Source organism: Danxiaibacter flavus, assembly GCF_041060425.1.
Classification (GTDB): domain Bacteria; phylum Bacteroidota; class Bacteroidia; order Chitinophagales; family Chitinophagaceae; genus Danxiaibacter; species Danxiaibacter flavus.
On record NZ_JAULBC010000005.1, the window covers coordinates 519,045 to 576,366 of the forward strand.

Annotated in this window: 57 protein-coding genes and 1 tRNA gene (1 of these 58 running past the window's edge); 43 read left to right on the forward strand and 15 right to left on the reverse strand. The window is 41.8% G+C overall.

The genetic code is table 11. The features are described 5' to 3' along the window. The 3 genes from QTN47_RS17050 to QTN47_RS17060 all read left to right on the forward strand — a co-directional run. On the forward strand, positions 1-323 hold the end of the coding sequence (locus tag QTN47_RS17050; RefSeq protein WP_369330610.1) for a bifunctional YncE family protein/alkaline phosphatase family protein. The gene continues 2,125 nt to the left of window position 1, outside the view; only the last 323 of its 2,448 coding nucleotides appear in the window; the start codon falls outside the window, past its left edge; it ends in the stop codon at positions 321-323. Positions 324-386: 63 nt separating this feature from the next. After that, positions 387-1,796, forward strand: a complete 1,410-nt coding sequence (locus QTN47_RS17055; protein ID WP_369330611.1) for a hypothetical protein — start codon at positions 387-389, stop codon at positions 1,794-1,796. Continuing rightward, positions 1,796-4,612, forward strand: coding sequence for a TonB-dependent receptor (locus QTN47_RS17060; protein ID WP_369330612.1), 2,817 nt, complete (start codon positions 1,796-1,798; stop codon positions 4,610-4,612). Before QTN47_RS17055 ends, QTN47_RS17060 begins: the two co-directional genes overlap by 1 nt. A 63-nt stretch (positions 4,613-4,675) precedes the next feature. Here the strand turns inward: QTN47_RS17060 and QTN47_RS17065 are convergent, their stop codons facing one another. After that, positions 4,676-5,242: a hypothetical protein gene (locus tag QTN47_RS17065; RefSeq protein ID WP_369330613.1), complete on the reverse strand. Its 567-nt coding sequence runs from the start codon at positions 5,240-5,242 to the stop codon at positions 4,676-4,678. 704 nt (positions 5,243-5,946) lie between these two features. Here QTN47_RS17065 and QTN47_RS17070 point away from each other — a divergent pair. From QTN47_RS17070 to QTN47_RS17120, 11 genes are all read left to right on the forward strand, one after another. Then, positions 5,947-6,606, forward strand: a complete 660-nt coding sequence (locus QTN47_RS17070) for a hypothetical protein (RefSeq protein ID WP_369330614.1) — start codon at positions 5,947-5,949, stop codon at positions 6,604-6,606. A gap of 23 nt (positions 6,607-6,629) precedes the next feature. Beyond that, positions 6,630-7,202 carry a hypothetical protein gene (locus QTN47_RS17075; RefSeq protein ID WP_369330615.1) on the forward strand — a complete coding sequence of 191 codons (573 nt, stop codon included), beginning with the start codon at positions 6,630-6,632 and terminating at the stop codon, positions 7,200-7,202. A gap of 99 nt (positions 7,203-7,301) precedes the next feature. Further along, on the forward strand, positions 7,302-7,787 hold the full coding sequence (locus tag QTN47_RS17080; RefSeq protein WP_369330616.1) for a terminase small subunit: 486 nt from the start codon (positions 7,302-7,304) through the stop codon (positions 7,785-7,787). Between the two features lie 430 nt (positions 7,788-8,217). Next, complete coding sequence (locus tag QTN47_RS17085) at positions 8,218-9,567, forward strand: phage terminase large subunit (RefSeq protein WP_369330617.1); 1,350 nt, start codon at positions 8,218-8,220, stop codon at positions 9,565-9,567. Between the two features lie 38 nt (positions 9,568-9,605). Beyond that, positions 9,606-9,923, forward strand: a complete 318-nt coding sequence (locus QTN47_RS17090) for a hypothetical protein (protein WP_369330618.1) — start codon at positions 9,606-9,608, stop codon at positions 9,921-9,923. Between the two features lie 200 nt (positions 9,924-10,123). After that, on the forward strand, positions 10,124-10,744 hold the full coding sequence (locus tag QTN47_RS17095) for a hypothetical protein (protein WP_369330619.1): 621 nt from the start codon (positions 10,124-10,126) through the stop codon (positions 10,742-10,744). A 134-nt stretch (positions 10,745-10,878) separates the two neighbouring features. Further along, positions 10,879-14,061 carry a coiled-coil domain-containing protein gene (locus tag QTN47_RS17100; protein WP_369330620.1) on the forward strand — a complete coding sequence of 1,061 codons (3,183 nt, stop codon included), beginning with the start codon at positions 10,879-10,881 and terminating at the stop codon, positions 14,059-14,061. After that, complete coding sequence (locus QTN47_RS17105; protein ID WP_369330621.1) at positions 14,061-16,289, forward strand: hypothetical protein; 2,229 nt, start codon at positions 14,061-14,063, stop codon at positions 16,287-16,289. The genes QTN47_RS17100 and QTN47_RS17105 overlap by 1 nt, the downstream gene beginning before the upstream one ends. Beyond that, on the forward strand, positions 16,286-17,323 hold the full coding sequence (locus QTN47_RS17110; RefSeq protein WP_369330622.1) for a hypothetical protein: 1,038 nt from the start codon (positions 16,286-16,288) through the stop codon (positions 17,321-17,323). Before QTN47_RS17105 ends, QTN47_RS17110 begins: the two co-directional genes overlap by 4 nt. A 58-nt stretch (positions 17,324-17,381) precedes the next feature. Continuing rightward, the gene (locus tag QTN47_RS17115) at positions 17,382-19,172 is read left to right on the forward strand and encodes a DnaJ-like cysteine-rich domain-containing protein (protein WP_369330623.1); all 1,791 of its coding nucleotides are present in this window, start codon (positions 17,382-17,384) and stop codon (positions 19,170-19,172) included. Between the two features lie 8 nt (positions 19,173-19,180). Further along, positions 19,181-20,617 (forward strand): hypothetical protein, encoded by a 1,437-nt coding sequence (locus QTN47_RS17120; protein WP_369330624.1) that lies wholly within the window; start codon positions 19,181-19,183, stop codon positions 20,615-20,617. Positions 20,618-20,693: 76 nt separating this feature from the next. Here the strand turns inward: QTN47_RS17120 and QTN47_RS17125 are convergent, their stop codons facing one another. After that, positions 20,694-20,930, reverse strand: a complete 237-nt coding sequence (locus QTN47_RS17125) for a hypothetical protein (RefSeq protein WP_369330625.1) — start codon at positions 20,928-20,930, stop codon at positions 20,694-20,696. Then, positions 20,930-21,079 (reverse strand): hypothetical protein, encoded by a 150-nt coding sequence (locus QTN47_RS17130; RefSeq protein ID WP_369330626.1) that lies wholly within the window; start codon positions 21,077-21,079, stop codon positions 20,930-20,932. The genes QTN47_RS17125 and QTN47_RS17130 overlap by 1 nt, the downstream gene beginning before the upstream one ends. Before the next feature lie 117 nt (positions 21,080-21,196). On the opposite strand from QTN47_RS17130, the gene QTN47_RS17135 reads away from it, so the two are divergent. Genes QTN47_RS17135 through QTN47_RS17205 form a run of 15 tightly spaced genes read left to right on the forward strand, consistent with a single transcriptional unit; the run spans position 21,197 to position 36,752 of the window. Then, complete coding sequence (locus tag QTN47_RS17135; protein WP_369330627.1) at positions 21,197-21,631, forward strand: hypothetical protein; 435 nt, start codon at positions 21,197-21,199, stop codon at positions 21,629-21,631. Positions 21,632-21,660: 29 nt separating this feature from the next. Then, the gene (locus tag QTN47_RS17140) at positions 21,661-22,533 is read left to right on the forward strand and encodes a hypothetical protein (protein WP_369330628.1); all 873 of its coding nucleotides are present in this window, start codon (positions 21,661-21,663) and stop codon (positions 22,531-22,533) included. 34 nt (positions 22,534-22,567) lie between these two features. Further along, a complete protein-coding gene (locus QTN47_RS17145) occupies positions 22,568-23,677 on the forward strand; it encodes a hypothetical protein (protein WP_369330629.1) in 1,110 nt (369 codons plus the stop codon). Beyond that, positions 23,677-24,186 (forward strand): hypothetical protein, encoded by a 510-nt coding sequence (locus tag QTN47_RS17150; RefSeq protein WP_369330630.1) that lies wholly within the window; start codon positions 23,677-23,679, stop codon positions 24,184-24,186. The genes QTN47_RS17145 and QTN47_RS17150 overlap by 1 nt, the downstream gene beginning before the upstream one ends. Further along, positions 24,183-24,734 carry a hypothetical protein gene (locus QTN47_RS17155; RefSeq protein ID WP_369330631.1) on the forward strand — a complete coding sequence of 184 codons (552 nt, stop codon included), beginning with the start codon at positions 24,183-24,185 and terminating at the stop codon, positions 24,732-24,734. The genes QTN47_RS17150 and QTN47_RS17155 overlap by 4 nt, the downstream gene beginning before the upstream one ends. Then, positions 24,731-25,306, forward strand: coding sequence for a hypothetical protein (locus tag QTN47_RS17160; RefSeq protein ID WP_369330632.1), 576 nt, complete (start codon positions 24,731-24,733; stop codon positions 25,304-25,306). The genes QTN47_RS17155 and QTN47_RS17160 overlap by 4 nt, the downstream gene beginning before the upstream one ends. Positions 25,307-25,326: 20 nt before the next feature. Next, on the forward strand, positions 25,327-25,776 hold the full coding sequence (locus QTN47_RS17165) for a hypothetical protein (RefSeq protein ID WP_369330633.1): 450 nt from the start codon (positions 25,327-25,329) through the stop codon (positions 25,774-25,776). Positions 25,777-25,830: 54 nt separating this feature from the next. Next, positions 25,831-26,685, forward strand: coding sequence for a hypothetical protein (locus tag QTN47_RS17170; RefSeq protein ID WP_369330634.1), 855 nt, complete (start codon positions 25,831-25,833; stop codon positions 26,683-26,685). A gap of 40 nt (positions 26,686-26,725) precedes the next feature. After that, positions 26,726-27,028: a hypothetical protein gene (locus QTN47_RS17175; RefSeq protein WP_369330635.1), complete on the forward strand. Its 303-nt coding sequence runs from the start codon at positions 26,726-26,728 to the stop codon at positions 27,026-27,028. A 2-nt stretch (positions 27,029-27,030) separates the two neighbouring features. Next, complete coding sequence (locus QTN47_RS17180) at positions 27,031-34,587, forward strand: right-handed parallel beta-helix repeat-containing protein (protein WP_369330636.1); 7,557 nt, start codon at positions 27,031-27,033, stop codon at positions 34,585-34,587. 1 nt (position 34,588) lies between these two features. Beyond that, positions 34,589-34,882 carry a hypothetical protein gene (locus QTN47_RS17185; RefSeq protein ID WP_369330637.1) on the forward strand — a complete coding sequence of 98 codons (294 nt, stop codon included), beginning with the start codon at positions 34,589-34,591 and terminating at the stop codon, positions 34,880-34,882. 11 nt (positions 34,883-34,893) lie between these two features. Continuing rightward, on the forward strand, positions 34,894-35,124 hold the full coding sequence (locus tag QTN47_RS17190) for a hypothetical protein (protein WP_369330638.1): 231 nt from the start codon (positions 34,894-34,896) through the stop codon (positions 35,122-35,124). A 14-nt stretch (positions 35,125-35,138) separates the two neighbouring features. Further along, positions 35,139-35,426 carry a hypothetical protein gene (locus QTN47_RS17195; protein ID WP_369330639.1) on the forward strand — a complete coding sequence of 96 codons (288 nt, stop codon included), beginning with the start codon at positions 35,139-35,141 and terminating at the stop codon, positions 35,424-35,426. Then, positions 35,423-36,106, forward strand: coding sequence for a DUF6549 family protein (locus QTN47_RS17200; RefSeq protein WP_369330640.1), 684 nt, complete (start codon positions 35,423-35,425; stop codon positions 36,104-36,106). Before QTN47_RS17195 ends, QTN47_RS17200 begins: the two co-directional genes overlap by 4 nt. A 1-nt stretch (position 36,107) precedes the next feature. After that, positions 36,108-36,752 (forward strand): glycoside hydrolase family 19 protein, encoded by a 645-nt coding sequence (locus tag QTN47_RS17205; protein WP_369330641.1) that lies wholly within the window; start codon positions 36,108-36,110, stop codon positions 36,750-36,752. Here the strand turns inward: QTN47_RS17205 and QTN47_RS17210 are convergent. Then, on the reverse strand, positions 36,739-37,767 hold the full coding sequence (locus QTN47_RS17210; RefSeq protein ID WP_369330642.1) for a hypothetical protein: 1,029 nt from the start codon (positions 37,765-37,767) through the stop codon (positions 36,739-36,741). The two genes, QTN47_RS17205 and QTN47_RS17210, sit on opposite strands and share 14 nt — an antisense overlap. 28 nt (positions 37,768-37,795) lie before the next feature. Between QTN47_RS17210 and QTN47_RS17215 the strand changes: the two genes are divergently transcribed. Beyond that, positions 37,796-38,602 (forward strand): DNA adenine methylase, encoded by an 807-nt coding sequence (locus QTN47_RS17215; protein WP_369330643.1) that lies wholly within the window; start codon positions 37,796-37,798, stop codon positions 38,600-38,602. An 850-nt stretch (positions 38,603-39,452) separates the two neighbouring features. Continuing rightward, positions 39,453-39,944: an RNA polymerase sigma factor gene (locus QTN47_RS17220; protein ID WP_369330644.1), complete on the forward strand. Its 492-nt coding sequence runs from the start codon at positions 39,453-39,455 to the stop codon at positions 39,942-39,944. 692 nt (positions 39,945-40,636) lie between these two features. Here QTN47_RS17220 and QTN47_RS17225 read toward each other — a convergent pair. The 7 genes from QTN47_RS17225 to QTN47_RS17255 are packed head-to-tail and all read right to left on the reverse strand — an operon-like array spanning position 40,637 to position 44,099. Continuing rightward, entirely contained in the window at positions 40,637-41,401 is a 765-nt protein-coding gene (locus tag QTN47_RS17225) for a S1 family peptidase (RefSeq protein ID WP_369330645.1), read from the reverse strand. A 7-nt stretch (positions 41,402-41,408) separates the two neighbouring features. Beyond that, positions 41,409-41,702, reverse strand: coding sequence for a helix-turn-helix domain-containing protein (locus QTN47_RS17230; protein ID WP_369330646.1), 294 nt, complete (start codon positions 41,700-41,702; stop codon positions 41,409-41,411). Then, the gene (locus tag QTN47_RS17235; RefSeq protein WP_369330647.1) at positions 41,703-42,062 is read right to left on the reverse strand and encodes a hypothetical protein; all 360 of its coding nucleotides are present in this window, start codon (positions 42,060-42,062) and stop codon (positions 41,703-41,705) included. A 3-nt stretch (positions 42,063-42,065) separates the two neighbouring features. After that, a complete protein-coding gene (locus tag QTN47_RS17240; protein ID WP_369330648.1) occupies positions 42,066-42,299 on the reverse strand; it encodes a hypothetical protein in 234 nt (77 codons plus the stop codon). Between the two features lie 2 nt (positions 42,300-42,301). Then, entirely contained in the window at positions 42,302-42,748 is a 447-nt protein-coding gene (locus QTN47_RS17245) for a hypothetical protein (protein WP_369330649.1), read from the reverse strand. A 51-nt stretch (positions 42,749-42,799) separates the two neighbouring features. After that, a complete protein-coding gene (locus QTN47_RS17250) occupies positions 42,800-43,324 on the reverse strand; it encodes a hypothetical protein (protein WP_369330650.1) in 525 nt (174 codons plus the stop codon). A 49-nt stretch (positions 43,325-43,373) separates the two neighbouring features. Continuing rightward, complete coding sequence (locus tag QTN47_RS17255; RefSeq protein WP_369330651.1) at positions 43,374-44,099, reverse strand: XRE family transcriptional regulator; 726 nt, start codon at positions 44,097-44,099, stop codon at positions 43,374-43,376. 72 nt (positions 44,100-44,171) lie between these two features. On the opposite strand from QTN47_RS17255, the gene QTN47_RS17260 reads away from it, so the two are divergent. The 10 genes from QTN47_RS17260 to QTN47_RS17305 all read left to right on the forward strand — a co-directional run bounded on the left by QTN47_RS17260 (position 44,172) and on the right by QTN47_RS17305 (position 50,536). After that, on the forward strand, positions 44,172-44,411 hold the full coding sequence (locus QTN47_RS17260) for a hypothetical protein (protein ID WP_369330652.1): 240 nt from the start codon (positions 44,172-44,174) through the stop codon (positions 44,409-44,411). 229 nt (positions 44,412-44,640) lie between these two features. After that, on the forward strand, positions 44,641-44,931 hold the full coding sequence (locus QTN47_RS17265) for a hypothetical protein (RefSeq protein WP_369330653.1): 291 nt from the start codon (positions 44,641-44,643) through the stop codon (positions 44,929-44,931). Positions 44,932-44,933: 2 nt separating this feature from the next. Further along, a complete protein-coding gene (locus QTN47_RS17270; RefSeq protein ID WP_369330654.1) occupies positions 44,934-45,425 on the forward strand; it encodes a hypothetical protein in 492 nt (163 codons plus the stop codon). Between the two features lie 22 nt (positions 45,426-45,447). Then, positions 45,448-46,008, forward strand: coding sequence for a hypothetical protein (locus QTN47_RS17275; RefSeq protein WP_369330655.1), 561 nt, complete (start codon positions 45,448-45,450; stop codon positions 46,006-46,008). A 287-nt stretch (positions 46,009-46,295) separates the two neighbouring features. Beyond that, complete coding sequence (locus QTN47_RS17280; protein WP_369330656.1) at positions 46,296-47,108, forward strand: DUF1376 domain-containing protein; 813 nt, start codon at positions 46,296-46,298, stop codon at positions 47,106-47,108. A 2-nt stretch (positions 47,109-47,110) separates the two neighbouring features. Continuing rightward, positions 47,111-48,547 (forward strand): replicative DNA helicase, encoded by a 1,437-nt coding sequence (gene dnaB, locus QTN47_RS17285; protein WP_369330657.1) that lies wholly within the window; start codon positions 47,111-47,113, stop codon positions 48,545-48,547. Between the two features lie 112 nt (positions 48,548-48,659). Next, the gene (locus QTN47_RS17290) at positions 48,660-48,911 is read left to right on the forward strand and encodes a hypothetical protein (protein ID WP_369330658.1); all 252 of its coding nucleotides are present in this window, start codon (positions 48,660-48,662) and stop codon (positions 48,909-48,911) included. Between the two features lie 383 nt (positions 48,912-49,294). After that, positions 49,295-49,708, forward strand: coding sequence for a hypothetical protein (locus QTN47_RS17295; RefSeq protein ID WP_369330659.1), 414 nt, complete (start codon positions 49,295-49,297; stop codon positions 49,706-49,708). After that, a complete protein-coding gene (locus QTN47_RS17300) occupies positions 49,698-50,084 on the forward strand; it encodes a hypothetical protein (protein WP_369330660.1) in 387 nt (128 codons plus the stop codon). Before QTN47_RS17295 ends, QTN47_RS17300 begins: the two co-directional genes overlap by 11 nt. Beyond that, complete coding sequence (locus QTN47_RS17305) at positions 50,081-50,536, forward strand: hypothetical protein (protein WP_369330661.1); 456 nt, start codon at positions 50,081-50,083, stop codon at positions 50,534-50,536. Before QTN47_RS17300 ends, QTN47_RS17305 begins: the two co-directional genes overlap by 4 nt. Positions 50,537-50,643: 107 nt before the next feature. Here the strand turns inward: QTN47_RS17305 and QTN47_RS17310 are convergent, their stop codons facing one another. The 3 genes from QTN47_RS17310 to QTN47_RS17320 form a co-directional block, all read right to left on the reverse strand. Beyond that, positions 50,644-51,690, reverse strand: coding sequence for a tyrosine-type recombinase/integrase (locus QTN47_RS17310; protein ID WP_369330662.1), 1,047 nt, complete (start codon positions 51,688-51,690; stop codon positions 50,644-50,646). A 143-nt stretch (positions 51,691-51,833) separates the two neighbouring features. Continuing rightward, a tRNA-Leu gene (locus QTN47_RS17315) sits at positions 51,834-51,920 on the reverse strand. A gap of 1,123 nt (positions 51,921-53,043) precedes the next feature. Beyond that, positions 53,044-53,916 (reverse strand): cupin-like domain-containing protein, encoded by an 873-nt coding sequence (locus tag QTN47_RS17320; RefSeq protein ID WP_369330663.1) that lies wholly within the window; start codon positions 53,914-53,916, stop codon positions 53,044-53,046. Between the two features lie 160 nt (positions 53,917-54,076). Here QTN47_RS17320 and QTN47_RS17325 point away from each other — a divergent pair, with 160 nt between their 5' ends. Next, the gene (locus tag QTN47_RS17325) at positions 54,077-54,691 is read left to right on the forward strand and encodes an L-threonylcarbamoyladenylate synthase (protein ID WP_369330664.1); all 615 of its coding nucleotides are present in this window, start codon (positions 54,077-54,079) and stop codon (positions 54,689-54,691) included. A gap of 408 nt (positions 54,692-55,099) precedes the next feature. Here QTN47_RS17325 and rnhB read toward each other — a convergent pair whose 3' ends face one another. Further along, on the reverse strand, positions 55,100-55,705 hold the full coding sequence (gene rnhB / locus QTN47_RS17330) for a ribonuclease HII (RefSeq protein ID WP_369330665.1): 606 nt from the start codon (positions 55,703-55,705) through the stop codon (positions 55,100-55,102). Positions 55,706-55,993: 288 nt separating this feature from the next. Between rnhB and QTN47_RS17335 the strand changes: the two genes are divergently transcribed. Then, positions 55,994-57,040, forward strand: coding sequence for a COX15/CtaA family protein (locus QTN47_RS17335; protein WP_369330666.1), 1,047 nt, complete (start codon positions 55,994-55,996; stop codon positions 57,038-57,040). The last annotated feature ends 282 nt before the right edge of the window (positions 57,041-57,322 follow it).

Here is a 57,322-nt window from a genome sequence, read left to right on the forward strand (position 1 = left end):
TCGAATTGATATTGGGCATGCCACCTATGACGCAATATGATGCTGCGGCAATGCCTATGTGGCGCTCATTTACCAGCAAGCCTGATAATACAGCTTTCACACACTTGCCTGCCAATGTGAACCTTTCAGACATCAATCCAAAAAATACCAAACTCGCCGCCATATCAAAAGGACTTGATTTTTCCAAAGAAGACAGGGTACCTGACCAGGTGATGAACGAACTTACCTGGAAAGCCGTGAAGGGTGAAAATGCAGTAATGCCTACACCCGTTCGCGCAGCTTTTGTGAAACTGACAGTTAATGACGGCGAAGGCGACGACTAGCAATATCCAATAACAACAAAAAAATTTCGGATTACTACTCACTTTAAACAACCAGCTGCAATCATGAAAAGAAGGTTCTTTCAACTGTGTGGTGCTTCAGCGATATTGCTGACGGCCTGCAGCAAAAACGAAGATGTATCGGTAACCCGCCCGGACCCAGTGGCAGGCAGTTACATTCAGGATGGCGATACACTTAACAGCCTCAATGGTTCTAACGGAAGAAGCATTAAGGGTACATTAAAACAAAGCGGCACTTATTATCTGTATAGCGGAGCAGGCGACGCCGTGATCAATGCAGGCGACACGCTGATGATACAAAGCGGTGTAAAGGTATTGGTGATCGGTCCTTCTACCGGACCCACTGCGATTGGTACGCAGGGGCACGCGCCCGGTATTGTGGTAAAAGGAAGCTTGTATTCAATTGGCACCAAAGCTGCACCGGTACTATTCACCGTTGCCGATGCATCACTGAAATCAGATCCTGCAAAAGATCCGCAGTCCCCTCAAACCGATCCTGCTTTTAAAGGTTACTGGGGCGGCATACAGGGCGCGGCCGGCTCGGGCGATATTATCATCAAATGGACCCGTATAGAGTACACTGGCGGCCTGGGTCCCGCCAACGATCCTTATCGTCCTAATGTATCGCGTTATAGTATCTACATGCAAAACCCCAACGCCAGTTTTGTGCTGGAAGACAGCTGGCTCTATGGTTCCGTCAACGATATGGTGCGTATAGCCGGAGGTAAGTTTGAAATATTCCGCAACACATTTGAAAAAGCGGGTCTTACTGCCGGTGAGTGTGTGAATGTTAAAAGTGGAAGTATAGGTGATATTGCTTATAACCTGGTAGTTGGCGGTACTGGTAATGCTTTTAAATCAGCCAATGCAGGCGGTCTTTCGCCGCAGGCCAATGCCAGCATGTTTAACAATACCATTATCAGCACGGGCTACCGTCAGCAGAAAGTGGGAGAAGGCGGCTCACTCGATTTTGAAAATGGCGGCAGGGGCAATTGCTACAATAACCTGCTGGTGAATTGTGCATTTGGATTAGCCATTATGGGAAGCGGCAGCAGTGTTCCCGCAGCCGACACAGCGAATGTAAAATATGGTTATACCTATAATTACGGCGACAAAACGACCATTACAGCGCAGTTTCTGCCTGCCGGTTATATTACTAAGCAACAGCCGGGTGACATCAACGGCGGCAACACAACTACGCCCGGAGCCAACAATCCTTTGTTTGTAAATTATCCGTTACCGGTTGCAGCTAATTTCAATTTTATTGCGAATGATTTTGTAGGCAGCTACGATTTTCATTTACAAAGCAAATCTCCTGCGATTGGCAAAGCCTTTACCGGTTTCCAGCCTTTTGCGGTAGTAAAAGATGACGCGGTATATGGCGTTACAGAAATTACGCAGCCCGGTAAAGATATTGGTGCATTTCAGTCAGATCACAGCGGCAATCAACACTAATGGCTGATTGGTTGAAATACTTTTTACTGCTTTTGCTGATCGTAGTTTTCCCCGCTGTGCAGGCTGCTACGATCAAAGGCGAAGTGGTGGACAAAACAAACAGAACACCTGTTGCCGGCGCTACGATCCGGATTATTGAAAATAACAAGGTCGTTATTAGCGATCAGAATGGTTTTTTTTCGTTCCGGAATGTACCAATAGCAACATATCATATTTATGCTACAGCTGTCGGATATCAACCCGACAGCTTTTCTATTTCTGTACAAGCGGAAAAACAGCTTGCACTGCATTTGGCATTACAACCCATTGTACATGCGCTCAACGAGGTATCGGTAACTACAGCGATAGATCCCGGCACAGAACAGTATTCCCGGCAACAGGAGCAACGGTCGGTCCCCCTTGTGAATAGCCTTTCACGGCAGTCAATTGTGCGTTCTTCAGATCTTACCATGGCTGATGTGCTGCAACGCGCCAGTGGGGTATCTTTATCAGCTAACGAAAGCGGTGCATCTACGCGCGCCATCATTCGTGGAATGGATAGCAAATACAGTTACACTGCCATCAATGGTATTCCTTTACCTAGTCCTGATGACCGCAGCCGTTATGTAGCCCTCGACCTGTTTCCGGCCAATATGATCGAGCGGCTGGAAGTGTACAAAACCCTTACGCCCGGCATGCCCGGCGATGCCATTGGCGGGTTGATGAACATTGTAACGCGGCAGGTGCCTGCAGCGGAACAGTTTTCAGTCCGGCTGGCAACGGGTTATGATCAGTTGTTTTTTCAGCGTCAGTATTTAACGTTCAACAGCAATGTAATAGAGCGTCAATCGCCCTATGAAAAATATGGCGACGGCCATTATGCACAGGGAACAGATTTTACAAAAGACAATTTATCCTTTCATCAAAAACACCCGTTGCCCAATATGCAGGGTGATATATGGTGGGGCAAAAAATTTTTAAAGCAGAAGCTGGGTATTGTAGCGGAAGCAGGTATGCAAAACATGCAACAGGGTTCTAACAGTTTTCTCATTGTGCAGAACAACGAGCCACAGTTAAACAACGTGCCCGGTATAACTGATTTTACACAACGGCATTATTCTATCAGCAGTTTTCGCACTTATTTTTATACGGCGGCTGATTACCGCTTCAATGCAACCAACAGTATCCGGCTCGACCAGTTTTATACCGCCAAAAAGGATAATGAAGCACGCGACTGGGTAGATACCAGCCTGGCCGAAGGTCGCAGTGGTCCGGGCACAGGACGAATAGCTTTTTCTCAACGCTCGCGCCAGCACCTGCAATCGTTATATCATCTCAATCTGCAGGGAGTGCATACGCTAAGCACTGCATGGAAGCTCAACTGGTATGCTGTTTATTCGCATGCTTACGGCAGCTATCCGGACTGGGCTGAGCTTACTGCAAATACCGGCCGCATTAAAGGTGCAGACGATGTGGTGTACCAAACACCTGTACTGCTGGCGCCCTTGAACAGGATCTGGTTACACAACACAGAAAATGAAAAAGACCTCTCCGCAAAACTGAACTATGTGCCTGCAGTTTTCAGAAACAGCCTTTCTGTTACAGGGGGAACACTGCTGCAATACCGCAACAGGAGTAATTTCTTCAATGAATACTTTTTTAATCCTGCCTATACCGACTCAACCGGGCAGCCTTTCACGAATATTTATGATGCACAATGGTACAATAATAACGGCCCGCAAAATCCTTTAGGCAATACCAATACGCCCGGCACATATACGGCTAAAGAAAACATCTCCGCTTTTTTTGCAGAAGCCAACATTCATATCAAACAGCTGGATATTGTTACCGGCCTGCGCAATGAACACACGCTTCAACTATTGAATGCTGTGGCAGCGCCTACTGATAATACGGGGAATGAAGTAAAGGTGGATTATTACGACTGGTTACCTTCAATGCACGTACGGTATGCACTTACACCGAAACAGGCGGTGCGTGTTTCCTATTACAAAGCCATTAGCAGGCCGGCTTTGTACGATCTCACCTTCTTTAATATGAATTATGATGATTACACCATTGCCGGTAATCCCTTCTTACAACACACCATAGCCGATAACTTTGACCTGCGTTATGAATTATATGCGCCCGGACTCCTGGATGTGTTGCAGGTGACTGCTTTTTACAAGCACATCAATCATCCCTATGAAAAAACTTTACTGAATGCAGGTGATACTTTATATCCCTTACCCAGCGGTGCGCTGAGCTACACACCCGCGACCAAAATAACAGAGCAGCTGCGCAATTTTGGCAAAGCACAGAACTATGGTTTAGAACTTAGTGTCGTAAAAAATATAAGCAACTTCAGCATTACGGGTAATTATACATTTACGGTATCGCAAATCAACCAGAATAAAAAATACAAGCAGCGCGAAGACCCGCATGATGTTTCTTCCGACATTATTACCGTTACCAGGCAACAGCAACGCCCGTTGCAGGGACAGTCTGCTCACCTGGCCAACCTGAATATCAGTTACAGGGCGCCCCGCATCGGCTGGACGGGACAGCTAACCGGCATCTATACCGGCAAGCGTATTGAAGATGTATCGGGATGGTATGATTTAGACAGCTGGCAGAAAGGTTATACCATCCTCAATTTTTCAATGGAAAAAACCTTTCATCGCCATTGGCGTGCTTTTATGCGGATCAGCAACTTGCTTAATGCGGGCCGCACAGTATATCTCAACAGCGCTCCCGCATCGGGTCTGCCCGGGCAAAGCGATAAGGACAAAACGATTATACAGCAAACGGAAAACTACAGACAAATGTGGTTGGGGTAGAATACAGGTTATAAGCTAAATAAGGGCGAAAAGAAGGTTTTCGCCAATAAACTCTGTGAAAATCTACTTGTGTACTTTCAGATTTGTAAACTTGCCCTCAGTTATCACTGCTTGTCCTTTTTTAATAGGGTATCGATCATCAGTAAACTTTGCAGAAAATGTACCGTCGGCCATACCGTTATGCACTTTAGATATCGTCACTGTGTAGAAGTCGCCAGGCCACGTGCTGTAACTAATGTTCCAAAACTTACCATCTCCTGGAAAAAAATCTTTGGTGATTCGATACTGAAAAGTATAAGTCGTTTCATTAAGAGAGTCACCGGGTACTGCCAGGTTTAAATAATCCCTTCTATAGACGGTATCGACTTGGGTTACTTTTCGGGCAAAAATTGAATACCCGCTTTTGTAATTAGGGTCTTTCGATGTAAACTTGGCCAAGGCTGCGCCAATTGTGTCATTTTCTGTCAGAGAACCATTCCATTGAATCAAGGAGTCGTTCATTTTGAAGCTAAAAGTTGTTTCATCTATAGCCTGTTGTGGAAGATCAACTGTGTTTTCAAGTGGATCAATTGACTTTTGACATCCACAAAATAGAACTAAGGCCAAAAGAGTCAAGGTTGTGCCATTCATAGTGTAGCGGTTTTTTGAGGGCGCGAAAGTAAGGAAGCAAAATGATATCAAAAAGAAAGGTCCAAATTTATTCGCTGAGACGGATTAGATTCCGCAACTATGAAATGAAAAAGCCTGTAAATCAATGTTTTACAGGCTTTTTTTGTGCCCAAGACTGGATTTTTAAATATTTGAAATACAGATAGTTACGCTGTTTGACAGTCATCCGACAGACATTAAAAGAAGTAACCTCCGCCAATGATTAACAGCAGCAAAGACAAGGAACAAAAGCAAATAATTAATCGGTTATTATAGATAATCTTCAACAAAAATTGCAAATGGCAGGAAATTTTCCAAACTGGTTTCGATACTTTTCTGATTGCGGAAACCATCGACTTAGGGAAAAGAAGAAAACCCGCTGAATCTTTTATGGAAGATGATGTTTTTAATGTTCCGATATAACCCTTTTTATGAAAAATATCGGGCTTTAAAAATTGTTTAAAAAAATCAATGAACTATGAGGGTTAAAAGTTACGCTGTATTTTTCTTAAAAACCCTTATGCTAATAGACTTGGGAATACCTTTAGTTCTCGCGATTCTTGCGGCCGTTGGGATGCGTTATTGGGCTAACCTGACGACACCCGCTACCATTCTAATGCTTTTAATCTTTTATGCAATATTTCTAGCTTTGTTTAGACTTTTTAAACCCCAAAAAAAATCATGATATGTTGTTTAAAAATAACTACTGGACAGCTGTGATCATAGCATTGTTCCTACTAGTCTCATGTAGTACATCAAAAAAAGCGGCTCGTTACATTCCCGGAAGTGGCTTTTTGGCCCACAATGAGCAACCCGACACTTCTTATGGCGCCACGGGCTACATTTTAATTCCGAAATCAATGCAAACTGATTCTTCCAGATTATTAAAAATAGCTGAGACTTATCGGTCAATGTTTTATGATGTTAACAGTTTTGATAAGATCACTGTTAAAAAGAAGGAAATTTTAATTACCTATTGGCTTACTTACGAGCATTTTACTAATCAAACGGCTCCTTCAGCTCGTCAGATGATCGTTAATTATGACTATTATCGAGCCTCCCCGATTATAGCAAAATTAGATTTGAAAGAAAGCGATGGACCTTTTTTAATCGCCAGCCGACCTGACATGTTAACTTTTGACGAACCCGAAATTTTGGTTCTGAAATTAGCGCCGTATGCCGATGATGAGATACCACGTGCGTTTCAAGTCTATAAAGAACGATTGACATCTACGGGAGAACCATGGGATAAGCGTTTCACATTGGAATATTTTAGGGCAGGACTTCGCAATGCTGCGATCTATGCGGGAGATAACTTGTTAAATGTTGTCTGGCCCAAAAAATAAAGGAAGCCAAAAATTATCAGCATTTGAAAACTAAAGTTTTAATGTCACGAGATTATAAGAAAATAGCCCGCAATATGCTGATAGATAAAGTAATCGATCAAATGGCAATGCGACATGAATCTTTTGTGATCCATATTGCTAAGCGAGAAGCTAAAAATATAATTGACTCCTACTTTAAGAAAATGGCTGTTGAAGGTAGGACGTCAATGAATAAAAAGGAGCGTCTAATTACATTTGAGATAAATATGCTCGTAGATGAAATACCGTGGATACTAAGGGAGGAAGGCTTGACGGAAGATCATCCTTCGGGAAAAGATAATTTTACACTTTCTGAGATAGGGAGAGAAGCAAAACGAATGAAAGGGTATTCGAGTTATCTGAAAGTAAAGCGTAGAAAAAAGTTTTTGAAAAATTTTGAAAAAGGATTTACAACTTGGATATTCCCAATATTGTCTGTTTATGGGGCATTTGCTTCTACCGTCGCTAACTGCAATCATCCTGAACAAAAAAGCAAGATGCCTGTCGATTCAATAAGGCATAGAACGCCTCCCCCACCCCCAAACATTGCTGATTCTAATACTATAGATAGTTTATAGGCCACTTTCTTTCAGAAATGCTCGCATTGACTTAATATTTAATCTAAAAGATTATATAATGATTATAAAGATTATTTTTGTGGGAATTGCAACTATTTTATGAGTCTAACAGGGAGAGAAGAGAAATTCTGCCAGGAATACGTTAAGAAGCTTGATAAGACCAAGGCTGCGATTGCTGCCGGCTATTCGAAAAAGACAGCGAGACAGATTGGCTACCAGAACTTCACAAAAGTTCACATTACAGACCGCATCCGGGAAATTCAGGAGGAACTGCGGGAAAAATCCGGCATAACCGAGCATGCCATCTTAACTGAGCTGGCAGCCTTGGCATTCTGGGATATTGGTGATTTTATAAAGGAGGGGAATACTATCCAGGACCTCACTAAAATGACAAAGCCCAAACGAAAGCCGGTCATAGGAATGAAAGTTACTGAGCGCTTTTTGGAAGATGGAACTCGCCAGATCACTACTGAATTAAAGATGGCAGACAAGCGTGGAGCGTTGGTTGACCTCGGTAGACACTTGGGTGTATTCGAAAAAGACAACGAGCAGCAGTCTATAAAAATCAGTATCAAAAGAAAATAGTATGAGCAAAACAAAGTACTTCGATCACTTTACCGACGACGAAATAGTTGACACAGTTCATGAACGTGGGTTTTCCTTGTTTACCGATGCTTTTCGTCATTTGTGGCTACTCATTCAGTTTTGGCGAATGCCTGCTTTAGCTGGCCATTCTATTTATGAGCCTCGTTATTTGTTTCAATGGGCCGCGAGATGTTTTCAAATCATCTTTTCTAAAAAGGATCAGCACACCTATCGAATTCAACGTGCCATTAAAGTTGCGAGGACTCAACTCTTAGGATGGGCTATGCTTAGCTTGTTTCTATTGATCCTCTTTTCGTTTATGGCCTATGACATTGGAATTATCAAGTCATTTCTTGTTCTAATAATTACTGTCCTGCTTGGCATATTCGTTAAATTTTGCGTGGATAAAATTCTTTGTGAATAGGTCCTTATGATTGAAATAGATCTGGATAAAGGAGTCTACCTTCAGTGTTATCATCATCTTTTGGATGAGAGCGATAATCCGGATGAGTTTATTGATATTGAATTCATCTGGGGCGGCCGCGATTCTGGTAAAAGCCAATTTGTAGCACAAAAGCTTTTAGAAGATTCAATGGCATTGGATTACTTCCGGTGCATTTTAATCAAGGAAACGCATGAATCCATCAAGGATGCCCAGTGGCAGATGATAAAGGACATTGCCGAAGATTGGGGTGTCGATAGCCTATTTAAATTCAACTCTTCCCCGCTTGCAATTACCTGCATCAACAACAATCGCTTTCTTACCCGCGGCCTTAACCAACCAGGTAGGATCCGTTCAATCAGTAATCCATCGCATGCGTGGGTGGAGGAAGGTAACCAAATTACTGAAGAAGGTTTTATTACATTGCTAACATCTCTGCGAAGTAATAAAGGCAGGGTAAAGCTTTGGTTCACGTTCAACCCAGAGGCCAAAACTGCGGACTTTAATGACTTCTGGTTGTATCGCGTATTCTTTACCAAGTATGCGCCGCTTCTTAACTTTATTGGCACATTTGTTATCAAGGTGCCTGGCAAAAAGGATATTACGCTGAGGTACAGATCGACGCACGTTACTTATCATGACAACCCATACGTTACTGATCAGCGTAAAGCATTCCATGAGAGCCTGAAAGAAAGCAATTATTATTGGTACCAGGTATTTACACTCGGCCTTTGGGGTAATCAGCCAAATGAGAATCCATGGGCATTCGCATTCCGGAGAGAGAAGCATGTTGGATCCTGTCATCTCAATCGTTCGGAGATTGTGTACCTATGCTTTGACTTTAACCGCAATCCATTATGCTGCTCGGTCATTCAGCATTATAATGACACGATTTATGTCCTTGAGACTATCAAGCTCCCTAAAAGTGGTATAGATGCCATGTGCAGCTATATCCTGGTTAATTATCCTGGCTGTCTATATATGGTCACTGGTGACTATAGCGGCAAGGCAGAGAGCTCATTGCAGCAAGAGCAACTGACGCATTACAAGCTAATAAAACATTATTTAACCCTCAGTGACGGCCAGATAAAGGTTATTCCCAACCCGCGACTACATAAAAACGCTGTACACGTAAACAGCATTCTCGCATATTATAAAGTGATCATTGATGCAGTAAAAGGCAAGCCTCTGATTTATGACATGGAAAACGTTCAGAAAAGAGCAGACGGTACCATCGTTAAAGAAGACCGTGACGATCCGGCGCAGCAAGCTGACGCCCTTGATACCTTCAGGTACTTCTGCAATACCTTTCTGAATTGGTTTAAGCCGGTTGTTTAAAAAGATTAAAATATTATCATTTGGATTATATTTGTCTTATGAAAGAATTGCTCCTATACAGTCTGATCATCGTACTAAAGAACACAACGGCCTATATGCTATTTAAACAGGGCATGTTGCTGGGGAGGATTCGCATTGCATCGGCCAACTTTCTTGACAAGATATTCGACTGGAAAACAAGTCGTGTGGTGCAAAAGCCATTATGGGATTGCCTGATATGTATGTCAAGCATATGGACAGTCTTCTGGATGGCTTTGGATGGCAAAACCAACGTTTTTGCATATCTAAACACTATGCTCATCGTTGGAGGTTTTGCTGCAATCATAACCTCCTTAATTGAAGAACATGTCGACTGAAGAGCTTATAAACCAGGGTTGGAAAAAGTACTATGAGTGCAATTGTTCAGGCGGTATAAAGCAATATTTCAAAAACGAGCAGTTTAATGGCTTCGAGGTTTTGATTAAACCAAAAAATCAAGTCTTCAGGCTGCTAAAGAATAATCACCTGGTGGCTGGGCCAGACTGGTTATACAAATTACCGGCAACCATGCAAGAATATGGCATTTGGTCTCCTAAAGAAACTGTTTAAGCCAAAACAGAATTTTCCCAATTCCAAACACATTATCGAATATGCCTTCACCTGTGGAGGTATTGATTATTATCAGTTCCAAGACATTTTTAATCTGCCCTATCACCGTGGATTGCAGGCGCTTGTTTACTACCGCGAGGTAAGCCTGAACATATCTGCGGAAGATCTGATCAAACACACTGAGGCAGTTCGCGAAAGTCTGTCAGTCAACGCTAAGGCTGGAACAATTGATATACACAAAGCATTTTTGCTAAACGAACAGCTGGCAGTTCGTGCTAAGCTTCCTCCTGACACGGACCTACTCTATAAGCTTGCTTCTGTCGTTTACTTCGATAAAAACGAAAAGCCAGAGACTTACGAATTTAATTATGGCGCCAAGAAAATTGAGCACTGGAAGAAACACTCCGATGTCAAGGATTTTTTTTTGCAAACGCCTATACAGGAGTTGCTGCCATTTTTGAAAGAGTACGGCGAAAATATAAACAGCTATCAAGCGATACTCGAACAGGCAAAGACAGAACATTCGGCAAACATGTCGGGAAACTTATTGCTGAAACGGAAGAAAGTATCGAACGGCAAATTGAAATAGCCTCCGGTGGTGACCCCGCAAAGCTTAACGGTTTTACGATCATGGAGTTTTATAAACAGCTAGATAAAGTCTTAACAGAGATAGCTGTCCAAGCTCGTAAAGCAAAGGAAAACAAATTATCGAAGTAGTTTACAATGGACAAAATCGTTGCGATTTTAAGTGTGCAAACAGAAGGGCATGACGCAGCCGCTGAAGCAATTGGTGTCACCACTGAGGCCGATCGGGAGATGATGGAGCAGGCGAAGAAAACTCAGGCTGCTATAGCTGCTAAGAATAAAGAGATCGTCAGCACTAATGAGACAACCAAGAAAAGTATCGTTGATCTGGGCAATGCCTTGAATAACGTTGACAAAGCAACGCTAGGGGCTGCATACAAAAAGTCGTTACAGGATCTTCGAAAAGAGCTTCAGCTAACCAACGCTCAAACAAAACAGTTTTACCAAGACGTCATTAAGAACGGCCAGCTCGAACTAGTTAATCCAGATAACGCTGATCAATTGGATAGCATCAGAGCGCTTATACAGGCGGCAACGGAAGAGCTGGAAAACTTTGGCAGCTCTACACAAAGGTCCGCGCAAACAGCCACAGGACAGTTCCGAGCGATGAGGCAAGAACTGTTGGAAATGGAAGATGCCGGGTCTGACTTTTCCGAAAAATATCAGATGAGTTTTGAAGAATTGAGTGTTGCCGCTGCAAAGCTTCAGGATGACATTGGGGACATGAGCACCCGGATCAGAGCTATGGCCAGCGATTCGTTTGCATTTGACGCAATGATTGAAGGCCTAACCGGAGTAGCGGGAGCCTTCAGCATCGCTCAAGGTGCAGCAGCTTTATTTGGAAGCGAAAATGAGGATCTGCAGAAAGCTCTACTTAAGGTAAACGCGGCAATGGCCATCCTACAGGGCCTACAATCGTTAAACAATATCATCAAAGATCAAAGTATCGCCAAGACAGGTGCCGAAGTTGCTCTCAGACGAATTAACGCGGCATCCATCCAATTAGAGACTGCTACACAAAGCCAAAATATAGTTGTCCGGTACGCAGCAATTGCTGCACAGAAGTCATTAAATGCAGTAATGTCTTTAAGCCCTGCTGGTATTCTTCTCATCAGCATTGGGGCACTGGCTACGGCTTTGCTTTATTTCACTTCAAGAACGAATGATGCGGCTGAGGCGCAAAAGAAGTTCAATGCTTCAATGGATGAAACGTTAAAGCTGAATGATTTATTTGTTAATGCCATCGGTCGCGCCGGTGATAAAAGGGTTGCTGAACTAAAAAAACAGAATGCATCTGCAGAACAAATAAGGAATGCAGAGATTGACACTCAGAAAGCACAGTTAGAACAGACTAAGAAAGTTCTTGCGGATAAAGAACAAGCTTATGATAATGCAAATGAGACATTAAGAAAAATAGCTAACAGGGAAATTTCAGTTACCAAGTCAGATGATAAATGGATTGAGGAGCTTCAAAAAACTAAGGACAACTATGAAAAGCTCCGAGAACAGGCTAATGACATGGACAATAAGATATCCATTTCTCTTATTAACAATGACGCAGAAACAGCCAAAGAGAGGCTACAAAATAATACAGCCTTTTATGAAAAGCGTGTTGCCCAAGCAAAGGCCGGAACACGCGCCGAAATGCTTGCACAGATTGACCAGATACGAGCGAAAGCGAATGAGGATATTAATTCAAGCTACAAAAGCGAAGATCAAAAGAAAACAATCGCTTTACAAGCGGCTAAAGACATTGCAGCTAAAAGGAAGGAAATTGAGCTTTATGACCTTAATACGGCAAAGACAATAGCTGATGATAAGGTTATCCTCGCCCAAGAAGGATCCAAAGAAGAACTCAATGCTAAAATAAATCAGCTCAATGCAACTAAAGCATTAGAAATAGCAAACGCAAATGGTAGTAAGGCGGCTATTAAAAAGATCAATGATGACTACCGGAAGCAAGAGCTGCAGTTAACGAAAGATTTTAACCAGAAGGTTGCTGAAGATGCCATTAACACGCGTATCGCCATCGCGAACAGCCAAATTTCTCAACTGGAAATAAGTGGTGCGTCTGCTACTAATGAAAAGCTTTTAAAACTTAAAGAGGACCTTATCGATGACCAAGCAAGGCTTGAGATTGTAGGAATTCAAAACTCTGAGAAAAACGAGGAGTTGCGTCGCGCTAAGATCCAGGCTGTTTACGATAAGGCCTTGGCTGATAAGAAGAAGCTTGAACGTGATAAAGCGCAGGCTGAAATAGACGCACAAAGCAGCAGATCTGACTCATTCTATCAACAGGAACAAAATAAGTTAAGTCTCCTGGAGGATAAAATATCTGCCTACGGACCTGCAAGAAAGAAGCTTGACGACGCATACTACGAAAACGATCTAAGACAGATCGAAAATAGAGAGATTTCACTTAAAGCCTCACTAGATCGTGGTTTGATCAATCAGCAGGACTACAACTCCAAAATGGCAGAGCTTAGTCAGGCTCGGGCAGATGCTGATATCAAGAATACTGAGCGAACAGTCAAAAGAAGAATTGCTCTTGAGGAAGAGGCATTCAACGCTATCAAAGAGTTTGGCGATACGCTTTTCGACAATAAAAAATCAAACCTCCAAGCAGAGGCTGATAGAAACCAAGAGCTATATGATAAAAAGATAATCACCCAGGATGAGTATAATAAACGGCAAAAGCAATTGCAAAGGGAGGAAGCTGCTATTAATAAGCAGAAAGCAATTTTTGATATTATCATTGACGGTGCTAAGAAAATATTTGAGATTCAAACAATCGCAGCCACTTATGCTGCAAATCCCCTTACCGCAGCTTTGGCGCCCATGGCCTTAGCCCAAATACCTGTGATACTTGGTGAACAAGGCGTTGCACTAGGCTTAGTAGCAGCCCGCAAATTCAAAGATGGTAAAGTGCGAATCGACGGACCAGGTACCGAAACATCTGATTCCATCCCTGCAATGCTTTCTAAAAATGAAACGGTTATCAATGCTGCTGCCACCAAACGCTATCAGCCAGCACTTGAAGCAATCAACAGCATGAAGTTTGAAGAATATCTGGCTGGTCTCAATATTCCTCACCTTCAGAATTATGATATCAAACTCCCTCCTGCCTCTGCGATAAGAACAAAGAATATTCAAATTGACTATGACAAGCTCGGAGCTGCAGTTGCTAAACATGTTGGCAACGTAAATGATATCGATATGCCCAATATGGAATTTACAATCGATGAAGACGGCGTTCACGCAATTATGAAAAGGAAGAATTCAGTCACAGAATTTCAAAATAAACGATACTCAACAAAGTAATGGAATGGAGATTCACCATAATAGACCGTGACAATAACAAGACTGTAATTGATGAGCCTGTTGGTTGGAATGATATAAAGTTCAAGCTCAGTCGTGACAAGGATATGCACGGCCTATTCTACGACTACACGGCAAACAGCTTCGAATTTTGGGGACCTGCTCGAACGATTATAAAACAGGAATATGAAACTTATGGGCTCGAAGGTGTTATGTTCCTGCAGGCAGAATACCAATGCCATAAAGGTTGGCTACCATTTACTACCGGCCGCATCATCTTCGCCAACTATAGTGAATCAACAGGATCCGATTGCTTTGTGAAGGCTGGAATTGACAATATCAGCGAGATCGTGACACTAAAAAATAGAATAGAGCAGAGTGTAGATCTGCTCTCTCTCAAAGCATTTGATGACGTTACCGATCTGGATTATTATTCTACCCTCAAGAAAAACATTGAGTTACCATCCAAGGCCATTCCGCTGACGACTAAAGCAATGAATGAAAGTTCTCTCGTAAGTGAAAACTTTACCAATAACTCGCAGTGGTTTACAAATACCGGTGGCAGTCCGCAAATGCGTGCCCAGTTCATTCCTGGATTCACAAAAACAATCTCTACAACCGTTAATGAATCGACGATCTGGAACACGGCTCAAATGATCAACGGCGGGTTCAACGGCCAGCCCGCAACTGGATTGATGCCACTGATTGACTTCAAGCAACTTGATACTCCATTAAAGTGCATCTCATCTCAAATGCATGTAAAGTTCCGAATGAAAGGAAGCGTAGCTGTTGCCGGAGGATCACTTTCAGGTGGCCAGCTCCAACTGATGAGGCTAGGAGCAGGAAAGGACCCGGCTGTTGCGACTAACTATGATAGACTCGCTGACAATAATATCCTGTTCTCTGGCTTTGATATCTCTCATGAACTTGATGTTGCCATGGACGTCGGGGATCAGCTGTGGCTGTATATTTTCATATTTGCCACCAATCCGGACGGCTTTACAAATTTTACAATCACGGAGTCCCCTGAATGTTTTATTGAACTGTCTCTTATCAGCAAATGCGATCCTACGCATGCTGATGTATTTATGATCAATGAGGCCTTAAGTCGAACCATTGAGAATATAACAAACAACAAGATGAAGTTATACTCCGAGTATTTCGGCCGGCCGGATAGCCAACCATTCGCAATGGATCTATTGGGGCGCGGATCTCTCGAAGCAATTACAAGCGGTTTAAAGATTCGTCGAGTTGTTAGTAAGGACGGCACAGACAAACAGTTCTTTGTTAACCTTAAGCAGCTATTCAATGACCTGTCTGCAATACACTGCCTTGGCATGGGCATTCAGTCGATGGAAGACAACTTCGATTTGACGGACGATCTCACGAACATGTATAACCCTTATTACCTGGTGCGGATAGAAGACTGGAAATGGTTCTACAAGGATAACGTCATTTTCACCTGCAGCGATGTTGACGGCGTCACAAAGCAAATAGTTACAGACAAGCACATTGCCAAGTTTGTAACCGGGTACGAAAAATGGGAAGCAGAACAGGAGTCAGGACTGGATGAGTTTCTTACCAAAAGGAGCTATGCGACACAGCTTACACAAGTTGACAACTCACTCGAAAAAGTGTGTAAGATGATAGCTTCCGGATATGCATTAGAGTTCACCAGAAGGCAAGACCAGACAAATACTGACTGGCGTTACGATAACGAAACCTTCATCATTTGCCTAAATAGCGACTTCACTGCTCAAGTAGGCGGCATTGACAATCCTGAAAACATAGTGGATCCTGATACGGTTTATAACTTCCGGATCTCGCCTACCCGCAACCTCATGCGATGGTTTGCTTATATCATTTCATCGTACCGAGATGCTGCAGGCAAAAAAATAAAATTCACTGCGGGTGATGGTAACCTGGTGGCCAAGGGACAGCAAAGTGCTCCTTACGGAAAGATGGATAATGCACCGCTCCAAGAGAACCAGGATATTGACGCCAGCATTTTCTTTCATCCGGAATATTCAACGCCGATCCTGCGAAATGAAACGGTTCAGTTCAGTTATCCATTAACTGCTGCAGGGTTCAAAAACCTAATCAACAATCCTTATGGTCTGATCAGTTGGACCTGCAAGAAAGAAAAAGGATCCGGATGGATTAGCGAGATCACTTACGAGCCAAATACCGGTATTGCATCTTTTACACTCATTCCTAAAATAGAATCATGAGTTACGAAATAACCACACCCAAAGCTTCCTTTGTACAGTTCTCAGGGGTGCCGCAACGAGACAGCCTTGAGGCATTTGGTTTTACTCTGCCTGAGTACGATAAGTTCAATGCTGCTTTCCAGTTTGGTATTATGGATAGCGCAACAAAAGGATATACGGTGCCTACCACAATGGAGCTATGGGTGAGTATCTGCACTACTTCAGGAACGTTGATCGCCAAGCTCAATCAACCAACGCTTCTTGAAACGGCGGTAAAGTTTACGATGCCTTCGACCAATATTGTCTTAAAGTCAATAAAATATGGTGATTTTACGCGTGAATATTCTTCGCCAAGTGTAAACAAAGCAGGATTGTCTGCAGTGTTGTTAAGTGACTTCGGCATTGACTCAGATCCGGTTAATATGGTTGCTTATTGTGGGGCTCCGGACTTGGTAATAAGCTATATGAACGGCGTTATTATATCGCAGCTCGCTTCAGTGAGAACTTATAAAACGCTTTACGCGGACGCCAATACAGCTATACAAAGTCTTGTGAAGCCGGGTAAGTGTTACTGCTATTGTATCGCAGACGGCCCTGGAGCTGTACTTGATCGATCAAACGTATTTACCAGGTCAACGACTGCTCGCTTTATAACACAATTGCGTTACCGCAACAACGAAGATGCCTTTGGTTTTACCTATCCCGTGTCAACGGTATATAATCGTGTATCGCTCCCGCTGTATTTAAAAGGCATGCAGCCATTGTTCACCAAAAAGTTATACCGGAAAAGTAACGGCAAAAACTTGGTCCTGTCTGCGCAGATGGATAAGCAAGTAGAAGTGACCACGGATTGGATGCCGGAATTTTATCATGAGTGCTTATCGCTGGCATTAATTCATGATCAGGTTGAATTTCTTGAAAGTAACTCGTGGATAGGTTATGTCATTGATCAAGACTATAAAATAGAGTGGGATGAAAATGCGGTTGATAGAGGGCTGGGATCAGCAAAGCTCAAAACTCAAACATATAACTACAGTAATGACAACTGTAGTTAAACGGTGCATGCTGAAATGCGGCACAATGGAACCAATAGATCGTTTTAATCAAATCTAAATGAACAAGGTTTTTACAAAGGACGAACTGAGCCTTTATTTTACAGGTGGCAAAAAACACTCTGCTTATCTTGAGACGGTAAAGCAATATGAGAAAATAAACTGTCATGCAAACGGTCTCGTGCCTGGCGATCTGATAAAGAAGCGTCGGCCAAGGGAAAGCGAGGAAATTTTAAAGTACCGCACTGATATCTATATACCCAAGACAAAGCATCCTATTTATAAGGTCATCAACAGCTTAAGCAAGATCAGGCGTTCACCGGATTGGAGTATCAATTACGACAAGGTTGAAAGCCCGGCGAGAATTATACCGGAGGAAAGCCTCCAAACATATTGCGAGGAAGAGTATCCTGGTTTTACGTCCGTAACAAACTGGATGTTCTCAGTTGCGCTTAAAAATATTTGCATCGATGCCAATGCGGTGATTGCCGTTTTTCCGGTTGATCCCAATATTGCTTCAAATCAGTTTTATAAGCCAATGGCCATGTTGTTTAACAGCCCAGAGGTTATCTATTTCGAAGAAACTGCTAATTATGCCGTTTTAAAAAGCAAGGAAAAAAATAAGATCGTTTTGGATAGCGGCAAATTTGAAGACGGCGATGTTTACTATATTATTACTGATCAGGAGTTCTTTAGGTATGAGAAGCAGATGAGTGGTGAATTCTTGCAGACTCAGTATATAAATCATAAGCTCGGCCGCTTGCCCGTTTTTAAAGTGCCTTCTGTTTTCCTGACCCAAAAAGATAATGTAGTGATACAGGAAAGCCGCATAGCTCCAATGATACCTCATTTGGATGAAGCGGCTCGCGAATATAGCGACCTGCAAGCCAGCAAGGTTCAGCATATGTTCCCACTGTTTTGGTACATCGATACAAAAAAATGTGATTCTTGCCAGGGTACCGGTAAAGAAGTAGATCAGTCTGATCCAAACAAAGTTTTAAAGAAATGTTCAAAGTGTAATGGTAGTGGTAAAGCTGTTTTCTCACCTTACGTTAATATGGCTGTTAAACCTCCCGAAATCACAGAAGGCGTGTCGGCGAATCTACCCTTCCCTCCAGCAGGTTATATAGCCAAGGATGTTGAAATTCTCAAGCTGCAGGAAGAGAGTGTTGACAAGAACCTATTCGGTGCCTTGTCATCCATAAACATGCAGTTCCTCGATCAAACTCCACTTAACATATCAGGCGAGGCGAAGAATGTGGACCGTGAAGAGCTTAACAACTTTGTCTACTCGGTGGCAGAAGATATTGTGGCATGCATGGACAAGATATATGATCTCATCTGCTTGTGGCGCTATTCGTATATCGCACCAAATAAAGCAGATCGCAAAAAAATGCTTCCTCAAATAGCTGTACCCGAACAATTCGACTTATTGCCAGCAAGCTACCTAATGGACGAGATTTCAAAAGCTACGTCAAGTAAAGGCGTAAGTCCAATAATTATCATGGGATTGCAAAAAGAGTATGCTGTGAAAAAGTTTTATAACAATCCTGGTATCGGTGATTTATTGGCTACAGTATGCGAATTGGATCCTTTGCCCGGGCTTACAGATGATGAAAAGATGATAAGGCTAAGCAACCATGGCATAAGCATGGAAGATTACGTCATCAGTTCCAACTTGCTTTCTTTTGTTAAGATGGCTGTTTTCGAAGACAAAAATTTCATGGGCCTCGATTATTCGAAGCAAATAGATAAGATGAAGGAGTATGCTAAGGTCAAGATGAAAGATATTTCTGGCGCCACTGAAATAAAGAACTCACTGAATGACCAACCGATAATAAATCAAGCCTAAGCCTACCAATGGAGAAGCAGATTGACAATATAATAACTGCCATAGAAGTGGCAATTGATGATTTTCAAAAGCAGATTCCAGGCATACAGGAAAAAATGTTTAATGAGCTGCAGACGCTTGTTAAAGATCTTGGCGTGCAGAATGGTAAAATTCTGGCTAACCTGGATAACTTGAAACTGATAGGTAATATCAAGAATAAGATTGAAAGGATCATTATCAGCAATTCTTATAAGGCAAAGGTTCAGCAATTTGTAAAGTCGTATCAAGCAGTAAGAAATCTTCACGATGACTATTTTGCACAGTTTAATGTCACCTTTCCGAAGAAAGAGACGTACGACGTAATAAAGCAGCTGGCTGTGGACTCTACGCTCAATTCTCTTTTAGGTGCTGGCATATCTGCGAATGTTATCGATAAGGTTGGTGAGATTTTAAAAACCAACACGACCTCTGCCGCGTCGTATTCTGATATGATAAATCAGTTACGGAGTTATGTCCTTACGGGAAATGAAACCGAAGGAGTTCTTGAGCGTTACACAAAGCAGATAACTACGGATGCTATCAATCAGTATTCCGCTCAATACCATCAGGCAGTTTCCTCAGACCTGAATTTTAGTTGGGGTCGATATGTTGGAAGCAACATAACAACTTCCCGGGAGTTTTGTCTTAAGCTTACCAAAAAGGATTATATCCACAAAAGCGAGTTGCCGGAAATTATTAAAGGCGATATCGACGGCCATCAATGTAAGCTTTCAAAGTCTACCGGTCTTCCATTGGGCATGGTTTCAGGAACAACGCCGGGAAACTTCCAAATATATCGCGGCGGCTACAACTGTGGCCATCAATTTTTGATGGTGCCTGACAGCTCTGTGCCAGAAGCAACAAAAAATAGAATTCTCATCGTTCCAGTTGAAAAGCTTAAGAAAGACGGCTATGAGACTATTGCGCATGATGATAAAAAAGGAAATTACATCATGGCTCATCCTGACCATGTAGCCAATAAAAATAAAAAGGATGGAGCTAAGGAAATGGCTAATAATGTAGCCATGGCAAAGCTGTTTTTTGGTCGTGGATCCAGCATTGAACTAATGCCAAGTGATATTGAAAAGCCTTCCTTGGACGCGAAGATTGACGGCAAACTATGGGAATTTGAAACAGTTCATAAGGATAAGTTTTCCTCTATTCAAAATCGAATTCACGAAGCGTCAAAACAGATTTTAAACTATAATCGGGCTTTTAGAGAGCGGAATCCTGTAAACCTGGCTATCGCCCTCCCTGACAATGTTAGTAAAGAGAATATTTACAGCGCCCTTAGACTAGCGGTAAAACACAATTATAGGATTGATCGGCTCAGTCTTAAGGTTGGGGATGCATTAATTGAGTTGACAAAAGAAGATATTCACCAAGGTAAATTTTACGGAATAGTCGCTGATATGCTAAAACGATAAAAGGTCACCAATAGCGACCTCTTATCCCGAGTAGTGGAGCAGAACCCCTCTACGAATGCAACAAAATTAATATTTTTTATTTATCTGGCAAATTTTCAGGTGGTGTAATGGTGTTGACATTCATGCGATGGGCTTTAAAATAGTTGCAGCCGAACGTGCTGAACGTATAAATTGCACTGGGGTCGTATGGTGATTCATGGACATCTTTTATAATTTCATCTTTTACCCAGGCGCTCGAACAAATCCCGTATTGCTTATCACCAATCCTGGTGAATGCCCATTCCCAATGAATGCAGTATTTACAAAATCCCATTAGCTTTTGTTTAAGTATGCTTCGGTTAACAGTATTTCAACCGTCTTTTCCAAACTTACTATCTTTTTCTTTTCTTTTTTTAAGCTCAATTGCTTGTCATAAATGAGGTCCATCACTTTGGAAGAGACTTTTTTCAACAGGATTGCCATATGCTAAACTTTTAAGCAAAGTTAGAGCTATTTTCTTTTAATGCTAATTAAAAAGATAAAAAAATAATCTCAAGGATTATTTTTGAGGAGTCAATTTCTTATCACAAACACTTCACTATGGCAGACGTTTTAAAAATCACTAAACAAGATAAAACCGTTCACGTTTTACCCGTATCTAACAAAGCTTTTTGGTTAGGTTATAATAAACGCATGCCCACCGACCGAAAGGTGAAAATAGAAGTGATTGATGAAGAAGAAGCAAAGGGTCTTCCATTCTATGACAAAAGCCATGTGTCAGCATCTGACGCTCTTGCCAAACTCGATATCCTTGAAAAAGAAGGCAAGCAGAAGGATGAGCTTATTGAAAAGCTTCAGGCGCAGTTGGCAGCATCAAACAAGACTGCTCCAACTGCATCTGCAACTGATATGATCGAAAAGATCAAAGCTGCTACAAATGCTGATGAGATCCGTTTATTGATGGAAGGAGAAGAGAGAAAGACTGTCACAGACGCTGCGAATAAACGCATTGCTGAATTGACTGCCTCGAACTAACAACCACTATAACTTATTTTTTATTTTATATGAAGCTGAAAGAATTATTAACTGCTCTTGGCAAAAAAGTAAATTTCGATTTGACGAAACCTGAATTCGCCGATATCTTATCATCCGATATTGATATCCCGGATGTGATGGCAACGGCTATCGAAAAAGGCCTTATGACCGAAGATGCAGCTCTCAATAATTCCGGCATTCGCAGCAGACTTCGCGCCGAAGTGTTTAATGGCTTTGATCGCGAATTTGAAAATACCTTGGCAGACTTCGAGCTCGAAGAAGATTCTCGCACCTCAATTCTGGGCGAGAAGAAGACTATTGACAGGATGAAAAAACTGTCAACTGTTCTTAAAGAAAAAGCAGATAAAGCTGCTAAGGATGGTAATAAAGCCGATGCCGCAGCTCTTCGCCAACAGGTTACAGATTTGAACAATCAAATAAGGGACCTGAAGGCAAATCAACAAACGCAAATTGATCAGTTAAAAGCTGATAACGAAAATAATCTGATAGGCTTTGAATTGAAGTCTATCCTGGGCACAAGAAAGTATGCATTGCCTGAACAAATGGAACTGTCTGAACAGATCAATATGTCTCATGGCTTTGTATCACAAGATTTGGCCAACGCCGGTTTAAAACTCGTAAGGGAAAACGGAAAGCTTCGCTTATTGAAGCAGGACGGCACTGAACCTTATGATGATAAGAATACCCCTATCCAATTAAACAACTTCGTGGACAGCTCCTTGTCCAAACGCGGCCTATTAAAAGTCTCCGACCCAGCGACAGGCCAGCCGGGTAATGATGCACCGCCGGCCGTTCCTGGAAAGCAGCAGCTACATTCAGCCTATCAAGATGCAATGGCTCAGACAGATTCTATGTTAGCAGCGCTTCAGGATCAGAATTAAGGCGGTATTTCACTCGCTTTAATCAATATTTAATATGGGAAAAGGTTTAGCCCAACCGTTGTTACTTGCAACGAAACAGGCATTTAGTGGCGCGTCTCCTCTTTCAAAGATCACGCCTCCTGGCTTCCTGCAGGCATTGCTTGCTCAAACAAAGCCCAATATCATTAGTACGTCAAAAGACGATGGATCCGGATATCTCCGTGATGTAAAAATCAGGTACCGGAAACGCGTTCCTCCTGGAAAAACAACAACTACGGATGATTGTAGCATTCAGGCAAAACCGGCATATTCAGAAGTGATTGTTCCGTCTACAATGTTTCGCAAGTATGCATTGTTTTTTGAAGATGACGAGATATCTCGTTTTGAACATGATGCACTGGCGCTCGTTAAACCAGGTACAGCTGCAACTACCGTAGTCAACGAATTAATGGAAGCTGTGATCGAAGCAGCAAACGGTGTTCTTGCTGACATCAACGCGGACCTGCTGTCATTACAAGCTGCTAACTGGGGAAAGAATGCCGTTACTGGATCCAACGCAGCCAAGACAATCAACTTCGTTTTAAACTCTACAACAAACCCGCTTAATCAAGGCATGACCGAGGTTATGAGTGACGTTATGCTGAATGAGTTTAAAATGCCTGGTTTGTTTGCAGTTGGTTCCGGACTAATCAACAACTATTATCTGCAACAATCTGGAAAGAGCGCTGATCAGGCTGGCGTAAACACCAATGGCCTGATGCTGCCTAAACTGTATGTGGATCCTTATGCAGTAACCTCATGGGGTGCAAACAAGTTCGGACTGTTTGAAGCGAACTCAGTTCAGTTCATTAACATCTGTCGTTTCCGTGGACCAAAAGCGGGTCAGAGAGGCGCTGATGAGTTCGGTACTATGTTCTTACCGTTGTCTGACAGCTGGGGAAATCCAATTGGTGCCCTTGAGTTTGACTGGCAGAAAAGAATCATCACCTGTCCTACCGAAGTAACAATTGGTGGTGCTGAAGCTCCGACAACTGTTGGTCGCGGTGTTGTTCTGGATCTGATGTGCTCATACACATCTCTGAACATTCCTGCTGATTCTTATGAAGCAACAGACCGCTTATTTGGCAACAACGGTACTCTTCTTTACACAGCAACAAACGCGTAATGCAGTGTTTCAAAAATTATATCGGGCTTGATACTCCAGGTGCGGAAAGTGGCTTATCGCTAATATCCCTGCCAGGTATCACGCTCGATAATTTTTCTAAAATAAAGGAATCCAATTCTCAGGAAAACCAAGCTCTTTGGAACGATATTCAAAATCGTGCTATTGCAAAGTTTGCAACTGCATGCATGGCGAAAATCAACGAATGTTTTAGGATCTCTGATATCACTATCATTTCCTGTTTGGTCTGTGAAAAGAAACAATTATTCGCAACCTCTTTTTGGTACCTGTTAGGTGCTGAAACCATGACGGAGCGCATCTACAGCGACCGTGTTAATCGATACACAACGATTGACAAAGGTGAAGCTCAGGAGTTACAGGCTTACTATAACTCTCAATTTGAAAGTGAATTAGCCTCCGCTGTTAAAGGCATTTTGCCCAACGATAGCGATTGCGTGCAAACATGTGTTCCGTGTAATAGCGATATCCAGTGGGAGGTGGGCATAATATGAGCTTCTACACATCAAACGTTTCCGAAGTTCTTAACGCGCAACTGTCAAAGATTGATGCGCTACAGTTGGACAAAGTTGCGAGAGCTATGGCGGCGGCAGTGCTTCCTGAAATGAAAAAGCGCATACACGTTGAAGGCAAGGACAGTAATGGTAACCAAATCGGTACTTATAGCAATGCTTACCTGCGAATAAGAGAAGGCAATTTCAAAAACAGTGGACGGAAGTCTCGCGGTGCTAACAAGGGCCAGTTGAAAGATGCCGGAACATACTCAAAGGGTAGTAACAAAGGAGCCGGCAGAACTTCTTACAACAGGGGTGCCGATCCAAAAGTGATTCTTTCGCTTACAAGGCAAATGGAAAACGATGAGGTTGCTGTTCCGATTGACGAAAGAAGTTATGGCATTGGTTTTAACAATGAGCATAACTATAACAAAAGTCAATGGAATGAGGCTACCTACGATAAGAAGATATGGAATCTCACCGAGCAAGAAAAAGAATTAGCACGTAACGCCGCTGAAGAAGAAGCAAACAATCAATTGAAATCATGAGTATCATAAGAACAGTTGTTGACTTCATAAATGCAACAATAAAGCAGAAAGTTTTAACGAGCCCGGCTTTTGAGTTTGCAAGGCTAAGGAATATCTGTTATCCAATGCCGGAAGTCGTTGACAATGGTACAATGATCAAAATTGTTCCAACAAACATCGGTAATGACAGCGAGGGCGAAATAATCGATCTTGACGAGGACTTTCCAATATTGATTTATCACCGCATCGTAAATAAGTCCTATCAACTTGAACAGAAACAAGCGAAAAGTTTCGGTGATGGCTATAACCAGAACTGTACAGCAGATATGTATATGATTGTTTGCGCTGATAGAGGTATTGTTAATTGCCAGGCTGATGAGCTTGAAGAGTTGATCATTCGTTCATTGCCAGTCAATCTAAAGATTGGCGCAGTTAAACGATGCATACTCGCTCCATATCAATCAGATCTTGATTTTATTAAAATTTTCAAACAAGAGTTTCAGCAGGTTCAGTATTTCCTCAAGCCTGAGCAAATCTTGTTTCAGATAAAGTATAAGCTACAGGTTGATACTGACACAAATTGTACTATTTAAAAACTATTCAAATTTCTAAAATGAAAAAATTGATTGTCATCGCACTTGCGATTATCTCTTTTGCCGCAGAGGCACAAACCACAAAGGTTCTCCTTAAGCAGGAAAATAACTACCTGTTTAACTATGGCAGACAAATCAAAGCAACTACAACTGATGCAACTCAAAAGACCATCGACAGCGTCCCAATCGCAGCCAATGAAGCTGGAATATTTGAGCTACAGGTTGTTGGTTTAAGTACAGCTGGAGAAGCTGTTACGGGATCCACTATCACTAGGTATGTAAAGAAATCCGGAACGCTGACTGTGGCCACTGATTCTATCATTCTTGCAAAGGTGACGGATACAGGCGTTACGAATGGAGCTTATGCTTGGTCCGTGTCATCTGACAATAATTTACTTCTGAAAGTCACCGGGCAGGCATCCAAAACAATCAACTGGATAGTGAACGTCCGGCGAATTTCCCAACAGTAAGGCGGTTTATTCTCCGTTTTGAAATCCAATTTTTTTAAATAAAAATTTTTTTTTATGCCACTTTCAGACATATACAATTGCGATGACCAAATTGGCACACACATATTTGATCCGTGTCCGACCAATCGCGAATATGGCAGGGTGCGTAGTGCAGGTTTCATAAAAAAAACTTACCTGGCTACACTTCTGGCCGCTCCAACTACAGACACTGCCTGGAAAGCAGGTATTGAATCCGGAGACATTATTGTTATTCCTGAAACCGCCGGTTCGTTTGATCCTGGTGATCCTAAAGAGCTTAAAGGTTATGGCAACCGTAAAAGCTCAAATGGTCCGCGTGCCCAACAGCTCGTATTTAACGATCCGAACTATACGGACAACTACCAGTTCTATAACGCGCTGACGAACATTACACAGTTCGTTGTATTCTTTCGCACAAGCTCTCTTGTGCATATTGCAGACGAACCTGCAGTAATTGTCGCAAAGGACAAAGTTGAAGATGATTTGGAAAGTGAAGTAACATGGGAAGTTACCAGTAAGTGGGATTCGATAAATATCCCTTCAATTCACGACGCTGCAAATTTGGCTTCGATCTTTGATGGATCATATGTTGCAGCTCCTACCAGCTTTGATTCAAACATCACACCTGGTGCATCCGCAGTAACAGCCAGCGCAAATGGAATCACCTTTACAGTTCCTACCGCAGACGCTGATCTGAAACTTGAGTTCAACAAGATCACCTCACCTTCCGGTACGCCAATCAGCATGACGCTCAAGATCGGTACAACTACAGTAGCCACTGTTGACTACCCATCTGATTATGCTAATAAGCCGTTCAGGTTTACTGATTCAGCCGGCACTCAACACACAGGAATCTTCCGCTCATCTACCGGCAACACAACACTCACTTAACAAATCAAAGCCCACTTCGGTGGGCTTTAAATCATTCCGTATGGCTACAAATGTGTTTGTAGGACCAAATTCTGTTGTGGCAACGAAAGCCGCCCTGATGACAGAGCTGGGCCTAACTGATACGAATTGTCTGATTGCGTTTAAAACGACTACGGACGGTTACAAGAGCTGGCAACCTGGTCGCGAGATCAACGCTTTTAACAGTATCGCGAAAGATGATGGATTGATCCTCATTATGCTGCAAGATCTCGACTTGACAGAATTCTTTGCGCCTCCGATCATCGCTGGCAGTGGTGACAGCCAAGACTATGAATTTATTGACATGAGCGACGAAAACATTTAACAATGGCAATTACCAACCAACAAACTGGATCTACTTATACAACGTTGCTGGATGCGCTTAACGCTCTTCCAGCAACGTTTGATAAGGATTATTCTATACTCGTAGCCCAGGATGTTAACCTGGGCTCTGCTGCGTTGACATTGCCAGTTAAAACGTCCGGATCTTATAAGCTCACAATAACTTTTGATGTAGCTACCAGAAAGATATACACAGACAACACTCAAACGTCTACACTCATTGTTGGTAATATCAACAACTTTGTTCTTGACAAGTGTATTGTAAGCAATCCTAACTATGGCAGCACTTCCGCACGTGCAATATTGATCAACGGATCCTGCAACTCTATCAAGCTTTCAAATGTAAAGTTTGACGGATGCGCTTATGGCGTAGGAAACAGCAGCTCTTTTGCAGGGATAGTTTCCACACTGACATTGGACAATTGCATGTTTCAGAACTGCTCACAAGGAGCTACTTATATCGGCGCTGGCACTATAACGAATGGCGACTACACTCAACCGTCTTCTGCATATAATTACACAAATTGCACGTTCACCAAATGCATTGGACAGGATGTAAATGCAAAATCTTTTATTCCTGGTACCAGTAATAACACGAACGTCCAATTTGTGGCGGTTAAATGCTACAATCTGACCGTTCAGGATTGCCAGGTTCTTACATCATCCAACAAAGGATTTGACTTTGAACATTGCCAAAACTTAACCATCCAGCGGAACTATGTAACTGATACCGCTTGGGTAAATGCTAATAATAACCCTATTATTATAAACAACGTCCTTGGATTGCGCTTTGAACGTAACCTGGTCGCAGATAATAATAACACTGCAAACGCCGTACAGGTCAACTACAACAAAACGACTTACTTCAACTCAAACACGATTGACACAGCTTCAGGAAAGCCTCTGAACTCCACAAACTTTCTTGACTGGAAAGAATTGTGTAACAATATATTTTGGTCTCGTGGCAGCTACGTTCAACTCGTTAATTCTACCGCTGGGCTCAACTTCAACACCGAATTTCAACTCGCAAAAAACAACTACTACCGTTGTGATGGAAACGTAAATAGTGTGAACGTGCAGGTTGGCACCACGACTCCCGGAGCCAATGTTACTATTAAAAGTAATGGGGATGCGACTATTGCAACTTACCAGGGCAATGGATACGAACTTGGTTCATTCTTTGTTGGTTCTGGAGCTGCTACTGGGGACAAAGCTGAAATATTCAACAAAGGCACCGTATCTACCAAGCCAAAATTTATGGTGTTGGTTACAGCAACAGCATCTGTATTTCAGAAAGGTGATGCAACCAAAGGCGGAGCCAAAGATGTCCGCGGTTGGAATATTCAAGCCGGCACTCCTGACATAGGTGCTTATGACAACTCTGCAACCGATCCGACTGCAACACACAACCCTCCTCAAATTTCATTATCTGTAAACCGGCCGGCCGGGATTAAGAGCGATTCAACTTTTAATTTCAGTGCTGCAGTAAATTTTTTGGACACTGGAGCAACGGCATCAGCATGGCTTTGGAATTTCGGTGATGGTACCACTTCAACATCACAAAATCCATCAAAGCAATATACCAGCCTGCCATCATCCGGAAACACATTTACAGTTGTATGTACATTGACGGATAGCAACGGCATGACAGACACGAAGACCTTGTCTGTTAACGTATACAATGATGGCGTGGAAATTATCGGTGGCAATGCCAACGGAGAGGTGTACACAGGATCCGCTGCTTTAATGAATGCAGCAACACGCGTGTTTAAATCCTCACCGACAGGATCTTTAACGCCTCTTACAGGCAACATCTCTATTGCGATAAAAACCACTACTGTACAGGATTATTTCTATTACAGCAATGGCGATGCCGGTAATTATCGCGTTACCATCTATACTGATCTAACTTTCACCGGTGGCCAGAAATGCTGGGTACGTTCGCTTACCAGTGAGAATGGTGTTTGGATGCAGGGCCGTACAAATATCAATTGGGTAGGCTTAAAATTTACTACTGCTACAGGTCTCGGAGGTGTTCGTTGCACAAATGGAAAATCAAACGTATTTATCCAGTGCGACTTCACTGATTCGCAATATGGTGTTTACATGACAGGTGCCGACGGTTATGACTTTTACGACTGTACGTTTACCAGGACTAAGGTCAGCAAAATGTACATGAACGCTTGCAGCAACATTACGTTTGTTCGCTGCAATCTAACTTATGACGGAACCGACACGGAAAGCACTTACACTGGTACCAGACAGCAGCTTACAATTGGCAACTGTTCCAATATCCGCTTCTTAAAATGCACTATTTCCGGAAATGGAAACTGGGATTGTTTTATCAAAGGCAATCAACTAAGGGATCTTATTTTCGATGGCTGCTTTATTGAGAAATTCAATCAACAGGTGTTCTGGTTCATCAACGGACCTGCTGGTGAATTCAATGCACAGCGCGTTACTATCCGGAACAACATCTTTAAGAATTCGATGGTGGTGGCCGGTCGCGGATCTGCAGCAATTTTTGATCTTACAGATTGCTACTACTTTGACATTGCCAACAATACCATTTTTGAAGATCGTGCCGGCACAGCTGGCCTCCGCTTCTTTAATGTTACCGGGACTTCTGCAATGATCCACTATTTCAACAACTTGCTTTATGTTAAAGATTCTAATCCGACAGCAGGCGGCGCAGAATGTAACATATTCCGAATAGTAACTACCGGAAACACTTCAGACCAGCCAACCTTTGTGGCCGACCACAATTATTACATGTTCCAGGATGGCGCCCGGACGAAGATCAAGTGGGGAAATGTCAATAACGTTTCATACCGTAACCTCGACAATGCAGTCGGAGCAGGATTAGAAGCTGCTAATAGCGTTCAATACGCCAACGATGTAGCTGCTACAAACCTGATTGACACTACGACAATGGAGCCTGTGGCCGGATCTCCTTTGATTGGCTTTGGAACAGACGCGATCATGGCACCGTATGACTACGATTTGAACACTCGCTATTCAAATGGTACAATTGGCGCAAAGGAATATGTAAAGTCTGCTTACACGCTTACTGCAGCTTCTTTTGTTGTAACCAACATGAGCAAAAAGGCTAATCGCATTGAGTACACTAGCGACAATGTCTCTTACAATATTCCTTCACTGGATCCTTTGGTGTTTGCAAACTTGTTTGCACCGCTAATCAAGGATTACAAATGGGAGATCACTGGAGGTGACTATTCAAACACGCAGTATGCGGGCAATTTTGGACTATTCTTCGAATTAGAGCAGACTTACAACGTAAAGCTCACGATAACAAAGAATGACAATAGCACGCTTGTAATAAATAAGCCAGGATTCTTTGTGGTGTCCAAACCAAGACCTATACCTGAGTTTAAGATTTCTAAATACAGGATATTTAAAGGCGACAAGGTTGATTTTATCAATGAAAGCCAGTTTGGCGCAACCTATGAGTGGACGATCACCAATAGTGCTACTACTGTTTCAGAAACTATTACAACAGAAAACATTTCTCAAAAGCAATTCGATACCGTTGGTGTTTTTGATGTAAAGCTGAAGGTGACAAACACCATAGATAACGACACGAAAGAATACAAGCGTACGTTACACGTGAACGATGAATTTGCTCTTCCTTACCAGATTTACGATACAGAGCGCGCAATATACTACTCTGATGAGCAGATCAATGTATCTCAGTACACACGGTTCAAGAAGAAAACTGATGTTCACCGTTGGTTTATTCATAATTCGAATACCGGTGACCTTGTATATACCAACCCGCAGAAATCTCCGACAATTCCTGCTGGTCGCATTCCTGCAGGCGACTATGATATCCTGTTCGTTATTTACAACAAGAACGGTTCTGTACTGAATTGGCGAAGACGCGCGTTCTGTGTGCTTCCCATCGCCAGCACAGCACCAAAGTTCAATAAGGTCTGCACTATTACTGATCGCTTTGTGGATCCTATCTCCGGAAATAGTTATGATGGTGTGAGAGTTGACGGGACAAACGACAACATTGCTCCTGGAACAATCATCGTGCTTACCGGTGAAGCAAGGCGTGTTGAACTTACTTACCTGAAAGGAACGGCAGAGGCACCTATTGTGATCGTTCCGGGACAGGATGAATTTGAGATCAAGATGAACAGCTTCAACGGGTTCCACATGGTCGGATGTGAGCACGTTGTAATTGCTGGCCAGTTAAATCCATCCCGCCAAAAATTAGGCTTCAATGTTCATAATGACACAACGGGCATTCCTGTTCATGCATCCAGCTCTTGTGTAAACGGAGAATATTTAAGTACCTACATGCGCGTAATGGGTTGCGAATTGTGGAACTCTGGTTTTACAGCCATGCGCATGAAAACGGAGCCTTATGGTGAGTCTCCACAATATTGGCGTGGTACCGGGTTTATTCAAATGGATACCCTTCTTCATGATAATGAAGTGCATGACACAGGTGGAGAAGGAATGTACCTCGGTGGAACGACGGCAGACGAAGCAACATCATACTACCAACCATCTGTTCCGGACATCAATGGCAATGTTGTAACTAAATGTTTCTGGACGCCATTGTTTAACACTAAAGTTTGGCGAAACAATGTGTATGCAACCGGATGGGACGGAATTCAATGCGGCAATTGCTTTAGAGGTGCAGAAGTTCACGATAACGTTGTTTTGAATACCGGTGTAGCGCAGGTAGCAAACCAAGGATCCGGCTTTAGTATCAACAATGGCTTCCAGGGAGACATCTATTACAACATCGTTGATAACAACATTATCATGCAGCCGGGTAAAGGGCTGACCAGGGTATTTGCAAATTCCATTGTTCGTAATGGTGGTAATGACTCTATATACATCATCAATGACGGTCATGTCGCTGATTGGAATTTTGATAAAACTCCGACCAATGGACCTTACGGTGGCCAGTGGGATGGTGTGACGTACTATGATGGTAGCGCTACACAACTGGAGTTCTATGCTAACTCGATGATGACAAACAGAATGGCATTTTATTTTTTGAGTAAGATGCCAAGCAATATCATGCCTTCTATCAAAGTTTACGGCAACCTGGTAATTTACTCAATCGTCTCATATAACAATTTCGATCCGTTAAGGTCTCCGCAAGCACCCGCAGATATGCCACAGCGCAAGTTGGTATATACTGCTTCTGAAACCGGTGGCTTTATATCCGATAATGTTAAATCCTTCCAAAACGTGGTTCGTCGATTCGATGACATTGACGACCTGCAGCTGAGTAATATCGTGAAGGTCGATACTTCAATATCTCCCGGATCAACAGCACTTTGGAAAGAGTTTCCGGATCCTGTTTTCGCTGACATGATATCCCGATCTAACTACCTGGGTAAACTGTTCAGTGCGGAAGGTTTGCATAATAGCAATGCTGCAGGTTTTGTCACCATCGGTGCGAACACACTGCCGGCTTATACAGGTGGCGCATACAATCCAAAGTATTACAACTTTATGGGCGGCAATACCGCTGAGAATAACGCCTATACGGGTCCTGCAGACACGATAACCATCGATTACGAGGCAAATGTCTTGGTGGTCCATGATGGCGTAACTGCAGGCGGCAAAAGGACCGTAAAACAGGGAGCCACAGGATTTTTTATGATCGGGACAAAGAAGTATGTCGTTGACAAAGGATCCTTTGTTAATATCATTGAAACCGGTGGCGGAGGCGGAGGAACTACTCCAACTGCCTCCGGAGCTGTTCAGAATTTCAATGTAGTAGCAAACACCAATCAAAATGCAGTTAACTGGGGTGCGCCTGCAAGCAACGGCGGATCTGCTATTACATCCTACAAGCTTTATCGTGGCACCGCGTCTGGATCTCTTACTTTATTCAAAACGTTGAGCTCGAGTCAGCTCAACTATATTGATACCGAAGTAACCAACGGTACAAAGTATTATTATCAGGTTACCGCTGTGAATGGTGTAGGAGAATCAATCCGTTCATTAGAGAAGAGTGGAATGCCCCTTGCTGCGAGCAACGATGCTGAGTTTGTAACAGTATCGGGATGGGACGACGCCTATCCTACACAAATGGGATGGCTGTATAAACCAGCGGGATACAATAACGGTAACACCAATAAATATCCGCTGATCATCTTCCTGCATGGATCCGGGGAGATTGCCAACTCTTTAACGGCTGCTCCGGGAGGCATTACCAAGCTCGCAAGTCAAGGTTTGCCTTTGCTACTTAAAAACGGACAGGTGATGAACTCGCTTGTATTCTGCCCACAGATCCTTAATTCAGATTTCAGGAATGACAGGCCGAATAAGGCACTGAATTTCATGATTGCAAATTGCCGTGTCGATACAAATAAAGTGTACCTCGTAGGTCTAAGCTTAGGCGCTCAGGGCGTATGGTATGCAAGGACACAGACACCTCAAATTTTCGCTGCAGCCATCATCGCAAGTGGTGCGGGCAGTCAGACCAATACAACCGGGTATAATGCCGCTAAAAAAGTAAATGCTTTGTGGGTTGGCGGAGATAATGACACCACTCAGCCATTCTACAGCTCTGGTGTTACCACAACACCTGTTGCTCTGCAGACCGGCATGAACACTTACGGACCTGCTCCGGATGTGCCAGATCAGATGATCGTTATTAAAGGAGGTACTCATAGCGCGAGTGTTTGGAATGATCACATGTTTGATAAGTCAAAAGCTGGTTTTGATTTCGAACAATGGCTACTTCGTTTCTCACTGGTACCAGAAGACGCAGCTACAAATTTTGTAACATGGATAGAAGGCTTGGTATCTGCCGGCAAATGGGATAACGTTCTCTTCAGTGTATCCGACGCGCAGGCCTTCATTACAAGGCTTACAGATGGCACCGTAAAGACCAATCTGCAGGCCAGGTTAAACGCAGTAACAACGGCGCTGGATGGAAGAGGCAAACGCTTTGTGATCGATCTTGGTGCAGCATCCGGAAACTACAACTATTTAGCTTCAGGCGCAGCGGCTGCTTCAGTTAGTTCTCTTAAAGATCAAACTAACACTGCAAGCAGCTACGGATTGCAGGTTATAACAGCTGGTACCACTGGCACGACTGAGTTCACCACGTCAAACTACTTTCCAACAAAATGCTTTGGCTTTACATCACCTGTAATGCGAAATGGTTTTGTCGTAAATGGATCCGGTGGCCAGTATAAGATAACAGGCCTCAATCCTGCGAAGACTTATCGAATGCTATTCCTTGGAGGTATTGATAAGACCGACGCGGCCAATCCTGCAGAGCTTACGATCACAATAGGTGTTACCTCGAAGTACAAGTTCACTCCTGGAAACAATCGCGATTTTATTGAGTTCTCCGGGTTGACAGGGCTAAGTGAGTTAACGTTCAAAGCACAGAGCTCTCCGAACCTGGCAAACAGTGGATCCGTAACAAAACTGGAGAATGGCGCCATCCAGACAGCAACAAGCAATATATCCTCTTTCAAGTCATGCGATACATACTTGAACGCAGTAATTCTTATAGAAACGACAACTATTTAAAATGTTTAGAGCAAACAATCTTCCGGAATATATCGAGGTCGACGGACCGGCCACCGGCGAAATCACTTTTGAGGATTTTAAGGCGACGGTGTGGGAGTACCAGCTGGCCAGTCTCGCGCGCACGGATCCTGGTCATCGTGTGATCATAAAAGAGCTGGTCGTGATCGGTGATCCAGCACAGGAAAACATATTTGAGGTTGGTCCTAACAGTGATCACAGCCGAATCATATTGATCGACTGCGAACTGAGAAACATTACGCTGATCACCCCGGAACCAACAACACCTTCTTATTAAAACTTACTGAAATGGCAGACGAAACACAATTTAAAAGTTTGACACCGGAGGAACTGTCAACATTCATCGGCAGAGATCGCTGGATAGTGATCAACAAGGTTACAAGACAACCAATAGTTTGTGATGGTCAGACGCCAGGCGGACAACCGCAGGCACTTGCTACGAATGTTAACAACACTTTTACCAGCTCGGATGGCAAGACGGTTGTAATCGAAAATGGTGTAGTTAAATCTATCACTTAATAAAATCCAATACAATGACACTACTTGACGCCAATGACAGCAACTTCTTATCGAACGTAGGCGAAAAGCTCACTGTGATCGGAGCTCTCGCATTCTTCCTCTATTACTTCATGAAAGAATTGAAAGAGGTCCGCGTTCAGATGGATACGCTCAGAAAGGAGTATGAAGCAAAGCACGATGTAATGTTCGAAAGAGTCGTGGAATGTGAGAAAAAGAGTACCGAGGCTTTGAACAAATGCAGCGACAGCAATGATCGTCTTGCGGAAGCTGTTGATTCTTTAAAAGAAAAATTAAACGTATGAACCAGCAAACCCAGCGCTTAGGCATTGTAGCCCTGCTGATCCTCTGTTTGGTTTTATCGCTACAAACCTGCTTTAAAAAAGTGCAACAGGTTAGCGATCTGAAAGATGTTGTAAATGCCAGCCAGGACACCGTCAAAAAATGGAAGGATAAAGCAGGCAATGAACATGCTCAAAAAGTATTGGTAACCGCTGATGTCTCACTTTTAAAAGCGGTTTACCAAAAGCAGATCGATAGCATTACCGACCTGCTTAATATCAAGCAGAGCCAGCTCGAAGCGTACACAGGCGTGTCTTTAAAAAACTCTGGATCCATCAGGCCAAAAGTAGACACTATTACCCTGGTCGATTCAAGTAAGGAGTATCAAATAAGCTATTCTGATCGATGGCTTTCACTTAGTGGCAAGCTTGGTAAGGATCCGCTGATCAATTACGCATTCACCGACTCGCTGACCGTAACGGTTTATCATAAACGCAAAAATTTGTTCTCGCGATCGCAGACTTACATAGATGTAGTGAGTCTTAATCCTAATGTCACAGTTACCGGCCTGACTGGCTTCCGGATTCCGGTTAAGAAGCCCGGGCGTTTCGGCGTGGGTCCATATTTCGGTTATGGCTATAGCGATGGTAAATGGCAGCCATCTGCAGGCATTTCAATTCAATATTCACTTATAAGATTCTAATATGAGTAAAATAACTACAAATAACTTAATCACAGGTGAAATACTTAATAAAATCTGCGCGCAAATAAGTGCAGCAAGGGCGTCACAAATCGCTGATGTCATTAACCAAGTGTTTCCCACATACGGTATGACAGATCCGCGGGTAATGCAGGCTGCTATCGCTCAGATTGCTCATGAGAGCGGAGAGTTTTCAATTAAAAGCGAGAACATGAACTATACCACTCCGGAAAGGATAATGGCTGTCTGGCCGAGTCGGTTTAAAACTGTAGCCGATGCAAAGCCATACATAAAAAATGCACAAGCTTTAGCCAATAGGGTTTATGGTGGGAGGATGGGGAATAACCAGCCTAATGACGGATACAGCTTCCGCGGCGGCGGCTTCATGCAATTAACCGGCCGGGAAAGTTATGAGAAATATGCCCGCTACAAAGGCCTATCTGTCGAGCAGATTCACGAGCAAATAAAAACTTCTGATTTCTTTGCAATGGATAGTGCGTGCTGGGAATTCTCGATTGACAAGGCTCTAATTGACGAAGCCATGACCGGCAATTTCTTAACTATCACGAAACGGATTAATGGTGGATTAATTGGTTGGAATGAGCGTCAAAAATATTTCGACCGAGCAAAACAGTTTATTTCTCACTAGTCATCTCTTCAATCTTTTTTATAAGAGCATCTGCCTTTGTTACATAAGCGCAATTATAAGCATCATCTGTACCAGATTGAATACCGATAAGTTTGATCCGTTTGGACTTGGATTCATCAATTGCGAAAATTGGTGCCCCAGACATTCCTGGTATGACCTTTGGACTCAATCTTATATAAAGCGAATCTAAATTTCGAGCTTTATAGTAAGGGTTATAAAGACCTGTATCTGCAAAATTACCCTCATATTTCTTTGACTTTACTTGGTCGTTATAGGCGGTAAGAGTGGGATAGTACCAAGCTTCTGAGACAGGAAAACCGTAGGCAAAAAACGAGAGATTCTCGGACCGTTTCCTACGCTTTTTTATTAAGAGATCTTCCCACTTCAAAAAATTTATTTTTGCGTCCAGGAATAGGTCAGATACATCGATCACGTAAACATCTGGATATTCAGGAAAGGGATTCTCAGAAGATTCCTTTTGTAATTTTTTAATGTAATAAGGCAGTTGTTGAAATCGAAGATTACCAAGTGTGTCAGAATATCTGACCAGCCAATAGTCGATATTTGTGGGAACTGTTTTTAACGTATATACATCACGCGTTGTAATAACGTGATATGCACTTACCAAAAATAATTTAGATCCTTTTTTCACGAAAAAACATGTAGCATAATTACCTGCATTCGTAAGATCGCTTGCAGATCTTGCAAATAATAGGCTGGGATTCACAGCGCTACCAACCAATAAATAGCTATACTTTTGGTAATCGTTTTCCGGTAGTTGTGCGCATAGATCTAAAGATCCTAATGTCAAGCATATCACCGAAGACAGCAAAAAGCATTTAATTGAATCAGGAATTTTACGTTCTAAATTTCGGGCTTGTGAGTATAACGGGTTTTTCTTGCAAGAGCCATGAGTACGTACAGAGTTAAAGGGCATAATACGAGAATTTGAAAACAAATTAGTTTTTTTTCTTTTTGCCTCAAAATTTATAAGAACGTTTAGAAAATATTTCACAGTTGGGGAAATAAGCAACTCCAATTGTATGAGAAAACAATCTATATTAAGAACACCGTTGAGTTACTACGGCGGCAAACAGAAGTTAATTAAGTACCTGGTCAAATTTACTCCAGAGCACAATCTTTACGCAGAACCATTCCTCGGTGGTGGAGCTCACTTTTTTGCAAAAGCCCCAAGCGAGATAGAGGTGATTAACGACACCAATGCCGAGTTGGTCAATTTTTATCGGGTCTGTAAAAACAGGTTTCATGATCTGCAGGCGCTTGTAAGAGTAACCTTACATTCCAGGAAGGACCATGATGACGCGTGGGTGATCTACAACAAACCACATCTTTTCGATGAGGTCCGGAGATCCTGGGCTGTTTGGGTATTATGCACGCAGAGCTTTTCAGCCATGATGGATGGTAGTTGGGGCTACGATAAAACGGACAACACCACAACTAAGAAGATCTCCAACAAGCGTGATCAGTTTATTGAAGACATAGCATTTCGACTTCAAAATGCCCAGATTGAGTGTGCAGATGCCCTTTACATTATTCGTAGCCGGGATAGCGAAAAATCATTCTTTTATTGTGATCCTCCGTACTATAATTCTGATTGTGGTCATTACGATGGCTACAGTGAAGAAGACTTTGAACAGTTACTGAAGTGCCTATCGAAGATAAAAGGCAAATTCCTTTTAAGCAGCTATCCATCTGATATACTAAAAACGTATAGCAGCTCCTATGGATGGCATATGTTTTCCGTTGAGCAAAATGTAAGTGTAAATTCAAAAAGCGGCTATCTGAAAAGAAAGGTGGAAGTACTGACAGCAAATTTTCCGTTGAAATAAAAATAGCCCGGACTGTTTCATGTGACGCCAATCGACACAAAACCACGTTCCCGTGTGTCCGGGCCGTATTCTTGAGGAAATAAGCCTGGTTACGGGGAACATGGTTAACAAATATGTGTCGATTGGCGGCGGCGAAGATAATGCATTTGAAAATTATCGAGCTGACCCTGAGGAACCAGGCGATTACATAGATCAAACGCCAATTCATCACACATTTTTGCTCAGGTGGAAGTTGCCTATCCTTTCATCTCGCTGACTTTTGGTTTATAGATAGAAAGGTTTGGCTTAGCTAGACAGATCTTTATAAGACGCTCTTCATTCACAATTTTATTTTGTCTTAACTAGCGCAGAAATATTGCAGCTTTATAATTTTCATTTAAGGAACATACCAACAGCATGTTCTCTTTTTGGTTTAAAATTATTTTAAACATGAAAGTTGGCATCAAAAATGAGAGTATAAGCTTGGCTGAAATTTTTAAATTGTAGTCAGATTGTAAGTAACCTCACAAATGGTCAAAGAATATCGAGTCTTAGGAGCCCCGAATGTCACAGAATTGCAGCTGCAAGTCAATTCTTTAATTATACAACATGTTGGATGGGAGCCATTTGGCTCATTAATTTACGTTGGCGATTTATTTTATCAAACGGTAGTCAGGCGGTAAAAGCAGTTTGATCGGTCTATTTGACGCCAATAAATACAGATGATTAGCTAGGCTTTTCATGTGCGGCATATATCGTTTATTTTGTTGTAAAACCTAGTAGTTCACCGTCGCTTTGATTGATAGATTTTACAGTTAAACCTCGTCTCATTTGTTCAAATGTTCTAACTTATAATCACAAAAAAAAGCTTATGGAAATGTTGCAATTTTCCAACAAACTGCTGCAAAATGAAACCGCCTTAAAAAATCTAGCACTTCAACTCACAAGAAATAGTCAAGATGCTGAAGACCTATTTCAAGAGACTTTTTGCAAAGCCTTAGAGTATCGAGAGAAGTATAGAAGTGATTCATGCCTAGGTGCTTGGCTGTACGTGATTATGAGAAACATTTTCATTAACATGTACCGCCGCAAAAAGCGATCTTTAAAATTATTTAGAACAGTTGCCGACAGTACTCCGGCGATGAACTCAATTGAACTTAGTTATAGGTTAGATACTTGTGATCGGCCAATCAAATCGCAAATTGCCCAATTGCCAAACCACTACCAAACGCCACTGGTTTTGTACTTAGAGGGGTACAAATATTTAGAGATTTCAGAGCTATTAGCAGAACCGTTAGGCACAATTAAGGGTCGCATATTTTTTGCAAGGAAGATTTTGAAAAGTATAATCGAAAGAAGCTAGGGACATTTTATTTAAAGAATAATAGGTTCCCCAGTGTCAATCTGCCCACTTAAGAAGTGGGCTTTTTAGTACCAATTTTCCAGACTAAGAATAATATTAAAACTTATCTCAAGATCGTACATTCGCGTAGTTTTTTAAGGGTTTAGGGTTGAAAAAGGGGCGTTGGTTTTCCTCCGCCTCTATTTTTTTGCGTAATATTCATTGGCGCGCATTTTGCAATAAGTGATACGCTTGAAAATATTTAAAGGCAAGCAAAGGGGAATGCCTCATCAGTCTTGGTGAGGCTTTTTGTTCAAATTAATGAACCTCTTGGCTTGCTAACTGTTAATAATAGTGGAATCGAAATATTTCCTTAACAAAGAATTGGAAAAGCCTGCCTCTTTTTTAGTTGCATAGACAAAAAAGCCCGCACTTTCATGCGGGCAGATGTAAATAGGTATTAAAAGTCAACCAAAAAGTTATTTTTATCTGATAGAAATCTTTTGTTCGATTTTTGCGATTGAGTTTCGTATGTCCACGATCATGTGCATTGTATTTGTTGAATTCTTGGCGATGATATATTGACAATATGTTTGCAAATCATCGTTCCAATTTTTCCCAGTTTCTTTTTTGAACTCAGTTTTCAAGTTCTCGAAAGCGTTCGTGTAGGTTAAACTCATTGGTTTGTAATTTTGAATTTTAAATAATGAGATTTATAAATTTAGCCCTTTGATAGCAAGTACTTGTTTTATGTCAGTAGCATACATAAGACCACTATTTTCGTAAGTTGTATCTTTTTTTCCATTGTTGCGCTCGATTACATTCATTTGGTTGATATATCCACCGACAATACCAATAATCTCCCATTTATTTCTATAGTAGTTGTAATAAATCACTGGGCCGCCAGAATAGCCATACGTGTTATTTGCGCTGATGAATAGCAGATCATTACCGTTGGCGCTATTAAAGCCCGAGAATATCCCCTTATTCACCAAAGGAAGTGGATGAGCAAAAATTTTATTCGTGGCTATAGTTTGAAAATTTAGCGGATATCCGAGAAACGCCATATCCTGACCTAACACAGTTCTGCTTTCCCAAATTTGATGTGGCCGCTGGGGGAGTTTTTGGTAAAGCTTAATTACGGCAATGTCAGTAAGCGTATCCTTATAAAAAACATGGCCATGGGCTGTTTTCCAAGAATCTTCGTGATACATAGTAATGGTACAAGTATCCCCATTCTTAAGCTTGCGTATCCGGTCTTTAAACAAATGAAGTGCTGTAATAATGTGTATGACTGAATCTTTTCCTACATGGAGAACTCCAGAAACTGTTGACCCATCTATTCTTAACTGGACGGTTCTCTCGAAAAACATATTCGGAATTCCTTTGTCTGCGGCTATTGCCGGCAATGACTCATCGCTTTGAGAATAAACTGAGAAGGCTTTAAAAAGGCATAGAATTACAAGGAAGTGTTTCATATGGTTGTTATTTGTTTTTTTCTTTTTCTAATACTCTCACTGCCTCCTTGAGCATATCCATTCCAGACTGCTTTGTTTTATGATCAAAAAACCAATCCATGCTTCTATTCATGAGTTTGGCTGCTGCAAATATTTGTTCTATTGTAAATCCCCTGGTGCCAAGGCGAATGTTACGGATGTTTGATTGCTGGATCCCGATCTTTTCGCACCATTCTGCCTGGGAGGCCACCACCTTTTCAGCTAAGGCAATATCCATTAGATCAAACATGCGCTGGTTCCATATGGTGAGTTTTGGCTTCACTTAGTTACTTTGTATTGTTTGCATTGAATGAAATCCAAAGAAGCCGCCGGCGTCTAAGAAATCATTTGTTTCTTTTGATTTCATAAACTCTGTACAATATTCAACATGGTCAGCTATGTCGCAGAAGAATACGCCCTGAACAATGCGGGGTTTAAAGGCAAGCAGAAAACCAAAATATTGATCGGCCTGGTCTTCTGTAATATCTGGGATTAGCTCGATGATTGTCTGCATGCTTACTAATTCATCAGTATCATTAACATGATGCAAAAGGTTGTCCAAGTGAGCAGCATCTTCAATTGTCAGCCTCAGGTCCATGAGCTGATTTAAGTTGAAATAGTATCTAAGTTTGTCTTCAAGCATAGTTTAAAGTCTTTCCAGTATTTGCCACTTTAAGTAAAATAAATCATTTTTCACGGACTCTAAAGATGTGGTTTTGCCGCCGTTATCTCTTTCTTTAGCAATTGAAATATCTATTTCCTCAATTGCACCTTCAATATCTTTTAAGTGTTCTTCTAGTGAAATGTTTTGCATCACGTCCATAAATACACGTTTATAAGCGCTGCGCACATTTTCTGCTTGCTGTTCGTCGGGATTCATAATTAGTGCCTTTTTGCGGTAATACAGAAGTATGTAAGCCCAGCCAGGAAAACAAATAAAACACTGTATAAAACCCTTCTCCAAAACAGCTCGGATTGTTGATCGGCAGCGGTTGCTTGTACTACTGCTTTATTGCCTGTAAGTACATTTCCCAAATTGCTTAAGAAAAACTCTTGAAGGTCGCTAATTATGCCTATAGCCAAATTGCTTCCAACTGTATTATAAACTTCAAATACACAATTCGTTGAGTCTTCGCTGGCCTTGTGTAGGGTTATATTGATTAACGCGGTATTTAATCCCTTGACAACCGAAATTCTGTAAGTATTAAACAGGGCATTATGGTCTAAAATCCTGAAACCAGGTATAGCACATGTTTCTTTTATTGCCTGATTAATTTTGTCGATGTTGAATTGCAAAAGCAGTTCTCTTTTAGGAGCTTGAGTAATCATATGGTAATTGTTATATGTTTTTAAAGGTTCAAAAGTTTCTTTTTCTTGGCGTCAGATCACCTGCTCTGCAACTTGCTTTTCAAATACCTTGGTGCTTATAGCTCGACTTCTATTTGTTTTAGATAAATTAACGCTTGTGTTGCCAACTGCATAAAAGCTTGAGATATTTGAAACGTTAATCAGATTTATATTTACCGTTGTGGTGCTATCCTGGTTTCTCTTCACAAAAATGTTCCACTCAATGTTGCCTTCTTTAGCATACAAGTATTTTCCGCTTGCAGGATCATAAATCTTTTGTATTACAGCCCATGCTTTTGGGTTAAGTAAATTACCGTTTTTATCCTCGGTTGTTACAGGAGCGGCTGTATTTTCGGCAACAATTAATCCACTGCTTTTGTCTATTATTTTTATACCAATACCTTGCTTTGCAAACATTTCAATTACTCTTCCCCAAACTGTTTCAAAGTCAGATTTGGAAACGACTTCAAAAGGCTTTGTGTCGTAAGTGTTTTTTAATGGTACGGCTTTAGGAGAGCATGCAGAAAGTAATAAGATAAGAGCAAGTATTCTTTTCATTTATAAAAGTGTTTTATGGTTGATAATTCAGTCAATTTATTGTATAGGGTTATACAGTTACTTCAAATTTTTTCGGGGGCGCCATTTCCCAATCCATTTTGCGTTTCACCTGCCACAACTCCTTTACGTCTCCAATATGTAAAACAAACTGAGGGTAGAACTCTTCATTGTCGCTGATGACCGCAAATTCTGTCGCGCTTTTTTTAAACAACCTCTTAAGCATAATGCGATCTTCGGTGACTACAACATACACATAAAAGTTAGCAATGTGATCATAAGACTCATGTTCAACAAATTCACAAAATACATGATAACCTTGTTTTAGTGTAGGTTCCATACTGTCTCCATCGACTTCAAAAATGCGATAACGCTCCCCTCGATAAGGCATGCCAGGGATATAGATTTTCTGTAGGGACTTCACGAATACTGGATTAAGATAGTGCTTTGAGTAGCCTGCCTGAGCACTTATGGGTACGAAAATAATGCCCTCTTGTTCAGGGTCCGTTTCAATCTTCGGTTTACGGATGGATTTTTCTTCAGCCGTCAAATTTCTGCCTATAATCGTTTCAAAGCTCGTTCCTGTAATTTCTGATATTTTCGTCAAAGTATCAAAGTCAGGGACGATTCGACGTTCATATTCGGCATAGGTTGATCTTTTAATTCCAAGTTTTACAGCAATTTCTTCCTGCGTTAAGCCAGCTAACTGTCTAGCAATCTTGATATTAATTAATATTTGCAACTCTGTTTCAGAAATATTTTCTGATTTTTTCATCATTTAATTCGATTATGACGAAAATTTCGTCTTAAATTTGTTCTAGCAAAACGCTAAAGCAAAATAATAAAAATTATGGCAAAGCAAAGAATATCAGATAAAGCATGCGAGGCTATACTCATGGATAATGAATTAGGGCTGGCTGTATGCGAAGAATTAGGAGTACGTTTTTCGGCACTGCCATCATATCTGATTCGCAGGTCGCCCAGTCTTACTTATTTCAACGTGGTTCAAGTTATTGCTGACAAAACAGGAATGTCTTTCGGTGAGATACTGGAGAATAAGGTTGAGAAAACAAATGTAGTAAACGCTTAATGTTTTTACAACAATAATGGATTAAAATTTAATCTTCCCGATTGGCAAACACTAACGTTCGAGTCGTTAACGGGAGCATCACCATAATAATATTGATCATGAAAATAGCTGTATTAATTGCGGCCTATCCACTTATTGTCCTAACTATCCTGATGTTCTTCAAGGCCGGCAGGAAGTATGACGCGTCAATCGAAAAGACTCATAACACAACACTTTAAAACCTTGACATATGAACTTATATCAAAAAGAAATCGATCAAATCCATTCACCACTCGGGATGGTGCCGGCAACTGAAAAGAAAACTCATCTGGAGGCCTTTCATGAAGGGTTTAAAATTTCCGGCGTAGTACAGTCCGGAGCATTTGCCAACTGTTACGTGTACAAAACACTACCTGGTCAGTGTGAAGTAAAAGCCCTTATTGCCAATCGCATAATCAAGGAGTTGGGGCTTCCGGTTGTGGCAATCGCTACAACGTTTCAAACAAGAGATTCTTTTATTGTTCAATACTTATACAACTAATTATGGAAACCGCAACTATAACAAATCAGCAACATTGCGAGCAGCTTAAAGCGCTTAATTGGCTTGCTTCTCCAATTGAATCCGATAAGACTTTCGAGGAAATTGGACAGATGGCCAGGGAGGGAATGGCAGCCGAAGAAACGCCTGTTTCTAAAAGAGGTTGGATATCGCAAACGGCAAATACTGCTAAACTCCGGGTAGCTCTATCATTAGTGATTATTGACGCAATGGGAGGTGGTGATGATGATGATCCAGCGCTATTGTTCTGGAAAATTGGCAAATGGTTTAAGGCCTATGTTGCAAGCAGTGAGTTTTCAAAACTTGACAGTGAGTCGAGGCAAGATGCAGTGGCGAATTACACTCAGGTATCCAAAATATTCAGTCGCCTCGAAACAATCGTTGACGAATGTTATCCTTTCCAAGATGACATCAGCAAACTAATGGATCAACTTCCGGAAACTTTCACATACGAGACTCTCACCTCCGAAGATTAATCATTATTCAATTCAAAATAATATGCAAAACAAAAAACACATTGCGCCAGCTGCGCAAGATAAATCTATTGCCAGGCAGGCGATCCAAGGAATGGTTGCAGAGGCAGATAGTCAAACAACCGTTTCAGAATCGGTGGTAATTACTCGTGATGAACTGGCTCGTTATAAAGTAATGGAAAAAATGTGTGAAAGCATGGTTTCTAACTTTAGAAGCGGTATGAAGCTCAATCATTACACGAATTATGCAGAGGGATGGTCCGTCGATAAAATATGCGACTTTTTCTCAAGCCACGCCTTCCGTGAAATGGTCGCCTTATATGCGAATACATATGACGTATTCATTGCCACAGGGATGGACGATTATGTAGATCATCTGATGACAGGTCTGAAGCATATGATTTGCGGGGTTATTGACAAGGACGAAGAAGTGAGTGAATATTTGGAGGTCAATAGGCTGCGTTTGGGAAATATGATCCAGACGAATAATGAAATCATAAGATTCTTAAATAGCTCTGAGCAAATCGTCAGGCATGCAAGGTATTGTTTTGAAAATTTTAGAAATAAAAACAGCGAAGATGAATAGTTGTCGTGAAGTCATTGCCTTGGAATATAGTCCATCCCAAAATGCATTTCACTCCTGCAACCTGATGGATTCGTTAATTAAAAACAGAGAGGCATTACTAAGAAAGGCCAGAACAGACTATGTTTTGATTGGAATATATGATAATTACGAACGAATGGATCAGGCGGTAATTGAGTTCAGAAATCTCCTTACAGTGAAAGGAGTGATTAGTCGACCTATGAGTGATACGACGATCGATGATTTATTAAGCAGCATGTAGACTTAAGTTTTCACCTCCAATATTTTTTATGCCGGATTATAACAGAATATGGTTCCCGTTATATGTGTCAGATTATTTAAGTGATTCCAATGTCCAGTCCTTAACAATGGAAGAAGAAGGTGTTTATGTTAGGCTTCTGACTATATGTTGGAAGGAAGACGGTATTCCGAACGACAGAGAACGACTTCGATTACTTTGTAAAGGTGTGAAGGCAAAAGTCATAGAAAATGTGATGAGGCTCTTCTATGTGGATGCAAATGATAATACCAAACTGAGGAATAAAAGGTTAGAAAAGGAAAAAGAGAAGGCTGCAAAATTTAAACAACTGCAGAGTGAAAAGGGCATAGCATCAGCTAAAAAAAGAAAGCAAAAAATGTTTGAAAAAGAGCTTATGCAGGCTGGTGAATTATTAACCGATGAGGCAGCCGAATGCATGACCGAAAATGAACCGCGGTTGAATTTCGGTTGTAATTCGGTTGACGTTCGGTATATACCGCAACCCAACTTATCACAGTCACAGTCACATTCACATAGAGAGAGAGAAACAGAGAGAGATTTGAACCCGCCCCCACAAGTCGAGTCGGAAAGCCCAACTATCCAACAGGTCAAGGAAGCGTTTTTCCTCAAGCGGCCCGTTCACTGGACGCCGCAAAAAACCACTCAAGAAGCTGAAAAATTTTTCTATCACTACGAGTCCGTAGGCTGGGTTATCAATGGCCAGTTGATAAAACTCTGGCAGGCGAGGGTTCCTGTTTGGATAAGTAACGACGCAAACAGAGAGCAGTTTAAATCTAAAAGCTCAGAAGTGCCAACGGCTCAGCCAAAAATTGTCATAGCGTAATCATGGAAAGAAAAAAGAAAAAAGATGGAATGTTCGAAGGCTATGGGATGGTGCCGCCTCACTCGGAAGAAGCGGAGGTGTCCGTTCTCGGATCTATGTTGAGTTTTCCTGAGTCAATACCCATGGCGATAGCAAAGCTCAAGGAAGAGGTGTTTTACAAGCAAATACACAAGGTTGTTTTTAAAGCAATTTTGCAGTTGTATGACAAGACTCAATCTATTGATTTGATAACTGTTGTTGAGCAAATTAGATCCAATGATGAATTGAGCATCGCTTCTCCGTACGAAGTAACCAGGTTGACAAATAAGGTGAGCACGTTCGAGGTTTCGAGGATGGAAGTTTATGTGAAAATTGTTCTTGAATATTTTTTAAAGCGCAAACAAATTGAGATCGGTTCGCGAATGATGGCGGAAGGATTTGATCCGGGGATTGATGTCTTCGATTCTCTGAATGCAGTTAGCGATGAAATATTGTCGTCGCAGGAAGGAGTTTTAAAAGGAAGCATTAAAACGATGGCTGATCACGTCTTCGAGTTAAAAAAGCATCGAGATAGTGTGAAAGCAAAAGGCGTGATCGGAGTTTCGTCCGGATTTAAAACACTCGACAAGTTGATCGGAGGTTGGGTTGCGCCGAATTTCATCGTAATAGCAGCGCGTCCTGCAATGGGTAAAACTGCAATGGTTCTTTCTTCACTGCATAGTCTCTCTGTCGTCAATGGGATTCCCGGTGCTTTTTTCAGCTTGGAAATGTCAGTACTCCAGTTAACGGAAAGACTTGAATCCATCGACTCAGAAATTTTTAATACGAAGCTCAGAAATGCACAGCTTAGCAATTTTGACGAGATTAAATTATCCAAGACAGAAGATCGTCTGGCCAAGGCCCCTATTTTCATTGAAGATACTCCGGCTATAAACATACGAGAGTTGCGCACTCGCGCCCATATCTTAAAGCGAAAAGCAGGAATACAGTTTATCATGCTTGACTATCTGCAGCTGATGTCGCCGGTTTCTGGTGGCTCAATGAAAAGCAGAGAACAAGATGTCAGCGAAATGTCCAGAGGATTAAAGCTAATCGCAAGGGAATTAAATATTCCGGTAATTGCCCTCAGTCAATTGAGTCGCGCCGTTGAGAGCAGGCAAGATAAATTACCTCAGTTATCAGATTTAAGAGAATCAGGATCCATTGAGCAGGACGCCGATGAAGTGCTATTCTTAATGCGTCCGGAGTATTATAAGTTCACAGAACCTGTCGTAATCAAAGATGGCACTTATGATGTTCATCAACTTGTGATTTGCAAAATAGACAAGAGTCGTCACGGTCCGACTTCGACCGTAGCCCTACGATTCAGAGGAGAGGTAATGAAGTACGAAGATTATCACCTTCAAAATGATGCGGTTTATGTATCGGATCCAGGTTCAACCGACGATCTTCCTTTTTAAAGAGCTAAAAATAACCGGCCGATACTTTCTGAATTTATTAGCGTATGCTAAAGTGCGTGCGAATAAAATGCTAACAAATCAATACCTGTAAAATTTATTAATACAAAGCGAGATGAGTAATACAGCGACATCAATCAATGAAACAACGGTGATGAAGGCTATCGCACTATGTCATAAAGAATGGCTGAAACCTGAGGAGGCCCAGATTTATACAAATCTGAAACGCACGCAATTGGCCAGGAAATGCGAGGAGTACGGCATTTATAAAAACCGTAACGGATATTACAAAAGGTCCGAACTGGATAAAATTCTGTCCGGAGCGCCAACTAACATCGAAGAAAAGACAAAGGGCATCAAATTATAATTGACAGGCCGGTGGGGATTTTGACAGCTAAAAAGCTATTAAACGATTATATCTGCAAGTGATTTTAAACTTTTTTCACATTATCAAAAGCTTAAGGAGGCATCAAGTTAGATCCCTGGACTAGATACTTGAGGCCGTAAATCAGTTGAGAAAGAAAGGGGGCGCTGTGGGGGTAACAATACCCTAAGAAGTTACGATCTTATCTACGGCGAGCATAAAATAACATTAGATCAGATAGTTATGACTAAAATTGAGGAGCGGAAAAATTCGAAAATGGAAATAATTTCGCCGAATAACTTGCGATTATCAAAAAAGATATTGAAAATTTAAAGAAAAGATTATAACATTGTTCGCTCAACCAAATTCCCAAGTGCTTTACCTTTATGAACTTGCTTGAAAAATGTCTTGATAACTTTCTAAAGTTCCAGTGGTTTGTCTATACCCTTGTAGGTGGTATGATTCCGGTGGGAGTTCGCTTTCTTGTAGCGTACAATTTTAATTTGGAAAATAAACTTGATATAAAAGACCTTTTATTTGCCTCGCTAGCAATGAACATTTCGAACTTTTCGTTGTTGACAAATGATGATCATAAATTAAAATCGATCTTTTCAGCAGCTTCAGGCATGCTATTGGTATTTATATCAGTCGCTATCGGGATTTACATGGCAAAGGAGAATGAAAAACTTCATCATCCTGCAGCGAATTGGATATTTACCGGTCTTATGTTTATAGTATCGATCGGTTTAAGTTATACGGCGAATTTTACAGCCATTAAAACTAAAGAAGATGCAAACTAGTGATTATTACTTTATCGGTGCTTGCTTGTTGGGCAGCATAACTGGTATTGCTGGCTGCATTAAAATGATAAAGCACGTGCGCTCAAAAGAGCTGGAACGCGAGATATGGAAATTTCGGAAAACCGCAAGTCTCCATATTATGCACTTCGGCGGTGATGCCGAGATGCTCAGTCTCCTTCGAGATATTGAGATCTTGGAACGGGAAATAGAATTGCTGTCAAGACAAGAAGTGAATGTCGTTCATAAAACAAAGCTTTTTCATCCTAAAAAGCCATCCGGAAAATTAGAAATGAAAAATGCGCAAATAACTAATTCAAAATCAATCGAATACAAGGTTCAGGAATCATTAGAACAACTAAACTTGTGTTGGGCATGAGCGTAAAAGAAAAGAATGAGTCAAAAAAAACATCAACAGGTTTTATTCTCGGTATAACTAAAATTGATGTAGAAGATTTTAAAAACAACGTCCCAGTTGATCTTGATGTTACGAATGACTCTTCAATAAAATTTGAATATCGTGCGAGGCTAAAAACGGACGAGGAAAAACGAAGGTTAACTCTCAGTATATATTATGCTTTTATAAGAGACGAAGAGACACTGTTCGAAATAAGAGTAAACACTGAATTTATTATATCAAGTTTTCAGGATTATATTACGGCTAATCATTCAAAAAAGAAAATATTAATGAATCGTCTGGTTGACGTGGCAAATGCCCATACTCGTGCCATCCTTGCAATGAAACTTGAGGGCTTTAAAATGAGAGCACTCCACCTTCCTTTTCTTAGGCCAGATGAAATATCGGATACGCTTTTAACTCAAGATAAGTGATATCATCTATACAGACAGCCTCTTCCCACAAAAGCAACAGTTCCCGCGCGGAACGATCGTCCAATAGTTGGGGAAGTTGGCCCTTGCATAAAACATAGATAAACAATTCATTCCGGAAGTGTGAAAATCGCTTCCACTGCACTATTTTGAATATACCGTTTATAAGTCTGTTGTACGTATTTGCTCGTAGTATGGCCGAGCAGTCCGGCTACGGTCGCTACATCCACGTTATTTCGCTGCAGGAGCACGCTGAAGCTATGTCGGGCGGAATGCCAGGTTATGTGTTTTTCAATTCCGCAATCTTTTACCCACTTTGATAGTACTTTGTTTGCGCCTTCAGCAGTTGGTAGCTTGAAGATCAATCCGGATCCTCTCTCGCCGATCACTTCTTTCAGGACCGGGTGCAAGGGTATTTGAAGCCGATTGCCGGTTTTGGATTGAACCACAGTAATACTATCGTCTTTAATACTTTCCCATTGAAGCTTCTTTACCTCCGCCCACCTTAATCCGCTGTAAAGTGAAAAAATGAAAGCCTTTTTCACTTCATAGTTTAAGCATGGCGCCTTCATCAGTTTGGTGTATTCCTCAACCGATAGAATCTCCTTAATTTTCTTATTCTTTCCAGTCTTGGCCTCAATTTCTTCAGCGGGATTATTTTTAAAATAACCATCTTTTGTTGCTGCGCGGATAAGCTTTTTGAACCTGGTAAAATAACCCGAAGGGGTTTCCCCGTTGTAATTATCAAGCAGATAATTCCTGAACCGTTCGCATAAGTTCTCATTGATTTCTCCGGGGGAAATAAAATCACGGCCTAAAAACTCTTTGAATGCCGACATGCTATTCTGCAGGTGTCGATTTGTGGAACGTCTGTTGGCTTTTACAAACTCATTATAGTAATCCAGGAAATTTGATTTTAACTTGTATTCAGGCACATACCCACTTGCGATCGACTGTCGGTCAAGGACCATCTGAGAGCGCTTCATTTCAAGAATTGCAAGCGCTTCTTTGTTGTGATTCTTCTGCAGCTGATCTTTTGGTTTGCTAAACGTAAATATACCGGTAGCCTTACGTTGACCAGCACCTCTACCCCAGGAGAGGTAATAATATATCTTGGACTTGTCTCGGGACGGAGACGATACAATTGAAATGTTCATCGGGTTCTTTTGTCAGTCAGTGTGTCGGTCAAATGTAAGTCAAAATTATGGGTAAAAAGCGTGAAAAATGGGTAGTAACCGGATTGCCTTAAAATGAAAAACCGTTGTAAGTCAATGTATTTCAATCATTTACAACGGTTATCTGGTGCCCAAGACTGGATTCGAACCAGCACGCCGGTTAAAGCACTACCACCTCAAAGTAGCGTGTCTACCAATTTCACCACCTGGGCATTTTGGAGAGTGCAAATGTAAAGGGAATTATGTAATCTTTTTCAGATCGCAATCTTTGCGGGAAATTTTTTTCTTTAAAAAGTAAAAGTATTGATAATAAAGGAGTTAGTTCTATGGAGAGTTAGGCTAAAGCCAAGACATTAAGATGAATCCTGATCCGCCAGCTAAAGCCGACGGCAATGAATACGATTCAAGAGCGGAAGCAACACGACAATCATGTCCGTCATTTGTTCAATTTTTCCGCTAGGGCATTTAAAAGATATAGAAAGAAATGACATCTATAAGATCAATCCCGTAAATCCCCTAATCCCCAAAATCCCGGTCCAGACATATCCTCCAAACCCGGTCCCGACAAACTCCTCCAAATCCGGGTGTGAAAAATCACAGTAACATTTTGTATTTCTCCCATTGTTTTCGCGTCTGCATCGTTACATCTTTGTGGTGCTGTTACAGTTTTGGAGTTTGTTTCTCATGGATCATTAAATTTTTTTCATTGGGGGTTATATGCTGACACACCGACGGCGGTTTTCTAACTGCCGTTTTTCCTAAACCCAATTTTTTTAACCCAGACCAATAAAACTAAATGGTTCATTAAATATTCGTTTCAACCCTATCCCCTTTTTAGCTATCAGCTGTCAGCTATGAGCTATCAGCTCACTCAATTCCAGGCATCTTACTTTTTTCACAAGCACCTTAAGTTTTTCATTGGCATAAATTCTATGGCAGATTATGTGTTTATGCTTACAAAAGAAATAAATCCTCTTTGCATATAGCCGTTGCGTCGCCGCTTTTAGCTATCAGCTGTCAGCTATGAGCTATCAGCTCACTCAATTCCGGGCATCTTACTTTTCTTATAAACATATTCAGTTTTTTATTAGCACAAAAATTCTATTGCAGATTTATGTATTTACGTTAGCAAAAGAAATAAATCGCCCTTGCACATATCCGTTGCGCCGCTGCCTCGCCGCGTCCGCTGCGTGAAACAAAAAAAACCTGGCAGCACTAACCACCAGGTTTACAAAATTTCGTTTCTGAATATCAATCCTTCGCTTCAATCACATCGTACACCGTACCCGCCCGAACGTGCCGTCGGTACGGGCAGGCATCTAACATCGTACATCCTCATGCTTTATCCGCGGCATCAAAAATCCTTCTTCTCTTCCAGTCGTACCATTTCATCGGCATGGTCCTCTTCATCAAGGTATCTATGTTGCGCATTCCCACAAGATTCCAGGCGCCTTTCAGTTTTCCGCTTACGGAGCTGTTTAGCGCGCGTAAACTCATAGCGAAGCCACTGTCAAGATATTCCATATGATGCCAGTAGCCACCGGGCATAAACAAGGTATCACCGTGTTCAAGGATCACTTCGAGTCCATTAGCAGATTGCACCGCAGGGTACTTCTCTACATCAACCTTGCTTTTCTGCGGATCGTAATAATTGCTGAAATCAACCAGGCTCAACACTTCGAATGGTTTACGATAAAGTTTGTGCTGTTCTTCGTAAGGAAAAAGCAATACACGTTTCCGGCCAATGAATTGTGTGTGCATGATATGGCTCAGGTCAATATCAAAATGCATATGTGTTATGGAACCTTTTCCACCTACAAAAAGCATGGGTAATTTTTTTACAAAGCCCTTCATCAAATGTTCGGGCCAGGTAAAATCTTCCTTCAGTTGGGGGGCATGGCTGAAAATGTTGAACAGGAAAATTCGCCAGGCTGCCGGCCCCTTGCTGATCATATCAATATAATCTCCGAAAGAGGTATAGTCATCGGCCTTATTAACGGGCGTGTAGGCGTCGCTTTTTACGTTGTTATAAATACCTATCTGCTTGTCGCCCGCAACGGACTTCAGGTATTCCCATGTCCATTTATTATAAGCGGGCCACTGCTTTGCAAGGTCACGGATGACAACAGGCACCTGCTTATCAAAATACTTCACCTTAAACTCTTCAGGGCTAATGTCGGATACAACATCCACAGAACGTAACTGCATGTTGGTATAGTTTATGTGCAAAAGTAATATGAACTTAACGTTAACACCAAGCGGATATTGGAAATTTAGCTGACGATTTACGCACAAAATTGCTTAAAATCACTCGCATTCTAATATTTCATTGCTTATTTTGTGCTTATAATCATCAAATTAAAGGATTATGCTATTACACATTCATCCCGACGATCCTCAACCCCGTCATATCAGAGCCGTTGCGGAGTGCCTTAGAGATGGAGGTGTAATTATTTATCCTACCGATACCATTTATGGTTTTGGCTGCGACATTCACCAGCATAAGGCCATTGAACGGATCTGCCGCATTAAAAAGATGGATGTTGCCAAGGCTCAACTAAGCTTCGTTTGTTACGATCTTAGCGACCTGAGCAAATACACCAAAAGCATTTCAACACCCTTGTACAGAATGCTGAAAAGTCATTTACCCGGTGCTTATACTTTTATATTACCCGCAAGTAAGGAAGTTCCGAAAATATTACAAAGCAAAAAAAGTACGATCGGTTTACGTGTCCCCGACAATAATATTGCCCGCGCTATTGTCCAAAACCTCGACGGGCCCATCCTTTCTACCTCTTTGCCCGGCGAAATGGTAGAAGAGTACACAGATCCCGATCTTATATATGAGAACTTTAAAGGACTAGTTGATATTGTAGTCAATGGCGGCATCGGCGGAATGGTTCCTTCTACCGTAATTGATTGTACAAAAGATGATTATGAAGTGATAAGGCTGGGTGCCGGTGCGTGGGAAGTGGAAGATTGAGCTTAAAGCCTAAAGCCCAAAGCTTAAAACTTGGTTTCGAGTCTCAATGAAGTAATTTTCCATAATACTATTCTTTGTAGCCTTATTTTTTGGTTTTTTGTGGCAAAAGATCCGTTGTGTATCGCTTGTGTCGCCGTGCCTCCGTGGTTCCAAAACTTTGTGCTCCTTACTGCCTTCGTGTCTTTGTGGCAAAAGATTCGCTGTGTATCGCCCGTGCCGTACTGCCTCCGTGGTTCCAAAACTTTGTGCTTCTTACTGCCTTTGCGTCTTTGTGGTAAAAGATTCGCTGTGTATCGCCCGTGCCGTACTGCCTCCGTGGTTCCAAAACTTTGTGCTTCTTACTGCCTTTGCGCCTTTGTGGCAAAAGATTCGCTGTGTATCGCCCGTGCCGTACTGTCTCCGTGGTTCCTATATCTCGTCGAATAGTTCCAGCGCAGTAGATAAAATATTAAAGCTTTTTCTATGGTATTTGCACAGGCCGTGTGTATCTATCGCGTCGCGGTGCTCTTTGGTGCCATAGCCTTTATTGCTTTTCCAGTTGTAGTGAGGGAATTCATCATGCAGCTTTTGCATGTACTCGTCGCGGTAAGTTTTAGCAAGAACGCTCGCCGCGGCAATATTGGCGTACAATTCATCGCCTTTTACAATACAATGATGAGGTATAGTTTTATAAGGTGTAAATCTGTTGCCATCTATTACCAGCATTTCCGGAATCACCATTAATTGATCCAGCGCAAGGTGCATGGCTTTGAAAGAAGCTTTTAAAATGTTGATGGTATCAATTTCATCATTATCAACCATCGCTACCGCATAACAAATAGCTTTCTTTTCAATGTAGATTCTCAGTTTGTCGCGTTGAGCAACAGTCAGCTGCTTGCTATCGTTCAATTCCGGATGACGGAACTTTTTAGGAAGAATTACTGCAGCCGCAAACACCGGACCTGCATAGCATCCTCTTCCTGCTTCATCACAGCCGGCTTCCACTAACTCTTTCTGGTAAAAAGGCGACAACATCTGCCTGCAAGATTAAGGATAAAAATGAGATGTAGAGGACGGAGTTAATAAATTATCCTTTTCGGTTAATAACCTCATTGATGAAGTCAAAATTTCCAGCCAGACCAGTCGGGCTGGAAAAATAAAAAATTCAAAAAATGGTGATCAACATCTTGCATCGGATCCTCAGAATATACATTTAGGCACATTAATTAATTATCCGGAGACATATTTTGCTGAAAGCTGATTGCTGAAAGCTCATAGCTGATTGCTGAAAGCTGACCGCTGATCACTACTTTTGCACCCATTATGAATAAGTTACAGCAGCGCTCCAATCGCGCAGTAGCCTATTGGCTTTTAATAGGTGTGGGAATGATCATGGTGCAGGTTTTACTGGGCGGAATAACAAGGTTGACAGAATCCGGTCTTTCAATTACAGAGTGGAAACCCATCACCGGCGCATTGCCACCATTGAATGATGCGCAATGGCAACTTGAGTTTGACAAGTATAAAAATACCTCTCAGTTTAAATATGTGCACTCAGGTTTCACTTTGTCTGATTTCAAATTTATATTCTTCTGGGAGTGGTTTCACAGAGTTTGGGCAAGACTGCTGGGTGTAGTGTTCATCATAGGCTTTGGTTATTTCATCTGGAAGAAAAGCTTCAAAAGAGAAATGATTCTGCCGCTGGTGATCTTATTCTTTTTAGGAGCAGTTCAGGGTGCAATTGGTTGGGTAATGGTTGCAAGCGGACTTGTTCCCGAAAAATATTTCGTTGGCCACGTGCAACTGGCAACGCACTTTATTGCGGCGCTTATTCTGCTGGTTTACACACTATGGTTCGCCTTCAAAATGCTGATCCCCGAGAATAAAATGATTGTAAATGGTGGATTAAAAACGCTTACACTTACTATCATTCTATTGTTGTTTGTACAACTAACCTATGGGGCATTTATGGCAGGATTGCATGCCGGGCCTGTCGCGCCAACATGGCCTACCATTAATGGCGAGTGGTTTCCGCATTATCTGTTCAACAAAGAAGGGCTTGAAAACTATACCGGGAACGCTTACATGGTGCAGTTTATTCACCGTGGACTTGCGTATCTGCTGACAATACTAATCATCATTTGGTTTGTAAAGGCATCAAGACAAACATCCTCGTCTCTGTTCAACCAGATCAAGTGGCTGCCCTTGTTACTCGTACTTCTTCAGGTGGTGCTAGGCGTTCTTACAGTAGTTAACTCTCCCATATCCAATAAGTTAGTTATGTACGGTGTACTTCACCAGGCCGTAGCAATGCTGCTGCTGGTAAGTTTGGTTTGGGTGTATTATGTGATTAAGGCGCCTAAAGCCTAAAGCGCAAAGCCTAAAACTGTTGTACGTTATAAGTTGTGCGTTTTACGTTTAAGCCATTGAGATTCTGTGTTAATTACCAAGTAAGAATTTAGTTAAGTTTTTATAATTTTGTTTTTCCAAGGCGGCAAAAGTCAGCCTGTTTAGGGCGGTCTGTAATGACCGTCCTAATTAATTTCAGACAGGCTTGATTTAATGTGTTGTTTAGTCGTTGATTAATATCTCTTGTTTTGAGAGATAATCCGGGTCATACTTGTTTTTTGTTTTGAATAAGGTATACAGCAA

Coding starts and splice junctions, on each gene's coding strand:
- QTN47_RS17235 (WP_369330647.1), bottom strand. CDS start 42,062: ATGCTTGAAGACAAACTTAGATACTATTTCAACTTAAATCAGCTCATG.
- QTN47_RS17175 (WP_369330635.1), top strand. CDS start 26,726: ATGGCTACAAATGTGTTTGTAGGACCAAATTCTGTTGTGGCAACGAAA.
- QTN47_RS17115 (WP_369330623.1), top strand. CDS start 17,382: ATGAACAAGGTTTTTACAAAGGACGAACTGAGCCTTTATTTTACAGGT.
- QTN47_RS17150 (WP_369330630.1), top strand. CDS start 23,677: ATGCAGTGTTTCAAAAATTATATCGGGCTTGATACTCCAGGTGCGGAA.
- QTN47_RS17240 (WP_369330648.1), bottom strand. CDS start 42,299: ATGAATCCCGACGAACAGCAAGCAGAAAATGTGCGCAGCGCTTATAAA.
- QTN47_RS17180 (WP_369330636.1), top strand. CDS start 27,031: ATGGCAATTACCAACCAACAAACTGGATCTACTTATACAACGTTGCTG.
- QTN47_RS17135 (WP_369330627.1), top strand. CDS start 21,197: ATGGCAGACGTTTTAAAAATCACTAAACAAGATAAAACCGTTCACGTT.
- QTN47_RS17200 (WP_369330640.1), top strand. CDS start 35,423: ATGAACCAGCAAACCCAGCGCTTAGGCATTGTAGCCCTGCTGATCCTC.
- QTN47_RS17220 (WP_369330644.1), top strand. CDS start 39,453: ATGGAAATGTTGCAATTTTCCAACAAACTGCTGCAAAATGAAACCGCC.
- QTN47_RS17060 (WP_369330612.1), top strand. CDS start 1,796: ATGGCTGATTGGTTGAAATACTTTTTACTGCTTTTGCTGATCGTAGTT.
- QTN47_RS17335 (WP_369330666.1), top strand. CDS start 55,994: ATGAATAAGTTACAGCAGCGCTCCAATCGCGCAGTAGCCTATTGGCTT.
- QTN47_RS17055 (WP_369330611.1), top strand. CDS start 387: ATGAAAAGAAGGTTCTTTCAACTGTGTGGTGCTTCAGCGATATTGCTG.
- QTN47_RS17145 (WP_369330629.1), top strand. CDS start 22,568: ATGGGAAAAGGTTTAGCCCAACCGTTGTTACTTGCAACGAAACAGGCA.
- QTN47_RS17300 (WP_369330660.1), top strand. CDS start 49,698: ATGCAAACTAGTGATTATTACTTTATCGGTGCTTGCTTGTTGGGCAGC.
- QTN47_RS17120 (WP_369330624.1), top strand. CDS start 19,181: ATGGAGAAGCAGATTGACAATATAATAACTGCCATAGAAGTGGCAATT.
- QTN47_RS17185 (WP_369330637.1), top strand. CDS start 34,589: ATGTTTAGAGCAAACAATCTTCCGGAATATATCGAGGTCGACGGACCG.
- QTN47_RS17190 (WP_369330638.1), top strand. CDS start 34,894: ATGGCAGACGAAACACAATTTAAAAGTTTGACACCGGAGGAACTGTCA.
- QTN47_RS17110 (WP_369330622.1), top strand. CDS start 16,286: ATGAGTTACGAAATAACCACACCCAAAGCTTCCTTTGTACAGTTCTCA.
- QTN47_RS17070 (WP_369330614.1), top strand. CDS start 5,947: ATGTTGTTTAAAAATAACTACTGGACAGCTGTGATCATAGCATTGTTC.
- QTN47_RS17205 (WP_369330641.1), top strand. CDS start 36,108: ATGAGTAAAATAACTACAAATAACTTAATCACAGGTGAAATACTTAAT.
- QTN47_RS17265 (WP_369330653.1), top strand. CDS start 44,641: ATGAACTTATATCAAAAAGAAATCGATCAAATCCATTCACCACTCGGG.
- rnhB (WP_369330665.1), bottom strand. CDS start 55,705: ATGTTGTCGCCTTTTTACCAGAAAGAGTTAGTGGAAGCCGGCTGTGAT.
- QTN47_RS17090 (WP_369330618.1), top strand. CDS start 9,606: ATGAAAGAATTGCTCCTATACAGTCTGATCATCGTACTAAAGAACACA.
- QTN47_RS17325 (WP_369330664.1), top strand. CDS start 54,077: ATGCTATTACACATTCATCCCGACGATCCTCAACCCCGTCATATCAGA.
- QTN47_RS17165 (WP_369330633.1), top strand. CDS start 25,327: ATGAAAAAATTGATTGTCATCGCACTTGCGATTATCTCTTTTGCCGCA.
- QTN47_RS17255 (WP_369330651.1), bottom strand. CDS start 44,099: ATGATGAAAAAATCAGAAAATATTTCTGAAACAGAGTTGCAAATATTA.
- QTN47_RS17105 (WP_369330621.1), top strand. CDS start 14,061: ATGGAATGGAGATTCACCATAATAGACCGTGACAATAACAAGACTGTA.
- QTN47_RS17260 (WP_369330652.1), top strand. CDS start 44,172: ATGGCAAAGCAAAGAATATCAGATAAAGCATGCGAGGCTATACTCATG.
- QTN47_RS17140 (WP_369330628.1), top strand. CDS start 21,661: ATGAAGCTGAAAGAATTATTAACTGCTCTTGGCAAAAAAGTAAATTTC.
- QTN47_RS17320 (WP_369330663.1), bottom strand. CDS start 53,916: ATGCAGTTACGTTCTGTGGATGTTGTATCCGACATTAGCCCTGAAGAG.
- QTN47_RS17305 (WP_369330661.1), top strand. CDS start 50,081: ATGAGCGTAAAAGAAAAGAATGAGTCAAAAAAAACATCAACAGGTTTT.
- QTN47_RS17290 (WP_369330658.1), top strand. CDS start 48,660: ATGAGTAATACAGCGACATCAATCAATGAAACAACGGTGATGAAGGCT.
- QTN47_RS17085 (WP_369330617.1), top strand. CDS start 8,218: ATGATTGAAATAGATCTGGATAAAGGAGTCTACCTTCAGTGTTATCAT.
- QTN47_RS17215 (WP_369330643.1), top strand. CDS start 37,796: ATGAGAAAACAATCTATATTAAGAACACCGTTGAGTTACTACGGCGGC.
- QTN47_RS17065 (WP_369330613.1), bottom strand. CDS start 5,242: ATGAATGGCACAACCTTGACTCTTTTGGCCTTAGTTCTATTTTGTGGA.
- QTN47_RS17310 (WP_369330662.1), bottom strand. CDS start 51,690: ATGAACATTTCAATTGTATCGTCTCCGTCCCGAGACAAGTCCAAGATA.
- dnaB (WP_369330657.1), top strand. CDS start 47,111: ATGGAAAGAAAAAAGAAAAAAGATGGAATGTTCGAAGGCTATGGGATG.
- QTN47_RS17195 (WP_369330639.1), top strand. CDS start 35,139: ATGACACTACTTGACGCCAATGACAGCAACTTCTTATCGAACGTAGGC.
- QTN47_RS17080 (WP_369330616.1), top strand. CDS start 7,302: ATGAGTCTAACAGGGAGAGAAGAGAAATTCTGCCAGGAATACGTTAAG.
- QTN47_RS17160 (WP_369330632.1), top strand. CDS start 24,731: ATGAGTATCATAAGAACAGTTGTTGACTTCATAAATGCAACAATAAAG.
- QTN47_RS17130 (WP_369330626.1), bottom strand. CDS start 21,079: ATGGCAATCCTGTTGAAAAAAGTCTCTTCCAAAGTGATGGACCTCATT.
- QTN47_RS17095 (WP_369330619.1), top strand. CDS start 10,124: ATGGCATTTGGTCTCCTAAAGAAACTGTTTAAGCCAAAACAGAATTTT.
- QTN47_RS17155 (WP_369330631.1), top strand. CDS start 24,183: ATGAGCTTCTACACATCAAACGTTTCCGAAGTTCTTAACGCGCAACTG.
- QTN47_RS17280 (WP_369330656.1), top strand. CDS start 46,296: ATGCCGGATTATAACAGAATATGGTTCCCGTTATATGTGTCAGATTAT.
- QTN47_RS17275 (WP_369330655.1), top strand. CDS start 45,448: ATGCAAAACAAAAAACACATTGCGCCAGCTGCGCAAGATAAATCTATT.
- QTN47_RS17270 (WP_369330654.1), top strand. CDS start 44,934: ATGGAAACCGCAACTATAACAAATCAGCAACATTGCGAGCAGCTTAAA.
- QTN47_RS17295 (WP_369330659.1), top strand. CDS start 49,295: ATGAACTTGCTTGAAAAATGTCTTGATAACTTTCTAAAGTTCCAGTGG.
- QTN47_RS17170 (WP_369330634.1), top strand. CDS start 25,831: ATGCCACTTTCAGACATATACAATTGCGATGACCAAATTGGCACACAC.
- QTN47_RS17125 (WP_369330625.1), bottom strand. CDS start 20,930: ATGGGATTTTGTAAATACTGCATTCATTGGGAATGGGCATTCACCAGG.
- QTN47_RS17245 (WP_369330649.1), bottom strand. CDS start 42,748: ATGATTACTCAAGCTCCTAAAAGAGAACTGCTTTTGCAATTCAACATC.
- QTN47_RS17250 (WP_369330650.1), bottom strand. CDS start 43,324: ATGAAAAGAATACTTGCTCTTATCTTATTACTTTCTGCATGCTCTCCT.
- QTN47_RS17225 (WP_369330645.1), bottom strand. CDS start 41,401: ATGAAACACTTCCTTGTAATTCTATGCCTTTTTAAAGCCTTCTCAGTT.
- QTN47_RS17100 (WP_369330620.1), top strand. CDS start 10,879: ATGGACAAAATCGTTGCGATTTTAAGTGTGCAAACAGAAGGGCATGAC.